The sequence below is a fragment of the Lutibacter sp. genome (genome assembly GCF_046055765.1).
GTDB lineage: Bacteria > Bacteroidota > Bacteroidia > Flavobacteriales > Flavobacteriaceae > Lutibacter.
The window spans coordinates 1-57,671 of sequence record NZ_JASFZF010000105.1 but is presented as its reverse complement, the minus strand read 5'-3'; the positions used below and the strand labels follow the sequence as shown (position 1 = coordinate 57,671).

At 30.1% G+C, this 57,671-nt stretch carries 44 protein-coding genes, 1 tRNA gene and 1 riboswitch (1 of these 46 running past the window's edge); of the genes, 19 read left to right on the top strand and 26 right to left on the bottom strand.

What is annotated here, in order from left to right; translation table 11 throughout:
• From lpdA to QM495_RS10255, 8 genes are all read left to right on the top strand, one after another.
• On the top strand, positions 1-191 hold the end of the coding sequence (lpdA, locus tag QM495_RS10290) for a dihydrolipoyl dehydrogenase (RefSeq protein WP_408672021.1). 1,210 nt of this gene lie to the left of the window's left edge; only the last 191 of its 1,401 coding nucleotides appear in the window; the start codon falls outside the window, past its left edge; the stop codon is at positions 189-191.
• A 137-nt stretch (positions 192-328) separates the two neighbouring features.
• Positions 329-1,627, top strand: coding sequence for an anthranilate synthase component I family protein (locus tag QM495_RS10285; RefSeq protein WP_408672020.1), 1,299 nt, complete (start codon positions 329-331; stop codon positions 1,625-1,627).
• 20 nt (positions 1,628-1,647) lie between these two features.
• The gene (gene tilS / locus QM495_RS10280; RefSeq protein WP_408672019.1) at positions 1,648-2,997 is read left to right on the top strand and encodes a tRNA lysidine(34) synthetase TilS; all 1,350 of its coding nucleotides are present in this window, start codon (positions 1,648-1,650) and stop codon (positions 2,995-2,997) included.
• Positions 2,998-3,096: 99 nt separating this feature from the next.
• A complete protein-coding gene (locus QM495_RS10275) occupies positions 3,097-5,685 on the top strand; it encodes a phosphoenolpyruvate carboxylase (protein WP_408672018.1) in 2,589 nt (862 codons plus the stop codon).
• A gap of 2 nt (positions 5,686-5,687) precedes the next feature.
• Entirely contained in the window at positions 5,688-6,203 is a 516-nt protein-coding gene (locus QM495_RS10270; protein ID WP_408672017.1) for a DinB family protein, read from the top strand.
• Between the two features lie 138 nt (positions 6,204-6,341).
• Complete coding sequence (locus tag QM495_RS10265) at positions 6,342-8,732, top strand: penicillin acylase family protein (RefSeq protein WP_408672016.1); 2,391 nt, start codon at positions 6,342-6,344, stop codon at positions 8,730-8,732.
• Positions 8,725-9,759, top strand: coding sequence for a LacI family DNA-binding transcriptional regulator (locus QM495_RS10260; protein WP_408672015.1), 1,035 nt, complete (start codon positions 8,725-8,727; stop codon positions 9,757-9,759). The genes QM495_RS10265 and QM495_RS10260 overlap by 8 nt, the downstream gene beginning before the upstream one ends.
• Before the next feature lie 13 nt (positions 9,760-9,772).
• The gene (locus QM495_RS10255) at positions 9,773-11,308 is read left to right on the top strand and encodes a YifB family Mg chelatase-like AAA ATPase (protein ID WP_408672014.1); all 1,536 of its coding nucleotides are present in this window, start codon (positions 9,773-9,775) and stop codon (positions 11,306-11,308) included.
• Positions 11,309-11,595: 287 nt separating this feature from the next.
• Here QM495_RS10255 and QM495_RS10250 read toward each other — a convergent pair whose 3' ends face one another.
• Positions 11,596-12,390, bottom strand: a complete 795-nt coding sequence (locus QM495_RS10250) for a universal stress protein (RefSeq protein WP_408672013.1) — start codon at positions 12,388-12,390, stop codon at positions 11,596-11,598.
• A 106-nt stretch (positions 12,391-12,496) separates the two neighbouring features.
• On the bottom strand, positions 12,497-13,813 hold the full coding sequence (gene ahcY, locus QM495_RS10245; RefSeq protein ID WP_408672012.1) for an adenosylhomocysteinase: 1,317 nt from the start codon (positions 13,811-13,813) through the stop codon (positions 12,497-12,499).
• Positions 13,814-13,900: 87 nt separating this feature from the next.
• On the opposite strand from ahcY, the gene QM495_RS10240 reads away from it, so the two are divergent.
• The 5 genes from QM495_RS10240 to arfB are packed head-to-tail and all read left to right on the top strand — an operon-like array spanning position 13,901 to position 16,980.
• Positions 13,901-14,539, top strand: a complete 639-nt coding sequence (locus QM495_RS10240; protein WP_408672011.1) for a 4'-phosphopantetheinyl transferase family protein — start codon at positions 13,901-13,903, stop codon at positions 14,537-14,539.
• Positions 14,532-15,251, top strand: coding sequence for a geranylgeranylglyceryl/heptaprenylglyceryl phosphate synthase (locus QM495_RS10235; RefSeq protein WP_408672010.1), 720 nt, complete (start codon positions 14,532-14,534; stop codon positions 15,249-15,251). Before QM495_RS10240 ends, QM495_RS10235 begins: the two co-directional genes overlap by 8 nt.
• 2 nt (positions 15,252-15,253) lie before the next feature.
• Positions 15,254-15,955, top strand: coding sequence for a nicotinamide riboside transporter PnuC (gene pnuC / locus QM495_RS10230; protein WP_408672009.1), 702 nt, complete (start codon positions 15,254-15,256; stop codon positions 15,953-15,955).
• Positions 15,925-16,578 (top strand): AAA family ATPase, encoded by a 654-nt coding sequence (locus tag QM495_RS10225; protein ID WP_408672008.1) that lies wholly within the window; start codon positions 15,925-15,927, stop codon positions 16,576-16,578. The genes pnuC and QM495_RS10225 overlap by 31 nt, the downstream gene beginning before the upstream one ends.
• A complete protein-coding gene (arfB, locus tag QM495_RS10220; protein ID WP_408672007.1) occupies positions 16,579-16,980 on the top strand; it encodes an alternative ribosome rescue aminoacyl-tRNA hydrolase ArfB in 402 nt (133 codons plus the stop codon).
• Here arfB and QM495_RS10215 read toward each other — a convergent pair.
• The gene (locus tag QM495_RS10215; protein WP_408672006.1) at positions 16,975-18,261 is read right to left on the bottom strand and encodes a thiamine pyrophosphate-dependent enzyme; all 1,287 of its coding nucleotides are present in this window, start codon (positions 18,259-18,261) and stop codon (positions 16,975-16,977) included. The two genes, arfB and QM495_RS10215, sit on opposite strands and share 6 nt — an antisense overlap.
• Before the next feature lie 14 nt (positions 18,262-18,275).
• Positions 18,276-19,391, bottom strand: coding sequence for a hypothetical protein (locus QM495_RS10210; RefSeq protein WP_408672005.1), 1,116 nt, complete (start codon positions 19,389-19,391; stop codon positions 18,276-18,278).
• Between the two features lie 106 nt (positions 19,392-19,497).
• Between QM495_RS10210 and QM495_RS10205 the strand changes: the two genes are divergently transcribed.
• Together QM495_RS10205 and QM495_RS10200 are read left to right on the top strand one after the other, a co-directional pair.
• Positions 19,498-20,055 (top strand): hypothetical protein, encoded by a 558-nt coding sequence (locus tag QM495_RS10205; RefSeq protein WP_408672004.1) that lies wholly within the window; start codon positions 19,498-19,500, stop codon positions 20,053-20,055.
• A gap of 41 nt (positions 20,056-20,096) precedes the next feature.
• Positions 20,097-20,187: riboswitch (TPP riboswitch) on the top strand.
• 40 nt (positions 20,188-20,227) lie between these two features.
• A complete protein-coding gene (locus tag QM495_RS10200) occupies positions 20,228-22,660 on the top strand; it encodes a TonB-dependent receptor (protein ID WP_408672003.1) in 2,433 nt (810 codons plus the stop codon).
• A gap of 143 nt (positions 22,661-22,803) precedes the next feature.
• Here QM495_RS10200 and QM495_RS10195 read toward each other — a convergent pair whose 3' ends face one another.
• From QM495_RS10195 to QM495_RS10110, 18 genes are all read right to left on the bottom strand, one after another.
• On the bottom strand, positions 22,804-24,114 hold the full coding sequence (locus QM495_RS10195) for an FAD/NAD(P)-binding oxidoreductase (RefSeq protein ID WP_408672024.1): 1,311 nt from the start codon (positions 24,112-24,114) through the stop codon (positions 22,804-22,806).
• Positions 24,115-24,224: 110 nt separating this feature from the next.
• On the bottom strand, positions 24,225-24,497 hold the full coding sequence (locus QM495_RS10190) for a heavy-metal-associated domain-containing protein (protein WP_408672002.1): 273 nt from the start codon (positions 24,495-24,497) through the stop codon (positions 24,225-24,227).
• A 42-nt stretch (positions 24,498-24,539) separates the two neighbouring features.
• Positions 24,540-24,704, bottom strand: coding sequence for a hypothetical protein (locus QM495_RS10185; protein ID WP_408672001.1), 165 nt, complete (start codon positions 24,702-24,704; stop codon positions 24,540-24,542).
• Positions 24,705-24,729: 25 nt separating this feature from the next.
• Positions 24,730-26,187 (bottom strand): NAD(P)/FAD-dependent oxidoreductase, encoded by a 1,458-nt coding sequence (locus QM495_RS10180; protein WP_408672000.1) that lies wholly within the window; start codon positions 26,185-26,187, stop codon positions 24,730-24,732.
• 6 nt (positions 26,188-26,193) lie between these two features.
• Complete coding sequence (locus tag QM495_RS10175) at positions 26,194-26,757, bottom strand: DUF3365 domain-containing protein (protein WP_408671999.1); 564 nt, start codon at positions 26,755-26,757, stop codon at positions 26,194-26,196.
• A 2-nt stretch (positions 26,758-26,759) separates the two neighbouring features.
• Complete coding sequence (locus QM495_RS10170; protein ID WP_408671998.1) at positions 26,760-27,197, bottom strand: rhodanese-like domain-containing protein; 438 nt, start codon at positions 27,195-27,197, stop codon at positions 26,760-26,762.
• A gap of 125 nt (positions 27,198-27,322) precedes the next feature.
• Positions 27,323-28,741: an MBL fold metallo-hydrolase gene (locus QM495_RS10165; protein WP_408671997.1), complete on the bottom strand. Its 1,419-nt coding sequence runs from the start codon at positions 28,739-28,741 to the stop codon at positions 27,323-27,325.
• A 79-nt stretch (positions 28,742-28,820) separates the two neighbouring features.
• Positions 28,821-30,542 (bottom strand): SulP family inorganic anion transporter, encoded by a 1,722-nt coding sequence (locus QM495_RS10160; RefSeq protein ID WP_408671996.1) that lies wholly within the window; start codon positions 30,540-30,542, stop codon positions 28,821-28,823.
• Positions 30,543-30,578: 36 nt separating this feature from the next.
• Positions 30,579-32,309 (bottom strand): SulP family inorganic anion transporter, encoded by a 1,731-nt coding sequence (locus tag QM495_RS10155; RefSeq protein WP_408671995.1) that lies wholly within the window; start codon positions 32,307-32,309, stop codon positions 30,579-30,581.
• Positions 32,310-32,384: 75 nt separating this feature from the next.
• Positions 32,385-33,407: a Holliday junction branch migration DNA helicase RuvB gene (gene ruvB, locus QM495_RS10150; protein WP_408671994.1), complete on the bottom strand. Its 1,023-nt coding sequence runs from the start codon at positions 33,405-33,407 to the stop codon at positions 32,385-32,387.
• A 77-nt stretch (positions 33,408-33,484) separates the two neighbouring features.
• Positions 33,485-35,269, bottom strand: a complete 1,785-nt coding sequence (locus QM495_RS10145) for a cbb3-type cytochrome c oxidase subunit I (RefSeq protein ID WP_408671993.1) — start codon at positions 35,267-35,269, stop codon at positions 33,485-33,487.
• Positions 35,270-35,306: 37 nt separating this feature from the next.
• Complete coding sequence (locus tag QM495_RS10140) at positions 35,307-36,314, bottom strand: cytochrome c oxidase subunit II (protein ID WP_408671992.1); 1,008 nt, start codon at positions 36,312-36,314, stop codon at positions 35,307-35,309.
• Between the two features lie 95 nt (positions 36,315-36,409).
• Entirely contained in the window at positions 36,410-37,762 is a 1,353-nt protein-coding gene (locus QM495_RS10135; protein WP_408671991.1) for a quinol:cytochrome C oxidoreductase, read from the bottom strand.
• Positions 37,763-37,796: 34 nt separating this feature from the next.
• Positions 37,797-38,357 carry a c-type cytochrome gene (locus tag QM495_RS10130; RefSeq protein WP_408671990.1) on the bottom strand — a complete coding sequence of 187 codons (561 nt, stop codon included), beginning with the start codon at positions 38,355-38,357 and terminating at the stop codon, positions 37,797-37,799.
• Positions 38,358-38,363: 6 nt separating this feature from the next.
• Positions 38,364-38,882 (bottom strand): DUF3341 domain-containing protein, encoded by a 519-nt coding sequence (locus tag QM495_RS10125; RefSeq protein WP_408671989.1) that lies wholly within the window; start codon positions 38,880-38,882, stop codon positions 38,364-38,366.
• Positions 38,875-40,269 (bottom strand): NrfD/PsrC family molybdoenzyme membrane anchor subunit, encoded by a 1,395-nt coding sequence (nrfD, locus tag QM495_RS10120; RefSeq protein WP_408671988.1) that lies wholly within the window; start codon positions 40,267-40,269, stop codon positions 38,875-38,877. Before nrfD ends, QM495_RS10125 begins: the two co-directional genes overlap by 8 nt.
• A 25-nt stretch (positions 40,270-40,294) precedes the next feature.
• Positions 40,295-43,345, bottom strand: coding sequence for a TAT-variant-translocated molybdopterin oxidoreductase (locus tag QM495_RS10115; RefSeq protein WP_408671987.1), 3,051 nt, complete (start codon positions 43,343-43,345; stop codon positions 40,295-40,297).
• Positions 43,346-43,373: 28 nt separating this feature from the next.
• A complete protein-coding gene (locus tag QM495_RS10110) occupies positions 43,374-44,939 on the bottom strand; it encodes a c-type cytochrome (protein ID WP_408671986.1) in 1,566 nt (521 codons plus the stop codon).
• Positions 44,940-45,157: 218 nt separating this feature from the next.
• Here QM495_RS10110 and QM495_RS10105 point away from each other — a divergent pair, with 218 nt between their 5' ends.
• The gene (locus tag QM495_RS10105) at positions 45,158-45,529 is read left to right on the top strand and encodes an SPOR domain-containing protein (RefSeq protein WP_408671985.1); all 372 of its coding nucleotides are present in this window, start codon (positions 45,158-45,160) and stop codon (positions 45,527-45,529) included.
• 60 nt (positions 45,530-45,589) lie between these two features.
• On the opposite strand, the gene infB is transcribed toward QM495_RS10105, so the two are convergent.
• The 3 genes from infB to rimP are packed head-to-tail and all read right to left on the bottom strand — an operon-like array spanning position 45,590 to position 50,274.
• Positions 45,590-48,493 (bottom strand): translation initiation factor IF-2, encoded by a 2,904-nt coding sequence (infB, locus tag QM495_RS10100; RefSeq protein ID WP_408671984.1) that lies wholly within the window; start codon positions 48,491-48,493, stop codon positions 45,590-45,592.
• 41 nt (positions 48,494-48,534) lie between these two features.
• Positions 48,535-49,794, bottom strand: coding sequence for a transcription termination factor NusA (nusA, locus tag QM495_RS10095; RefSeq protein ID WP_408671983.1), 1,260 nt, complete (start codon positions 49,792-49,794; stop codon positions 48,535-48,537).
• A 12-nt stretch (positions 49,795-49,806) separates the two neighbouring features.
• Entirely contained in the window at positions 49,807-50,274 is a 468-nt protein-coding gene (gene rimP / locus QM495_RS10090; protein WP_408671982.1) for a ribosome assembly cofactor RimP, read from the bottom strand.
• 163 nt (positions 50,275-50,437) lie between these two features.
• Here rimP and QM495_RS10085 point away from each other — a divergent pair, with 163 nt between their 5' ends.
• Both QM495_RS10085 and QM495_RS10080 read left to right on the top strand, forming a co-directional pair.
• The gene (locus tag QM495_RS10085) at positions 50,438-51,268 is read left to right on the top strand and encodes a universal stress protein (RefSeq protein WP_408671981.1); all 831 of its coding nucleotides are present in this window, start codon (positions 50,438-50,440) and stop codon (positions 51,266-51,268) included.
• A 162-nt stretch (positions 51,269-51,430) separates the two neighbouring features.
• Positions 51,431-54,712 carry a PAS domain S-box protein gene (locus QM495_RS10080; protein WP_408671980.1) on the top strand — a complete coding sequence of 1,094 codons (3,282 nt, stop codon included), beginning with the start codon at positions 51,431-51,433 and terminating at the stop codon, positions 54,710-54,712.
• A 28-nt stretch (positions 54,713-54,740) separates the two neighbouring features.
• Here the strand turns inward: QM495_RS10080 and QM495_RS10075 are convergent.
• Positions 54,741-54,811 (bottom strand) — tRNA-Gln (locus QM495_RS10075).
• A 169-nt stretch (positions 54,812-54,980) separates the two neighbouring features.
• Between QM495_RS10075 and QM495_RS10070 the strand changes: the two genes are divergently transcribed.
• On the top strand, positions 54,981-57,671 hold a 2,691-nt coding region (locus tag QM495_RS10070), incomplete at its 3' end, for a DUF2723 domain-containing protein (RefSeq protein WP_408671979.1).

Genomic DNA, 57,671 nt, shown 5'->3' with positions numbered 1-57,671 from the left:
AAACGGATGAAATTTTAGGCGTTCATATGATTGGGGCTAGAGCTGCTGATATGATTGCTGAAGCTGTTATTGCAATGGAATTTAGAGCTTCATCTGAAGATATTGCACGTTCATCTCACGCACATCCTACATTTACTGAAGCTTTTAAAGAAGCTTGTTTGGCTGTAAATGATAGAGCAATTCATAGTTAAAAACAAATCCCGTCATGCTGAACTATATTCAGCATCTACCCAATAATAGTAAGATCTTGAAATAAATTTAAGATGACATAAATTATAAAATAAAAAAGTCCTTTCTTATTTGAAGGGACTTTTTTATTTTTGTCACAATGCAACGAACAAGTATTAAAATTCAGATTGGCAACATTTCTGAATTTAAAACGCAACTTTTACAATGGGCACAACAGTTTAAAACTGCTGTTTGGTTAGATAGCAATAACTACCATCAAAAACATTCTAGTTTTGATGCCATACTTGCCGTTGATACTATTTCGAAAATTGAAACTAATTACACAAATGCTTTTCAGCAATTAAAAGAATACCAAACTACCGTAAACGATTACATTTTCGGATATTTAGGCTACGATTTAAAAAACGATGTTGAGAAATTAACTTCCTCTAATCTTGATAGATTATCTTTTCCTGATTTATTCTTTTTTCAACCTAAAAAATTATTCTTTTTTAAAAAAAACACCCTTGAAATTAAGTATTTAAACAATTTTAAAAATGAAATTAAAACTGATTTAAACGATATAAAATCAGCTAAAAAATCAACATCTAAAACTACCAATAACATTAAAATAAAACTTCGAATTCATAAAGATGAATATTATCAAAAATTGAATTCTGTACTCAATCACATTCACAGAGGTGATATTTATGAAGCTAACTTTTGTCAAGAATTTTATAGTAAAAACTCCACTATAAATCCAATCGAAGTGTACCAAAATTTAAACGAAATCTCAAAACCACCTTTTGCTACATTTTTAAAGCTGGATGATAAATTTTTATTATCTGCTTCACCTGAACGGTATTTAAAAAAAGATGGTGAAACAGTTATATCACAACCCATAAAAGGAACTGAAAAAAGAGCAGATACTGAAGAAGAAGATTTAAAATTAATTTCAGAATTAGAAAAGAATCCAAAAGAACGTGCAGAGAATATTATGATTGTAGACTTGGTTCGCAACGATTTATCTAAATCTGCAATTAAAGGTTCTGTAAAAGTTGATGAGCTATGTAAAGTCTATACGTTTGAACAAGTGCACCAATTAATTTCAACCGTTTCTTGCAAAGTTTTAGAAAAAATTCATCCCGTTGATATTATAAAAAATACGTTTCCAATGGGAAGTATGACCGGTGCTCCAAAAATTTCAGCACTTAAAATTATGGAGAAATTAGAAGAAACAAAACGCGGTTTATATTCTGGTGCAGTTGGTTATTTTACACCAAATGGAAATTTTGATTTTAACGTAATTATACGAAGTATTTTATACAACGCTACAAAAAAATATGTTTCTTATTCGGTTGGTGGAGCAATTACAGCGCAATCAATTCCAGAAAAAGAGTATGAAGAATGCTTGTTAAAAGCAAAAGCAATGAAACACGTATTATTAAACACTAAATAAGTATATTTACCTTAATTTTTATGAAAGCTAAATTAGAAAAACATGTCAATCAAAATTTATCGTTTTTAAACGGTAAAAAACTATTGATTGCAATTTCTGGAGGAATTGATAGTATTGTTTTAACACATTTATTTTATAAATTAAACTTTACTATTTCATTGGCTCATTGTAATTTTTCATTAAGAGGTAAAGAAAGTAATAAAGACGAAATTTTTGTAAAAGAATTAGGGGAGAAACTACAAGTACCAACATTTACCATTCAATTTGAAACCAAAAAATACGCTACTGAAAATGGAATTTCAACCCAAATGGCAGCGCGTGATTTACGCTACAATTGGTTTGATAAAATTCGTTTAGAAAATAATATAGATTATATTATTACAGCGCATCAAAAAGATGATGTTATTGAAACATTTATTATTAATTTAACTCGTGGAACTGGCTTAGATGGTTTAACTGGAATTCCTGAAGTTAATGAAACAATTGTGCGACCAATGCTTCCTTTTGATAGAAATGATATTTTAATTTATGCTACAAAAAACAAATTACAATGGCGTGAAGACCAAAGTAATTCTTCTATAAAATATGTTCGTAATAAAATTAGACACAAAATTGTTCCAGTTCTTAAAGAATTGAATCCAAACTTATTAGATTCATTTCAAAACACCATTGATAATTTAAAAGGAAGTCAGCAAATTGTAAAAGACAGCGTTGAAAACATGCTACAAAAAGTAAGTACAATTAAAGGAAATGAAGTGTACTTTGATATTTTAGCATTAAAAAAATTAAACAATCCTAAAGTATATTTATACCAATTTTTAAATGAATATGGGTTTTCCGAGTGGAATGATGTTTGTAATTTGCTAGATGCACAAAGTGGTAAATTTGTACTTAGTAAAACACACAGGTTACTTAAAAATAGAGATACTTTAATTTTAACCAATCTATCAAATATAGAAGAATCAGAAGTATTTGAAATCAAAGAAAATACAACTAAAATTAAACATCCAATAAAATTAAAATTTGAAAAAATTGATATTCCTTTTGATGCTAAAAATCATCAAAATAAAGTGTTTAACGAATTAATTTTTGATGATAATAGCGCTATTTCTATTGATTATGATAAAATTACATTTCCTTTAACCATTAGAAAATGGCAAAAAGGTGATTACTTTTATCCAATTGGTTTACAAGGAAAAAAGAAAATAAGTAAGTTTTTTAAAGATGAAAAAATGTCGCTTTCAGAAAAAGAAAACACATGGCTCTTATGTTCAAAAAATGATATTGTTTGGGTAATAGGAAAACGATTAGACGATCGATTTAAAGTTTCAAAATATTCATCTAAAATTCTTAAAATAAGACGTAACTAGGCATTTTTATTCTTTTCAAAAAACGATTTCGTTAATTTAGCTTTGTAATAACACTATTTAAATAAACCTTTTGTAATTTTCTTTTTTTAATTTTAAAATATGCACAAACAACCAAAACAAACTAGGTTTAATGAAAATGTATTAGCCAAATACCAAATTTACAATAGTATTTTTATGACACTTCCGTTTGATACTATTGGTAAAACTGGTGTATTATTACCCCTATTTCATGAGGTTTGTAAAAACGGATTTTCAAACAAACTTAACCCTACAGAAATAGTTGAAAATTTCTTTAAAACCTATCAAGAAAATCCTTCGGAAAAAGAAAAAATAAATTTACTATTTCAATTTATTCAATATATAGAACGTCAAGTAGTTTTATTTGACGCTATTGAAGATGCAGCTTTTCCAATTGTAAATAATATGGATGGTGTTGGTACTTTACGAAATAGTAAAGAAACTGCAATTATTGAAAATAAAAAAGAAGCCTTAAAAAAGCATCTAGAAAATTTTAAAGTTCGTGTGGTGTTAACCGCTCATCCTACACAATTTTATCCAGGTGCTGTTTTAGGAATTATTACCGATTTAACAGAAGCAATACAAAATAACGACTTACTTTTAATAAATCAGCTTTTAGCTCAACTAGGTAAAACTCCGTTTTTTAAACACGAAAAACCAACACCTTTTGATGAGGCTGTCCGTTTAATATGGTATTTAGAAAACGTATTTTATCATTCCATTTCACAGGTTTACAACTACATACAAAGTAATATTTTCGATGGTCAACAAATCAATAATGATATTATAAATTTAGGCTTTTGGCCAGGTGGCGATAGAGATGGGAATCCGTTTGTAACAACAGAAATAACCTTAAATGTTGCCAAACGATTAAAACAAACTATACTTAAAAGTTATTATAAAGATATTCGTTTATTAAAAAGGCGCTTAACTTTTAAAGGTGTTGAAGAAATTGTTTTTGAATTAGAAAACATGCTATTTGAAAATAGTGTAAATACAGCGTTTAAAACCATGCTCCCCCTTAAAGAATTTAAAAGTAAACTTCAACAAATAAAAGAGATCCTTATTTCTAAACATCAATCACTTTATGTTGAAGATATAAACGATTTAATAAATAAAGTACACCTATTTGGCTATCATTTTGCAACCTTAGATATTAGACAAGATAGCAGAGTACACCATACTGTTTTTTCAGAAATTGTAACTACACTACAAAAAAATGGTAGTCAATTATTTCCTAAAAATTATTTAGAACTTTCTGAGAATGAACAACTAAAAATTCTTTCTGAAGTAGAAGATACGGTAGATATTTCTATTTTCAAAAATGAAATAGTTTCTAAAACCTTAAGCTCCATACAAGCCATAAAAACCATCCAACAAAACAATGGTGAAAAAGGCGCTAACAGATATATTATTAGCAATAACCAAACAGCTGTAAACGTACTAGAAACTTTTGCAATGTTTAATTTATGCGGGTTTAAGCATCAAATAACTGCTGATATTATTCCACTTTTTGAAACGGTTAATGATTTAACCAATGCGGCAAGTGTTATGGAAAAATTATACACAAATAAAGCATATAGTAAACACCTTAAAAGTAGAAATAACAAACAAACTGTGATGCTTGGTTTTTCTGACGGAACAAAAGATGGTGGTTATTTAATGGCAAATTGGTCAATTTTTAGAGCTAAAGAAAATTTAACAAAAATTTCAAGAAAACACAATATAAAAGTTATCTTTTTTGATGGTCGTGGTGGTCCACCAGCTCGTGGTGGAGGTAAAACGCACCAGTTTTACGCATCACAAGGGCCAACTATTGAAGATGAAGAAATTCAATTAACCGTTCAAGGACAAACTATTAGTTCAAATTTTGGAACATTAGATTCTTCTCAATATAATATTGAACAGTTATTAAGTGCTGGTATTTCAAATGAACTATTTAGCAACACCAACAATATTATAACTAAAAGTGACGCTAAAATAATGGATGATTTAGCAAATACAAGTTATAAAGCTTACGTCGATTTTAAAAATCACCCAAAGTTTATGCCTTATTTAGAGCACATGAGTACGTTAAAATATTACGGGAAAACAAATATTGGAAGTCGCCCATCTAAACGCTCAAAATCTAAAGGGTTTATCTTTGCAGATTTACGTGCTATTCCTTTTGTAGGTTCTTGGAGCCAATTAAAACAAAATGTACCTGGTTTTTATGGTGTTGGTACTGCATTAAAAAAATATGAAGATAACGATGAATTTGAAAAAATAAAACAATTATATAACACCAACGATTTCTTTAAAACTTTAATAGGAAATAGTATGATGGCCTTATCAAAATCGTTTTTCAAATTAACTGAATATATGGCTAAAGATGAAGAATTTGGTGAGTTTTGGAAAATTATTCACCAAGAATATGAAACTTCAAAACGCTTAATTTTAAAACTCTCAGATTATACTGAGTTAATGCAAAGTAATAAAGTAGGAAAAGCATCCATTAACATTCGTGAAGATATTGTATTACCTTTATTAACAATACAACAGTTTGCTTTGCTTAAAATTCAAGAATTACAAAAAGAAGAAAATCCTAATCTAAAATTATTAAAAGTATATGAAAAAATGGTCACAAGATCATTGTTTGGAAATATAAACGCAAGTAGAAATTCAGCATAACTATGAATATAAATCAATTAAATGAAAACGAATACAATCCATATTTTAAATTCTATATTGAAAAAGTAGGAAATGCAGAGTTAATCGAAGTTTTAAAAACTTCTTTCAAAGAATTTTCAACAACTATTAAAAATCTACCAGAAGAAAAATTAATGTACCGTTATGCAAAAGGTAAATGGACAATTAAAGAACTGATACAACATTTGATTGACACAGAAAGGATTTTGAGCTATAGAGCTCTCCGTTTTTCAAGAAATGATGCCACAGAAATACAAGGTTTTGATGAAAATTGGTATGTAAATAATTCTAATGCAAACGATAGAAATATAATGGATATTCTAGAAGAATTTAACCATTTAAGAAAAACTAGTATTTCGTTATTTAAAAGTTTTTCAGATGAAATGCTTATTAATTTTGGAACTGCAGATAGAAATAAAATGAGTGTTAGAGCTTTAGGTTTTATAATTGCAGGGCATCAATTACATCACTTAAAAATAATTAAAGAACGGTATCTTTAATATTTCACTTCTAAAAAAAATAACAATAAATCCATAAAAATTAAAGAAGATTCAAATCTTAAATAATGCTTTTTATTACTATTTGTTATACCACATAAAATACTATCTTTGAAGTAACTAAGTAAAATCACTATTTTAATGCGTATTTTTAAAAAAATTTTAATCCTGCTTTTAGTTCTTCTTGTTCTAATTTTAATTGGCGGAACTGTATACTACAACAACTTAAAACCTTCATATTCTGGTAATATTTCTTTAAATGGAATTTCAAAAGAAACTTCAGTATACTTTGATGATTATGGCATTCCACATATTTATGCCGAAAGCGAAATAGATGCGATGACTGCTTTAGGTTATGTTCATGCACAAGACCGGCTTTGGCAAATGGAGTTAATGCGAAGAATAGCTCCAGGAAGATTATCTGAGATTTTTGGCGAAAAAATGTTGAAGAATGATCAGTTTTTTGTGAGTTTAGGTATTGAAGAAGCATCAAAAAAATCAATTGACAACTTAGATAAAAACAGTGAAGTTTACAAATTAGCTACTGCTTATTTAAATGGTGTAAATCAATTTATTGATAACGGTCCCACTCCTATTGAATTTACACTTATCGGTACTGATAAAGAACATTTCCAATTAAACGACATTTATAATATTTTGGGTTATATGTCTTTCAGTTTTGCTATGGCACAAAAAACTGATCCTTTTTTAAGTGTAATTAAAGAAAAACTTGATGATAATTATTTAAAAGAGTTAGGTATTGATATAAACCCAAAAACTACTTTAATAAAAAACGCAAGACCTACTGTAAAAAGTTTAAAAAAATTAGTTTCTAGCGCTCAAACAATTTTAAACAACTCCCCAATCCCTCCATTTATTGGAAGTAACAGTTGGGTTATTTCTCCAAAAAAAACTAGCACAGGAAATGTTATTTTTGCAAACGATCCTCATATTGGCTTTGCTCAACCTGCAGTTTGGTATGAAGCACATATTTCAACACCAAATTATGAATTATACGGATATCATTTAGCTGGAGTTCCATTTCCATTATTAGGTCACAATAGAAATTATGCCTATGGTTTAACAATGTTTGAAAACGATGACATAGACTTTTATAAAGAAGAAAATCATCCAACAGATACCAACAAGTATAAAACACCAAATGGTTATGAAGATTACAAGATAATAACAAAAACCATCAAAGTAAAAAATGCTGAAAATGTAACCATTCAAGTTAGAAGCACACGCCATGGGCCAATTATGAATGATGCAATTGATGCAATTTCACAATCAGAGCCAATTGCTATGTCATGGATTTTTACACAATTTGAAGGGAAAATGTTAAAAGCACTCTACACCATCTCAAGAGCAAAAGAAATGAGTGATGTTAAAAAAGGAGCTTCTATGATTTACGCCCCAGGGTTAAATTTAATGTATGGAGATGCAAAAGGAAATATTGCTTGGTGGGCAACTGGTAAATTATATAAGCACAAACCACATGTAAACACTAAATTTATTTTAGACGGTGCTTCTGGTGAAGATGACCCAACTGAATATTTAAATTTCAGTCAAAATCCCATGGCCGAAAACCCTTCTTGGAATTATGTGTATTCAGCAAATAATCAACCAGATACTATTGCAAATATGTTATATCCTGGTTATTATTTATCAGAAGATAGAGCAAAACGCATTACCCAACTATTAGAGCCTAAAAATAATTGGAATAAAGAATCTGTAGCTAAAATGATTACCGATGTAACCTCTGCTGTTTCTCCAAGCATTATAAAAGAATTTACTTCAAGTATAAACTTTAACTCCTTCAATAAAAAGGAGCAAAAAGCAATTGAAATACTCCAACTTTGGGATGGATCAAATACTAAAGATGCTGTTGCACCAACTATTTACAATAAATTGGTTTACACTTATTTAAAAAACACTTTTAAAGATGAATTGGGTGAAAAATTATTTACGCAATTTTTAAGTACACATTTATCAAAAAGAGCAATTGCTAATCAAATTAAAAAAGATACTTCAATTTGGTGGGATAATGTAAATACATCAGATAAAATAGAACGTAAAAAAGATATATTATCTGCATCTTTAATTGAAACCGTAGCGTCATTAGAAAATCAACTTGGAAATGATATGATTACTTGGAAATGGGGTAAAGTTCAAACCTTAGAGCATCCTCATCCATTAGGTAGTATTCCTTCCTTAAGAACCTATTTTAATGTTGGGCCATTTCCAATAAATGGAGCAAGAGAAGTCATTAATAATAGAGGTTATGATTATAATAATACTGGATTATACAAAGTAAATGCCGGACCTTCAACTAGAAGAGTCATTGATTTTTCTGATGTTGAAAATAGTATTAGTATTTTACCAACAGGTGAATCTGGAAACCCATTTAGTAAACACTATAAAGATCAAGCCGAGATGTTTAATAATGGTGAGTTTAGAAAAATGAAATTAAATAAAAAAGAAATTATACGTGTTTCAACAAAATTAACTATTCAACCTAAAAATGAATAAAAGAATAACAATTAAGCAAATTGCTAAAGCATTATCTGTTTCTATTTCAACAGTTTCAAAAGCTTTAAATGACAGCTATGAAATTAGTAATGAAACGAAAAAAAAGATTCAAGATTATGCTAAACTACATAAATACAAACCAAACACATTAGCCTTAAGTTTACAAAACAAAAAGACCAAAACTATTGGTATAATTATACCTAATATTCTTAATTATTATTTTGCAAGAGTATTACGTGGTATAGAAAAAGTAACTACAGAAAGAGGCTACAATATTATTACTTGTATCACAAATGAATCTTATAAAAAAGAAGTAGATACTATTCAAATGCTATCTAATGGAACCATTGATGGGTTTATTGCTTGCCTCTCAAAAGAAACCCTAAAAAACAAAAATTTTGATCACTTTCATGATATTTTAGACGAAGGAACACCCTTAGTGCTTTACGATAGGGTACATAAAAATATAAATTGCGATAAAGTTGTTACCGACAATATAAAAAGTGCTTATAAAGCAACTCGTTTTTTAATGCGTTCTGAATGTAAAAACATAGCTATAATAACTACTTCAGAAGGTTTAAAAATAAATAAATTTAGAGTAAAAGGATATTTAAAAGCACTCACAAAATATGGTGTAATACCTAATGAAAATATTATAATTAGGCAAAAAAATGAAAAAGGGTTAAAAAAACGCATTAACGAAATGTTAGACACTCATAAAGTTGATGGTATTTTTACAATTGATGAAATTTCTGGAGCAATAGCAACTCAAGTATTAAATAAAAGAAATATTAAAATTCCTGAAAAAATTGCAATAATTGGATTTACAAATGGGATTTTATCAAGATATAGTACACCTCCGTTAACAAGTGTAAATCGTTTTGCACATACTACAGGTGAAGTTGCTGCTAATAGATTGATAGATAAAATTGAAGGAAATATTAATTTTGAAGATATTAAAACTGAAATTATAAGAACTGAATTAGTTGAAAGAGATTCAACAAAAAAGATGTTCGTTACGTTTTAAAAAAAGAAAAAATATGCTAGTGAAAATTTTTGGCAGCGCTGTCTTCGGCGTTGAAGCCACCACTATTACTGTAGAAGTAAATATAGATAAAGGAATTGGTTATCATCTCGTTGGACTTCCAGACAATGCTATAAAAGAAAGCAGTTATCGGATTTCTGCAGCACTTAACAATAACAATTACAAACTCCCTGGTAAAAAAATTACCATAAATATGGCTCCAGCCGATATGCGAAAAGAAGGATCAGCTTATGATTTAACTTTAGCCATTGGAATTTTAGCTGCTTCAAATCAGATTAAATCTGATAAAATTGGTGATTATTTAATTATGGGTGAACTTTCATTAGATGGAAACTTACAACCTATAAAAGGTGCATTACCAATTGCAATTAAAGCACGTGAAGACGGTTTTAAAGGGTTTATTTTACCAAAACAAAATGCAAAAGAAGCTGCAATAGTTAGTGATTTAGAAGTCTACGGTATTGAAAATATTTTAGAAATTATTAATTTCTTTGATGAAAAAGTAGATTTGGAAAGAACTATTATTGATACGCGTGCCGAATTTCACAAAAACTTAGACAATCCAGAATTTGATTTTGCAGATGTGAAAGGGCAAGAATCGGTAAAACGCTCTATGGAAATTGCAGCAGCTGGCGGACATAATATTATCTTAATTGGACCGCCAGGAAGTGGAAAAACAATGTTAAGTAAACGACTACCATCAATATTACCACCAATGACTTTGCAAGAAGCATTAGAAACAACAAAAATACATTCGGTTGTTGGTAAAGTAAAAGACGCTGGCTTAATGGGACAACGCCCATTTCGATCACCTCATCACACAATTTCTGATGTTGCTTTAGTTGGTGGCGGACAATATCCACAACCTGGTGAAATTTCATTATCTCATAATGGTGTTTTATTTTTAGATGAATTACCCGAATTTAAACGTACTGTTTTAGAGGTAATGCGTCAACCTTTAGAAGATCGAGAAGTAACAATTTCAAGAGCGCGATTTACGGTTACTTATCCTAGTAGTTTTATGTTAGTAGCAAGTATGAACCCAAGCCCAAGTGGTTATTTTAACGATCCTGATGCTCCAGTTACCTCATCACCTGCTGAAATGCAACGCTATTTAAGTAAAATTTCAGGACCACTTTTAGACAGAATTGATATTCATATTGAAGTAACTCCTGTTCCATTTGAAAAATTATCGGAAGAACAACTTGCAGAACCCAGTAGTGTAATAAGAGAACGTGTTACAAAAGCTAGAGAATTACAATCAAAAAGATTTTCTAAATTAGAAAACACTCATTATAATGCACAAATGAATGTGAAGCATATTCGTAAATTTTGTAAATTAAATGAAGAAAGTAAAACTCTTTTAAAAACAGCAATGGAACGTTTAAATTTATCTGCTAGAGCTTATGACCGGATTTTAAAAGTCTCAAGAACAATAGCAGATTTAGAAGGTGTTTCAGAAATTTCAACAAATCATATCTCCGAAGCCATTCAATATAGAAGTTTAGATAGAGAAGGTTGGTTGGGTTAATTCCATAAAATTCTCCATAATTTAAATTTTAAAAATAACATTTATAATAAAAGGGTGTTTTCCCCCTTCTTTTATCAGGGTTATTACCCTTCAATATGCTTTAAAAGCAATCTATCTTTGACCTAAGAAAAAGAAAATAAGTTATTGGGAAATTGCAAAAAAGCCTTACACAATTGTAAGGCTTTTTTTAATACAATCTAGTTAAAAATCACCTTTAGTTTTATGATAAAAAAACACATTATTAGCAACTAATAATGTGTTTGTAATTATGTAAGGTGGAAATAACTTTATATATTTCCTCTTAGAACTAACAAAGGTATTCTACTTTCAAAATCAATTTTTTTAATACTATTTTGCTCCCATAATTTTGCAAAAAAACCACGTTTTCTTCTTATTACACATAATAAATCTGGGCTTACTTCAATTAAATGTTCTAATATTCCTTGAAAAACAGTTGCATTTTCACTATTAGAAATTTTATCCGCTAACGTATCAAAATCTTTGTGCAAGGTATTATCCTCTTTTGTATTGTGAGGTGTAATTACGTGTAACAAATTAACTTTTGCTTTGAAGATAGATACCACATCATTTAGAGGATCTAAAACATTAGTTTTATTAATTAAACCTGAACGAATACCTAATAAAATATTTTTGTAAGGTTTAAATTTGTATCCTTTTGGAATAATAAGTATTGGTAATTCAGTTTTTTTAACCAAACTTCCTACAATAGGACCCAAATATATAGAAGTGTCTGCACTTGTGTAACTAGCTGAAGAAATAATGATATCTACTTCTAAAGCTTCAGCTATAACTGAAATACTATCTGTTATTTTACCTTTAAACACTTTAGAAATTATTTCAACATTCTTTTTCTCTACCTGAGAAAGAATTTTACTTAACTCATGCTTAGCCTCAACTTCAATAAATTCATCTATTTTTTTTAAAAAACCTGTTGATTTCACAGATCCAAAAACTTGAACTACATAAATTTTAGCTTTCGTAACTGATGCAAAATCTATGGCATACTGTAATGTATTAACTACTTTTTCTGAATTGCCTAGAGGTACTAAAATTTTTTTCATAAAAATAAATTTTAACAAAGATATTGATTAATTTATAATATTGTAAAGAATAAAGCTTCATTAAAATAATTTAATAAAGCTTTAAATATAAATATGTAACTAGCAATTAGTATCTATAATATTCCGGTTTAAAAGGCCCTTCAACTTTAACTCCAATATAGCTAGCTTGGTCTTCCCTTAAAGTTTCTAACTCAACCCCAATTTTAGCCAAGTGTAAACGTGCTACTTTTTCATCTAAATGTTTTGGAAGCATATACACTTTATTTTCATAGGCTTCTCTATTATTCCATAATTCTAGCTGAGCTAATGTTTGATTCGTAAATGAATTACTCATCACAAAACTAGGATGACCCGTAGCACAACCTAAATTGACCAAACGCCCTTCAGCTAAAATAATAATTTCATTATCTCCAATGGTATATTTATCAACCTGTGGCTTAATTTCAACTTTAGTATTACCATAGTTTTTATTCAACCAAGCCATATCCAATTCATTATCAAAATGTCCAATATTACACACAATGGTTTTATCTTTCATTTTTTCAAAATGTTTTGCCTGAACAATATCTTTATTCCCTGTTGTGGTGATAATGATATCTGCATTTCCAACTACTGAATCTAATTTTTTAACTTCAAATCCTTCCATAGCTGCTTGTAATGCACAAATAGGGTCAATTTCAGTAACGGTAACGATAGCTCCGGTTCCTTTAAATGAAGCTGCTGTTCCTTTACCTACATCTCCATATCCACAAACAACTACTCGCTTACCCGCCAACATAATATCGGTAGCTCTACGAATTGCATCTACAGCACTTTCTCTACAACCATATTTATTGTCGAATTTAGATTTTGTAACAGAATCGTTAACATTTATTGCTGGTATTGGTAAAGTTCCTGCAATCACTCTATCATACAAACGATGAACTCCAGTAGTAGTTTCTTCTGATAACCCATTAATTCCTTTCGCTAATTCTGGATATTTATCTAACACCATATTTGTTAAATCTCCACCGTCATCTAAAATTAAATTTAATGGCTTTTTATCTTCACCAAAAAATAATGTTTGCTCTATACACCAGTCAAATTCTTCTTCATTCATACCTTTCCAAGCATAAACTGAAACTCCAGCAGCAGCAATTGCAGCAGCAGCCTGATCTTGTGTAGAAAATATATTACATGAACTCCAAGTAACCTCTGCTCCTAAATCAATTAACGTTTCAATTAAAACAGCTGTTTGAATGGTCATATGTAAACATCCTGCAATTCTTGCGCCTTTTAAAGGTTGCTTTCCTTTATATTCTTCTCTTAAACTCATTAAACCAGGCATTTCTGCTTCTGCTAATTGAATTTCTTTACGTCCCCAATCTGCAAGATTGATATCTTTTACCTTATATTTTACGTAAGTTGATGTTTCTGCGCTCATATTTTCTTAAATTTGCTTTTTTATTAAAACAACTAAAAATTAATTGTTTAAGATTTTGCAAAAGTACAAAATCCATTTTAAATTTTAATGCCTTTATATAAAACCATTAAACCTAGTAATCACTCTTCAATTTACATATGGAAAATTGAAGAATCTTTTAATGAATTATTAAAAGACACTCCTTTAACTTTAAGAAGTGAAAAAAGACTTGCTTCTATGAAATTGGAATTACATCAGCGAGGTTTTTTGAGTATAAGACATTTATTAAAAGAAGCTGGTTATAATGATTTTGATTTGTTTTATACCGAAAATGGGAAACCACACTTAAAAAACGGGAAACGAATTTCTATAACACATTCATTTACATTTTCGGCAATTATAATTAGTGATGTTGAAGTTGGGATTGACATTGAAAAGAATAGAGAAAAAATAAAAATTATTCAACATAAATTTGTCAATTTTGAACAAGGTTTCATACACGAAGATGATAACTACATTCAACAATTAACTACTATTTGGGGAGCCAAAGAATCTTTATATAAAATTTACCCTTACGGTGGCTTAACATTTAAAAATGATATTGATATTGACTCATTTCAAATTGCAGATAATAAAACGACTGGTTTTATAAAAGCAAAAGATTGGAATAAAAAATACAATATTTATTTTGAGCAACTAAATGGATTCACATTAGTTTATGCTTTAGCCCCTTATAAAAATGACTAAGTCCATTTTAAAACACATACAAAATGCAAGAGCTACTAATGAAAAATTAATAGCTATTTTATTAGATCCCGATAAAACTTCTAGCGACGAGATTCCTTCAATTTCAAAAAGAATTGAAAAATTAAAAGCAAATTTTATATTTGTTGGTGGAAGTTTGGTTGAAAATGGTAAAACCACTTTTTTTGTAAAAACACTAAAAAAGCACACTCAAATTCCTGTTGTATTATTTCCTGGTGATTATTCTCAAGTTACTAATGAAGCCGATGCACTGTTATTTTTATCATTACTTTCAGGTAGAAATCCTGAATATTTAATTGAACAACAAATAAAATCGGTTCCTTTTTTAAAAAATTCAACCTTAGAAATAATTCCAACTGGCTATATTTTAATTGATGGAGGCACACAATCATCGGTTTTAAAAGTAAGTAAAACAACACCAATCTCACAAGAAAATATTGAGTTAGCAGTTGCAACAGCCATTGCTGGAATGTACAAAGGAAAACAATTGATATATTTAGAAGCTGGAAGCGGAGCAATAAAACCTGTTAATGCTAAAATAATATCTGAAGTTCATAAAAACATTTCAATTCCACTTATTGTTGGTGGAGGAATTAGAACAAAAAAACAATTAACAACAGCTTTTGAAAATGGTGCCGATTTGGTTATAATTGGAACTGCTTTTGAAAAACATATTGACCTATTTAACACATAGACATGAATGAAATTTTTAACTTTTTTTTAGAACCATATAAAACTGCTTCAGTTTTAAATATTTTATTGGAATTTATTGCAGCATTATTTGGTGTTATTAGTGTTTTTTATGCTAAAAAAGAAAATATTTTAGTCTTTCCAACAGGAATTATTAGTACTGCATTATATGTGTATTTACTATCTCAATGGAATCTTTATGGAGATTTAATAATAAATATTTACTACACTATTATGAGTTTATATGGTTGGTATGTATGGAGTAGAATTATTGATGACAAACAGCAACATATTGCTATATCAAGAACCACCAAAACTGATAAATTTAAAGCGTTTGGTATTTTTGCTTTTACTTCAATTTTTGTAATTGTAGTTTACCGTTATTACAATGTAATGCCTAATAATTTAGGTTTTAGTGAAAGTTACAATTATGCTATTTCAAAACTTACTTCAGGAAATTTAACTAATTTTAGAGAAGCTACACCCTTTTTAGATACTTTTACAACGGGTATATTTTTTGCTGCAATGTGGTTAATGGCCAATAAAAAAATAGAAAACTGGATATTTTGGATTGCAGGAAACATTGTATCAATACCTTTGTATTTTGTAAAAGGTTATGGTTTTACAGGTATACAATATTCAATATTTTTAATTTTAGCCTTTCAAGGTTACATTACATGGAAAAAGCACTTAAGCAAACAAACATAAATATTATTAAAGTTGTTCTTTTTGGACCTGAAAGCACAGGGAAAACAACTTTATCTAAACATTTAGCTCGATATTATAATACCGTTTGGGCTCCTGAATATGCACGTGAATATTTGCAAAAAAAATGGAATAATGAGCGTAAAACTTGTGAAAATTCTGATTTACTTCCTATTGCTAGAGGGCAAATGGAATTAGAAAATAGATTAGCTACTAAAGCTGACAAGATTTTAATATGTGATACTGATTTATTAGAAACTAAAGTATATTCTGAAGAATATTATGGCGGTTTTGTAAACCCAAAATTAGATGAAGCTGCTATTAAAAACACCTACGAATTATATTTGTTAACCTACATTGATACTCCTTGGGAAGAAGACGATTTACGAGACAGACCCAATCAACGTTTAGAAATGTTTAATGCTTTTAAAAATGCGTTAATAAAGTATAATCGTCCTTACATTTTATTAAAAGGTGATAAAAAATCGCGTCTAGAATTAGCAATTCAAGAAATTGATAAAATTTTAAAATCTAAAACCAACTTACAGCGTTTTTCAGATAATTTAACTGATCTTGATTTACATTTTTTACATCAACAGCATAGTGATTTTAATATTCCTGATTAAATGAATACAGAAAAAATCATAAAAGAGTTAAAATTTAAAGCGGTACGAAGTAGTGGTGCTGGTGGGCAACATGTAAATAAAGTTTCTTCAAAAGTTGAGCTTATTTTTGATTTACAAAATTCTTCAGAATTTACAATAGAAGAAAAAGAATTACTTTTTAAAAACCTAAAAACAAAACTTACCAAAGATAACTTATTGTTACTACAATGTGATGAAAGTAGAAGTCAGCATAAAAACAAAGAAATTGTTGTGAAACGATTTTTAGAAATTATCAACAACGGATTAAAAATTCCAAAAAAACGAAAACCTTCAAAGCCTACAAAAAGCAGTATTCTAAAACGGTTAGAAAAAAAGAAAAAACAAGCCTTTAAAAAGGTTTTTCGAAAAAAACCTGAATTATAACAATTGCTTTTTGTTAGTGTTTGGCACGTAACTATACACTACTTCCCGTAACGCTTCTGCGCTTTTAATAGCTTTTTGCAGAGATGTTGCATACTTACTATCTTCAACAACTTTATTTAAAGCATCTACAGGAAATACACCTGATTCTTTCACCCAATATGCTACTGCACTTAATGCTGCTCCTCTTTTACCACCAACTTTTAAAAAATCTTTTACTTCAAAAGAACAATCTGCACAAATCTTTCTATCAATTAGAACTTTTGAATCAAAAGTTACTCTATTTTTCACCTTATTCCATCCATCTTCAGTTACAGCTAAAACCACATTTGGCCTTTCTAATCCTGAAAAATTGATTGGCTTTTTTGATAAAATAACTTCTGCAGCAGAAAATCCTGTACCAACTGTAATTGGATATTCTCCCTTCATTGTTGCATATAATCCAGATATTATTCCTGCTTGCGCTAGTATTTTTGCAGCAGATTGAATTCCACCTCCTGCTGAACCTGCAATTACAATACCTATTGTATCATTTATTGTTGAAGTAAATTGAGTTTTTAAAACTTTTATACTTTCTAGTAATGAAGTTGTATCTCTTTTAACACTTACACCAATTGGTCTATTATTTTTAAGTGTTTCTTCAGCTACAATAAAATTTTTCATTTCTGAAATTTTCTTCATGCCATGTGAAGTACATAAACTAGATAATTCAACCAAAGAAAAACCTGAAGTACTCATCGCTTCTTTTAAAACATCGGTAAAATTAGAAATATCATTCACACGAACACTAAAGGCCGCACCTGATTGATGCGCTAAGTTCACAACATCATACGGTTCGGCAACATCATCACTATGCTTGTATTGTTTAAATTCATTAGTAGATAAACCACTCATTTGCCCACCAGTCATCCCATACAATAAATTATTTATCACTACCAAGGTCATATCTATATTACGCCTTGAAGCTTCTAAAATATGTTGCAAACCAATTGTTGCACCACCATCACCTTGAATAACTACTACTTTTTTATCTGGATTATCCAAACCTAAAGCAACACCAACACCCAAAGCTGGAGACCTTCCGTGTAATCCATGAATAGTATGGGTTGCAAATAATGGATCTACCAATCCAGAACACCCAATATCGCTTACCATTGCTACGTCTTTAGAGCTATACCCTAAACTTTCTAAAGCTTTTGAAATACTTCTTACACAAATACCGTGACCACAACCTGGGCAAAAAGGCATTTTAGTATTGGTTAATATTTTTTTAGTTGTTTCCATAAATTTAATTCAAGTTAAAATGCAATTTCTTCTATTTCAGAAGGTGTAAGCATACTTCCAAATTTGGTGGCTGTTTTTACTTTTAAGTTATTTCTTTTACCAAAAATCATTTCTTTAAACATTCCGCTCATGTTTTCTTCAGCAAATACAACTGTTTTATAAGAATCTATAATATCAAATATTTTTTGAGAAATTGGTAAGATGGTTTTTACTATTAATAATGAAACTTTTTCTCCTTTATTTCTAATTAATTCAACAGCATCTCTTGAAGCATCAGCTGAAACGCCCCAAGTTACTATTAAATCATCTGCTCCATCTTCAGCATCTAGTTCAAAAAAGGAATACTCATCTATTCTTTTTTCTAACTTTTCACGTAAACGCCATGTATTGGCTAAACTTTCAGGAGTTCCTTTTCTAATTAGACCATCATTATCATGTGTTGAAGAATTAAAACGTGCCTGGTATTCACTATTTCCTAAAGGAAAAAACGTAGGTACCATATCTTCACCTGCTTTATATGGTTTATATGGAGATTCAAATGGTTTAGGTGTTCTATCTACTTTTTCTAAAGTTTTTAAAGAATTTATATCAAAACTCTTTTGAGTCATTACCAATTCTTTTGAAGTTAAAATTATAACTGGTGTTCTAAATTTAACAGCTGTTTTAACTGCTTCATTTGACAATGTCCAAGCATCATTAAAATTAGAAGGAGAAAATATAGGTAATGGAAGTCCTCCAGAAATTATCCCGTCTAAAAATTTTAAATCACCTTGTGCGCCTGTTGTTGCTGAACCTGTACTTGGCCCCAATCTTTGAACTATTATTAGAACCATTGGTAATTCCATCATATACGCCATATTTAGCGTTTCTGTCATTAACGCCAAGCCAGGAAAAGATGTTGCAGTAACAGGAATTTTACCAGCAGCTGAGTACCCACACATCCATTGTAATACTGAAATTTCATCAGGACCTGCTAAAAATTCAGGAAAACGTTCTTTTGAATATGAATAAAATAAGTTGGAAGGTGTTATTGGATACCCTATAAATACATCTGCTCCAGATTGTACTACTGCTTCAGTTATAATTCTTGAAGCGTCAATCATGACATTTTTTGAGGTTTTATTTTTCAAAATATCACATTTTAATTTGACATTAAAGGTAATTTATACTTTTTAAAATGAAGCATTATTTTTTAAAAAAAATATTTTTATTTAAATTTATGCTTCATATAAAAAAATGAAAATTGTGATACTATCTCCTTTTAATACTTTCTCTATAAAAATTAAGAAAAAAATAACTGTTATACTCTTAATTTCAATGGCTATTTTAGTCTCGGTTATGCGTTATTTTGATAGTCAAATACAACATAATGACAATCCAAATGGAATAATTTCATTTGAATTGGCTAAAAATGTATCTACTTCTGAAACTATTTTAAATTCTTGGGATTCATTTTCTAAAACTGCTGCTGGTATAAGCATGGGTTTTGACTTTTTGTTTTTAATAATATATGCTTTATTTATCGCCTTACTAGTGGATATCACAAATGAATATTTATGGAAAAATTCAAAAATGTACACTGTTGGAATATTCCTAATTTGGAGTGTGTTTTTGGCTGCTTTTTTTGATAGTATTGAAAATATTGCACTCATAAAACTTTTATTAGGAGATATAAAGCAACTTTGGAGTTCCATAGCATACTACTTTGCAACAGCTAAATTTTTCTTACTTTCAATAAGTATACTATTTATTATACTTAATTCAATTTTAATACTCTTCAGAAAAAAATACTAGATTAAACTTTTTTAAACTAGTTATTATTAAGTAACTTTGCAGTATCTCAAAAGGGGTGCCTAAAGCGGCTGAGATCAAACCCATTGAACCTGAACAGATAATGCTGTTAAGGGAAAATAATTAATTTAAACACCGATTAATTACCTCTTTTTAAATCGTTTTATTTAAAAAAATGAAACATTTAACTACAATTTTACTTATTGCTTTCTCCATAAATTTAAGCGCACAAGAATTATTTACACTTTCAGGAAAAGTAACCGATGGTAGTAAACCATATCCTGGTGTAAATATAGTAGTAAAAGGAACAACTATAGGTACCATAACAGATACTAATGGCCAATTTACATTAACCTTAAAAAAAGGAAAATATACGTTAATTATTAGTGCTATTAGCACTCCAAAAGAAGTAAAAACTATTTTAACTAAAAATTCTTTTATTTCAATTGATATGGCAAAAAATTTTGTTATTCTTGAAGAAGTGCTAGTATCAGCTGTTCGTGTGAAATCTACTTCTCCTGTAACCCATAGTAACATTACAAAAGAAGAGCTAGAAAAACGGAATTTAGGTCAAGACATTCCAATTTTATTAAATTATTTACCCTCTGTAGTTACAACTTCTGATGCTGGTGCTGGAGTTGGTTATACTGGAATTAGAGTACGTGGTAGTGATGCCACTCGTGTGAACATTACAATTAATGGTATTCCTTATAACGATGCTGAAAGTCAAGGTACTTTTTGGGTAAATATGCCCGATTTTACATCTTCCACAGAAAGTATGCAATTACAACGTGGTGTTGGAACTTCTACCAACGGCTCAGGTGCTTTTGGCGCGAGTTTAAATTTATTGACAGATGCTATTTCAGAAAACTCATACGGAGAAATTAGCAATTCATTTGGCTCTTATAATACTCGAAAACATACCGTAAAATTTAGTACAGGAAAAATAAATGACCATATTGAATTTTCAGGTCGTTTTTCAAAAATAGATTCTGATGGATATATTGATAGAGCTTGGTCCGATTTAAAATCGTATTTTTTACAAGCAGCTTATGTTGATGACAATACTTTAATTAAAGCCTTAACTTTTGGTGGTCATGAAAAAACATACCAAGCTTGGTACGGAGCTCCATTAGCTAGAATTGAAGGGAATGAAATTGGAGTTGAAACATTTATAGCTGACAATTGGTTGAGTGCTGATGAAGCTGAAAACCTTAGAAATTCAGATAGAAGGTATAATTATTACACCTATGAAAATGAAATTGATAATTACCAACAAGATCATTATCAATTTCATTGGAATGAAAAACTTTCTAAAAATTGGTCAACAACCATTGGGTTAAATTATACGTATGGTCGTGGGTATTATGAGCAGTTTAAAAAAGATGAAGATTTTGCCGATTATAATTTAACTCCAATTACTATTGGAAATGAAACAATCAATGAAACAGATTTAATTAGGAGACGTTGGCTGGATAATGATTTTTATGTTGTAAATGCTAACGCAACCTATAAGAATAAACAATTAGAACTTATTTTTGGAACTTCAATAAGCACCTATAAAGGTGATCATTTTGGAGAAATTATTTGGGCTGAATTTGCAAGTAATTCCGAAATAAGAGATCATTATTACGATAGTGAAACAAACAAAAATGATGCTAATATTTTTGGAAAACTAACCTATAATTTAAACGATAGTTGGACATTGTTTACCGATTTACAAACTCGTTTTGTGAAATTTGACACCAATGGATTAACATCTGACAGAAATCCAATAAACGTAAATGAAAAATATTCATTTTTCAATCCAAAAACTGGTATTACTTTTAAAGCCAATAATAACAATAGTTTTTATGCTTCGTATGCAATAGCAAATAAAGAACCTAATAGAAATGATTTTGAAAATGGTGTAAACACTTCAGAAAAACTAAGCGACTTTGAGTTAGGATGGCGTTTTAATAATGAAATTTTTAAAGTAAGTACAAACCTATACTATATGTTATATAAAAATCAATTAGTTTTAACAGGAGCTATTGATGATACTGGTGCGCAATTAAGAGCAACTAGTGGAAAAAGTTACCGTTTAGGTTTAGAAATAGATGCACAAGTTCTTTTATCTAACAAATTTAGTTTACAACCTAATATTGCAATTAGCAATAATAAAAATGTTGATTTCTTTACACCAATAAATGGAGAGTTGGTATACCTCGGAAACACTAATTTATCATTTTCACCAAATTTAATTATGGGAAATGCTTTTACATTTAATCTATCAAACAATATTCAATTCTCCTTACTATCTAAATATGTTGGAGAGCAAAACATGGGGAATTTAGAAAGTGCTGTAACAACAAATGATGTTTTGAAAAGTTATTTTATAAACGACTTAAATGCAACTTATGTAATAAAACCAAATAAAATATTTAAATCTATTGTACTAAGTGCTTTGGTAAATAACTTATTTAATGTAAAGTATATCTCAAATGGATATTATTACACCTATGATGATACTTGGTCTGTAGCAAATGAAACTACAACTATAGATGGCGTAGGATACTATCCGCAAGCTACAAGAAACTTTTTAGTTGGAGTTACATTAAAATTTTAAATAGAAGAGGCTGTTTAAAAAGTAAAGGCTCATATCATATTGAGCTTATCGAAATATATTAAAATATTGATAATCAATGTAAACTTCGACAGGCTCAGTTTGACAAAATTAATAATAGTTACTTTTAAACAGCCTCTTTATTCTTAAACTTCATGACCTTTCATCATTTTATTCCAGTATAAATACGGTAACATATATTTTTTTAAAATCCACAATCTCCAATGTTCCTTTGAAGAGTCACCAATCATTAATGGAAATTGTTTTAGTTTAGGGTCTGGTTTAAATTCTTTTGAATAATCAAATTCAGCCAATACCATTTTTCCGTATCCTGTAATTAACGGACAAGAAGAATAACCATCGTACGTTTTATTTGCTAAGTTGTTTTCTTCTATTAATTGTAAAATATTTGCTACTACAACTGGTGTTTGTTTTCTAATTGCAGCACCTGTTTTTGCTGTTGGCAATTCACAAACATCTCCAATTCCAAATATATTACTATGTTTTTTATGTTGCATTGTACCAGCATCAACAGAAAGCCAACCATTTTCAGTTACCAACGGTGAATTTCGAATAAAATCTGGTGCTTGCTGTGGTGGCGCCAAATGCATCATATCAAAATAAATTCCTATCAAACCATCTTTTTCTATTGCTTTTACATCTTTATAATTGTACTGAATTTCTTTATCTACAACATCTAAATCGTCACTTTTTATAACTACACAATCATTTCCAGAAGCTTCTTTTATAATCTCATACCATGCTATTTGTTCTTTTGCATCAACCTTAACTAATTTGTGATAAAAACGAACATTGATATCTTTTTTATCAATTACTTCCATCAACGTTTTTGCAACTTTTTTAACTGCAAAAATAACATTTCCTGGCATTGCAAAAATAATATCTGTTTTCTTTCTAACACCAGCTTTAGCAAAAAACTCATCCGCCAAATACATAATTTTTTGAGGTGCACCTCCACATTTTATGGGTGTTGCTGGTTGTGTAAATAAAGCTGTTCCTCCTTTAAAATTTTGAAGCACTTCCAACGTGTGTTTTGGATTTGTATAATTACTACAAATAACTCCTTTATCCATTGCTTCGGCTAAACCTTCAACCAAATTTGGTGCTATTTTTAATCCGGGAGCTACCACCAAATAATCATAGGTAAATTCACTATCATTTTTAGTTATTACTTTGTTGTTTTCTGGGTCAAAAGTATCAGCAAATTCTTTTATCCATTCTACACCATTTGGAATTAATGAAGACATTGGTTTAGCTGTAGCATCAAAATCGTATGTATTTGCTCCTACTAATGTCCAAGCTGGTTGATAATAATGTGTTTCTGCAGGTTCAATAATACCAATTTGTAATGATGAATTTTTTCTTTTTAACATGGATGAGACCATAATTCCTGCGGTACCTCCACCTATAACAAGAACTTGAAAGTGTTTTGACATTCTATATTTTTTAGTTAATAATTTTAGGGTGAGTAATTTAGAAAAAACAAAACCATTATTTGTGATATAAATCACAAATAATGGTTTTGTTTTCATTTTAAACTAAAATTTTATTTTTCAGAAGTCATTCTACCTGTAGCACAGCTTACAAACGATTTTGCTTTATGAATAATAGTGTTATCAGCCCCAACTTCAGGATATCCTAAACTTGCTAATTTTTGCTTAACTATAGTTACTATTGATTCTTCTGTAGTATCTATTGTTACTCTTGAAGTTTCAACATTTACAGAAACATTATTAACACCATCTATCGCTGTAACCCCTTTTTCAACGGTGTTGGCACAACCTCCACATTTTAAATTTAATATTTCTATTGTTGTCATTTTTTGATTTTTTTGATTGCGTAAAATTACAAAATATATTTGCTATGAATGCCCTCCAACAACAATTTTCATCACTTTTAAATTCAGTTTAAAAAAATTATAAACTTGAAATATAAAGCATACCCTCATAAAACGCACTAATCTAGTTGGCTCTGTTCCAAAAGAAATATTACTATATGGTATTGTTTTTTCTTTACTTTTTTTCATCACTTTTAAATTAAATTAGTACTAACTATTCAGGAATTAACCACCAAAATGGCTTTGCTTTTGCTTTGTACAGAAACATATAGTGCATAAATAATTTCATCCAATGCCCTGCAGTTCCAACAACACCTACTGTATCTTTAATATTTCTACCCCATTTAGGATATTTTTCCCAATCTGGAACAATTGGATTCACAGTCATTACTGCCGCCTGACCTTTAAACAATCCATATCCCGCAGATACAATACAAGCCGCGCCCATTTTAGCCATAGATGCTGTATGAGGATGCTCAATTTTACCAACTTTTATAGAATGAATAATATTTTGAGCAATAATTTTTCCAATAACACCTGATGGCATCCCTGTTCTTGGAGGTGTTGGAAATATTTTTGTCCCATTTGGACTTTCCATAGGTTTAGACATGCCGTGAGGTGGTGCAAATGCAATACCTGCGGCATATATATTATCATATTTTTGGCTTTGATAAGTTGATGGCCAATCTTCAGCTCTCCAATCTTCATACGCTTTAGGTGTATAATCAGCATCAACTTTCATCATTCCATTTCCTACAAATACTTCTGTGCTAATGTCTACATTATCTTTATTAAAAGCTTTCATTCCTGCACCTGTAAAACCAGGAATTAACATCGCAAAATCAAACTCTTTTGTATGGTGCTCTCCTCTTAAATTTTCATAATAAGCTTTTCCTTCTTCAACTTTTTGAACACCAGCCCTTTTTATCCAACGTATTCCATATTCCTTTAAAATTGATTCAGTAAATATTTTAGTTGGAGTTATATATCCATTTCTTTTAATATAGGCACCACCCATACCAAAATCTCCTAATTCATATTCATTTGAAATCCACCACATATCTGCTAAATGCGATAATTTTCTTTTTCCAACTTCAAATGCAATATTTAATATATATTCAAAAGCAGCACCTTGACACGTTGCCAAAGGATGGCCAGTTCCAACTAAAAATGTTTGACGCTCTCCATTTTCCATTTTTTTGAAAGATTCTTGAAGTTTTCCCCAGGCAAGTTCTGCGTGATCATATGTACAAACAGATTGTGTGAATTTCTTTGGGCCCAATCCTTCAGTAGCCTCAAAATTAAGTTTTGGCCCTGTTCCGTTTATTAAATAATCGTAGGTTACTTTTTCTTCTTTCCCTTCATTTTCTCCTGAAACATATTTAATGGTAACAAACCCCTTTTCATTTTCAGAATCACCTTCTGGATGAATTGATGTTGCTAATGCTTGCTTAAAATCAACACCAATTTTTTTGTAAACCGGTGCTAATTTAAATTTCACTTGATCTGGTGTCATTAAACCAACTCCAACCCAAATATTTGAAGGAATCCATTGAAAATTACTATTGGGTGAAACCATCACTACTTCATGGTCTTTTTTTAGATATTTACTCAAATATGAAATTGCCGTATGCCCAGAAATACCCGCTCCTAAAACTACTACTTTTGCCATAATTATTTAATTTTTAAATGCTATACTCCAAATTCCTCTTAAATCGCCTTCATTATATCCAATTGCTTTATCGTTTAAATATAACGATTTAATTAATGAATCTGTTTTAATACTTAGTTGACCTTCTAATTTTCCATGACAAGTTAAGCACTTAGCATTTAATTTAATTGGTGCGTAAAAATGTTTTAGATTACCTTCATCTAATTCTACAATTGGAATTACCTCTTTTTTGTTTTGAATTAAAAACTTATACTCTTTAATAATTTTCAACTCTCTTACTGATGCTTTATTTTTTGGATTTCTTATTTTATCTGAAGTTCTTTTAATTGTAACATTGAACTTTTTAGCCATTTTATTAGTAATTGGCATTGCTTCATGATTACAAAACGGAACTGCTTGTGCTGGACCACCCAACTTCATTTGCACCATTAAATTAGTGCTTAATTCTTTAAATGAAGCTTGAGTAATTTCTTTTCCTTTTGAAATGTAATCTTGTTTTTCCTTTCTAGAAAGTTTATTATTGCATGAGATTATACCAACTAAAAATATAAAAATTATAACTTTTTTCATTATTAATATTTTTCTATTTGATTGTTATTTCTATTCCAATTTAAAATCCCTCCACGCATATCATACACTTTTAAAAATCCTGCTTTTGCTAATTTTTTTGAAGCAGATGAAGACCTATTTCCTGATTTACAATAGATAAAAATAGGTTCATTTTTATCATAACTTGTAAAATTTTCTAAAAATTTTCTATCAAAATAATTAATACTTACTGCACCTTTAATAAAACCTTGTTTAAATTCATAGGGCGTACGCACATCTATAATTATGTGATTAACAGATTTTTCTTTAAATTCTGCTGGGGTTAAAAGGAAAACTTCTCCTTTTTTAATCTGGTTTATTGAATTATCACTTACGTTGTTAGATTTTTTATTAGATTCACAACTAAAGTTAATAACACTAATAAATAGTAGCAAAAATGCTATTTTTAAAGATAACTTCATTTATATATGTTTTTGATTTTTTGGCAAATATATATTTACAAATATATTTAAGCAGTAACTAAAGTTACTTTTAAACAAAAAAAGGGAGTTATATATTAACTCCCTTTTTATTACCTATTTAATTGTTATAATAGGGTAGTTGGACAAACATAATCTGTAAGTTCTGCACCACTATCTTTAATGTCTTCAAATCCACCTCTTACGTCAGTTACTTTAGCAACTCCATTTGCTTGAAAAATAGATGCAGCAATTAACGAACGGTAACCCGTTGCACAATGTAAGAAATACTCTTTATCAGCATTTATCTCGGCAAAGTTAGCGTGAATCGTATCTAAAGGGAAATTGCCTACACCCACAACATGTTCAGATTGATATTCCGTTTCTTTTCTAACATCCATAGGTATTTCCATAGAGCCTTCTTTCAATCTATTTGCAAATTGAATTGCAGATATAGAGCCTATTTGATCAAATTCATGACCCGCAGCTTTCCATGCGTGCATTCCTCCTCTTAAATATCCTAGAGTATTATCATATCCTACACGAGAAAAACGAGTAACAACCTCGTGTTCTCTTCCTCCTTCAGCAATAAAAATTATTTTTTGATTAATGTCTTTTACTAAAGCACCTACATAAGGAGCAAAATTTCCATCAACACCAATATACCATGCTCCAGGAACAGTACCTTCTTCAGCGTAAATTTCTTTAGAACGTGTATCAATCACCAAAATATCTTTTTGCTCACTCATTTCTTTAAACGTATCAGCGTCAATAGGAGTTGCACCTCTGTGTAATATATCATCAATACTTGTATTTATACCCTTGTTCATTCGAACATTGTTTCCAAAATATTGTGGTGGTGGTTTTAATCCTGTAGTAACTTCATCAATAAATTCTTCTTTAGTCATATCTGCTCTCAAAGCATAATTTGTTTTCTTTTGATTACCTAGGGTGTCAAAAGTTTCAGAACTCATATTTTTTCCACAAGCCGAACCTGCTCCATGATTTGGATACACAATAATGTCATCTGGCAATGTCATTATTTTATTTCGAAGAGAATCAAATAAATGACCTGCTAAATCTGCTTGAGTTAACGTTCCTGATTTTACTGCTAAATCTGGACGACCAACATCGCCAATAAATAAACAATCTCCTGTACACACATACGGTGTGTTTCCATTTTCATCTGTTATTAAATAAGATGATGATTCCATGGTATGACCTGGTGTGTGTAATAAGGTGATTTTTATTGCTCCAATTTTAAATTCCTCCCCATCTGTTCCTTGATGCAAATCATATTCAGCTTCAGCATTTGGACCAAAAACTATGGTGGCACCTGTTGCTTTTGCTAAATCTACTTGACCAGAAACAAAATCAGCATGAAAGTGAGTTAGGAATATATATTTTATCTTTGCTCCATCAGCTTTTGCCATTTCTAAATATGGTTCAGTTTCTCTTAAGGGATCAATAATAGCGGCTTCGCCATTAGAATGAATATAATATGCCATTTCCGCTAAACAGCCAGTAAATAATTGTTCTACTTTCATTTTCCGATTTTTTAATAGTTAATTAAAGTGCTCCAAAATAATAAATTACAGATTACTTTTTGTGATACACATCACATTGTTAACGGTTCGTTTGCTGTGTATATGCTTTATTATTAGTAGTATTAGTTTTAGACTGATAATAATCTATCGCTTCTTGAATACTCATAAAACAATATTCTTGCCCAATATTTTTAATAATATTTGACTTATAAATAGTATCACGCACAGGGCCTTTTAATCCTGTAAAATAAAGCTCAATAGTTTTTTCTTTAAAATATTTTAATATTTCTTCTAAAGCATACACACCACTACTATCCAAATTATTTAAGCTTTCACCATCAATAATAATAATTTTTAAATCTTTCCCTTTATTTTGTGCTTCATTATAAATAGTATCTTTAAAATAAGTAGTATTTGCAAAATGAAGTTGTGCATCAAAACGAATAATCAAAACATCCTTAAGAACAATTAATTGGTCGAATCTTTTTATATTTCTATACAAATAAGTATTTGGAACATTTCCTAAAATAGCCACATGCGGTTTTGTAGATTTATATATTAGCATGACTAAAGATAAAATAACACCTGTTATAATACCTTCTTTAATGCCAACTGTTGCAGTAATCAATAAGGTAACATTCAAAATAATTAAATCTCTTTTAGTATATTTCAAAAGTTGTTTTGGAACTTTAAAATCCAATAAACCAAACACTGCAACCATAATAATTGCTGCTAAAACAGCTTTTGGCAAATAATAAAATAATGGTGTTAAAAATAATAATGTTAGTCCTACTACTATTGCAGCAATAATAGCAGATAATGGTGTTTTTGCTCCTGCTTGATCATTTACAGCGGTTCTTGAAAAACCACCTGTTGATGGATAACTTTGAAAAAAAGAGCCTACCAAATTTCCTAAGCCTAAAGCTATTAATTCTTTATTTGCTTTTACTTTATAATTCATGTGCTTTGCTTCTATTGCTTTTGCAACAGAAATTGCTTCCATAAAAGCTATTAATGCTAATGTTAATGCAATTGGACTAAGTTCCTTTATAGTTTCTACATTAAACTGTTGAATTTTAAAATGTGGTAATCCTTTTGGAATATCTCCTACTATTTTCACTCCATATTCTTCTAAATTGAATATTTTAACAAAAAGAACTCCCAATATAACAACTATTAATGCCGCAGGTATTTTTTTAAAATACCGTTTCATAACTATTAAAATTAAAATAGAACTTACTCCTATAATTAAAGTAAAAACATTAATTTCATTAAAATGTTTGAAGGCATCAACCACCAAAAATTGTAGTTGATTATTCCGTTGAATATTAATACCCAACAGATGCTTTAACTGGTTTAATCCTATAATTAATGCAGCGGCAGAAGTAAAACCACTAATTACTGGTTTTGACAAAAAATTGACTAAAAAACCTAATCTAAATACTCCAAATGCTATTTGCATTAATCCCATAAGCATGGCAAGCAAAATTGCCAATTCAATAAAGTGTTCTGAACCTACAGTTGCAATAACTCCAACACCTGATGCTACAATTAAAGAATCCATAGCTACGGGTCCAACTGCTAATTGGCGTGATGTACCAAAAAATGCATATACAAATTGAGGAATCATTGCTGTATATAAACCATAAATTGGTGGTAATCCTGCAATCATAGCGTAAGCAATACCTTGTGGTATTAACATAATTCCAACCGTTAACCCCGCCGAAAAATCACCTTTAAACCATTGTTTTTTATAATTAGGTAACCAATCTAAAAATGGAAATATATTTGCTAATTTCATCTAATAAATACGTTAATTTTAAATTTTATAAAATATTTAGTTTTTGGAACATTCCATAAAAGTTTTCACCTTACAGGTTTCACAAATTTTCATATCTAATTTTTGGTAAATGGTTTCAATGGCTGTTTTTTTATCTTTAAAAAAATGATTATACCCTATTTTTTCAAAAAAACCACCTTTAATTAGTACATTTTGTCCAACTAATTTCATGCCACTAAAATAAATCACACGATTAGTAGTTTCCCATTTTTCAACTTCATGCATTAACCATTCAGCACCAGCTAAATCAATAAAATTAATACCTTCAGCTATAACTAATAAGTGTTTTCCGTCATTATTTTCGTATAAATCAGAAAAATAATTTGAAATAGATTCAACAGCACCAAAATATAACGAACCATCTACACGTATAATGTTTAATTGTGGGCATTCCTTTGCACTTTTATTTCTAATGATATTTATAAATCTGTTGGTAGTATCTAATCCCAATACTGCAATATTAGGTTTTGAAGTTCTTTCTAAGTAGAAAAATAAGGAGAAAAATATACCTATAATTAATGCTTGTTGAAGATCTAAAAATAAGGTTCCCAAGAAGGTAGCACTAAAAACTATCAATTCTCGTTTACTACTTTTAAAAATTAACTTAATATGTTTAAAATCGATTAAATTATAACCAACCAATAAAATAATTCCGCCCATTGCCGCTTTGGGTAAAAAAGCAGCATATTTTGCAAAAAATAAGACGATAAACATTAATCCAAATGCAGATATAAATGCAGATAAAGGTGTTTTAGCTCCAGATTGATAATTTATGCTGGATCTTGTAAAAGAGCTTGAGCTTGTATAACATGAGAAAAAGCTAGAAACCACATTGGATATCCCTTGAGATACAAATTCTTGATTTATATTTAATTTTTGATGTGTATGTAAAGCTATTGAACGTGAAATGGCTGCAGCTTCAACCAAACCTAAAGTAGCCAAAATAATAGCCCCAGAATTTAACATTCGCATATTATTATAATCAAAATCAGGCAATTTAAAAGGTGGTAAATTAGAAGGAATGCTTCCTACAGTTTCAATACCGTGCAAACCACCACCTAACCAAATAGCCAAAAAACTTCCAAATATCATAGCAAACAACATATACAACTTAGATATTTTTTTAATTTTTCTAATTATTAATGCCAGTAATAAAGTTCCCATCGCCACGGCAAATACATACCAATTTATTTCAGACAAATGAAAAGTGATAAATTCAATAATATGTGAAAATGAACTTCCTTGAGGAACTTTTATTCCGAAAATATGTTTGAGTTGTTTAAATGCAATTAATACACCTGCTCCTGCTGAAAAACCTATAATTACAGAATTTGAAACAAAATTTACCAATTTTCCCATTCGTGCAATTCCCATAAAAAGTTTAATAACCCCTGCCATAAAAGATAGTAAAATAGCTAATGAAACAAACGCTTCAATATCATTTGTAGGATTAATATATTTACTTATTATGGAGTACAAAACAATGGAACTTGTAGTGGTTGGACCAGACACTAAATGATATGAAGATCCGAAAAGCGCAGCTATAACTGGTGTTAACATAGCTGTATAAAAACCATAAACCGGAGGCATACCAGCAATCATTGCAAAGGCAACAGCTTGTGGAATTACAATTATGGTACCTGTTAATCCTGCAATTAAATCATCTTTCCAAGTATGCCGAACCATTGGAAGCCAAGTTAAAAAAGGAAAAAATTGTTTTAAAGTCATTTCAGATTTTAGTAGTAATATTTAAAACAAAAGTACTACGAACATTTTTTTGTATTGTGATCTAGATCACTAAAATCAAAATAATTTATTTTGGGAATTGGATTTTGTTTTCCCTAAATGCTTATAAGCCAACTCCGTAACTTCTCTTCCACGCTGTGTACGCATAATAAAACCTTCTTGAATTAAAAAAGGTTCGTATACTTCTTCTATGGTTTCAGTATTTTCTCCTACTGCAGTTGCAATGGTACTAATACCAACAGGCCCGCCTTTAAATTTATCGATTATAGTGGTTAAGATTTTATTATCCATTTCATCCAAACCATGCGCATCAACATTTAAGGCATTTAGTGCAAATTTTGCAATTTCTATATTGATATTTCCATCGCCTTTTATTTGTGCAAAATCACGAACTCTGCGTAATAAAGCATTTGCAATACGAGGTGTACCCCTACTTCTACCTGCAATTTCAATTGCTGATTCCATAGAAATTGGAACTTTTAAAATAGAAGCACTTCGTTGTACAATTGTAGTTAACAGTTCTGTTTTATAGTATTGCAAACGACTGCTAATTCCAAAACGAGCTCTCATTGGTGCAGTTAATAACCCCGAACGTGTTGTTGCACCAATAAGTGTAAATGGTTCTAAATCTATTTGAACAGTACGTGCATTTGGACCAGATTCGATCATAATATCTATACGATAATCTTCCATTGCTGAATATAAGTATTCTTCAACAATTGGGCTTAACCTATGTATTTCATCAATAAATAATACATCTCGTTCACTTAAATTTGTTAATAAACCTGCCAAATCACCAGGTTTATCTAATACTGGACCCGATGTGATTTTTAAACCAACATTTAATTCATTTGCTAAAATATGTGCTAAAGTTGTTTTTCCTAATCCTGGAGGTCCGTGAAATAGTGTATGATCTAAAGCCTCCTCTCTTTGATTGGCAGCCTCAACAAAAATTTTTAAGTTATCTAAAACTTGTTCTTGCCCTGTAAAATCATCAAATGTTAGTGGACGTAATTTTTTTTCAACGTCTAATTCTTCAGAGGTAAAATGTTCTTTTTCAGGATTCAAGTTTTCATTCATAAAAACAAAGATAGCAGAAATAAAAAACCTTTCTAAAAAAATAGAAAGGTTTTTTATTTATAGACTATTAATATATTTTAAGATTCTTCTTCGCCATCTTTCAATGGTACGATTTGAGGAACAAAATCTTCTCCGTGGACATATTCTCCTTGGTTTTCATGATTTTCTCCATATACTTTGCTGTAATCGTAAGGCCAACGATGCACTGTTGGTAGTTCTCCTGGCCAGTTTCCATGAATATGCTCAACAGGTGTTGTCCATTCCAATGTATTAGATCTCCAAGGGTTTTGTGCTGCTTTTTTCCCTTTATAAATACTTATAAAGAAATTTGCTAAGAAAATTAGTTGTGCTGCTCCTCCTAAAATTGCAAATAATGTGATTACAACATTTACATCGGCTACATCATCAAATAATGGGAATGCTGTATTTGCATAATATCTACGTGGTAAACCTGCCAAACCTATAAAGTGCATTGGAAAAAACACTCCGTAAGCAGCAACTGCAGTTAGCCAAAAATGCCAATATCCTAGTGTTTTATTCATCATTTTTCCATACATTTTAGGAAACCAATGATATACTCCTGCAAACATTCCATAAATAGCTGAAACCCCCATTACTAAATGAAAGTGAGCTACTACAAAATACGTGTCGTGCACATTAATATCTAATGCACTATCTCCAAGTACCAACCCAGTTAATCCTCCAGAAATAAATGTAGATACCAAACCTATTGAAAACAACATGGCGGGATTCATTTGTAGGTTACCTTTCCAAAGTGTGGTTAAATAATTAAATGCTTTAACTGCTGATGGAATTGCAATTAAAAGTGTTGTAAATGTAAATACTGATCCTAAAAAAGGATTCATACCAGATACAAACATATGATGTCCCCAAACAATTGTAGATAAAAATGCAATTGCTATAATTGAACCTATCATTGCTCTATAACCAAAAATTGGTTTCCTAGAGTTTGTTGAAATAATTTCAGAAGTAATTCCCAATGCTGGTAATAATACAATGTAAACTTCAGGATGCCCTAAAAACCAAAATAAATGTTCAAATAATACTGGTGAACCACCTTGATAATGTAATACTTCACCTTGAATAAAAATATCTGATAAGAAAAAAGATGTTCCAAAACTTCTATCAAAAATCAACAATAATGCAGCAGATAATAATACTGGAAATGAAACTACACCAATAATAGCCGTTACAAAGAAAGCCCAAATTGTTAAAGGCAATCTTGTCATTTTCATTCCAATTGTTCTTAAATTTAAAACTGTTACAATATAATTTAAGGCGCCTAATAATGAAGATGCAATAAATATTGCCATAGAAATTAACCAAAGTGTCATTCCCATTCCTGATCCTGGAATTGCTTGTGGTAAAGCACTTAATGGAGGATAAATTGTCCAACCTGCTGCTGCAGGACCTGCTTCAATAAATAATGAAGAAAGCATAATAACACTTGATAAAAAGAACAACCAATACGACACCATATTTAAAAATCCTGATGCCATATCTCTAGCACCTATTTGTAGTGGTATTAATAAATTACTAAAAGTACCACTTAAGCCTGCTGTTAATACAAAAAACACCATAATTGTACCGTGAATAGTAACCAATGCCAAATAGATATCAGGTGTCATAACTCCACTGTCTTGGTGGTGCCCTAAAAAAGCTTCAATTAAACTAAATGAATGATCTGGCCAAGCAATTTGCAAACGAAATAGCATTGACATGAATACACCTATAATTCCCATAAAAATTCCAGTAATTAAATACTGCTTAGAAATCATTTTATGGTCGGTACTAAAAACGTATTTTGTTATAAATGTTTCTTTATGATGATGATTTGACATATTATGTATTTTTTTTAGTAGTCTAGTAGTTAAATTTTTATTGAAGAACTTGAGCCATTGTTTTTTGATCTTTCAGCCAAGTATTAAACGCTGCTTCATCTTCAACAATAATTTTCATTTGCATATTGTAATGTGAAGCTCCACAAATTTTATTACACAATAACAAATAATCAAATTCATATGGATCTTCTCCTTTCTCTGCTCTAATTTTATTAATTCCTGCTACTTTAGCAATTGTTTTATCATTTGCTCTCATTTCTTCAGTAGTTAATTTTGGTGTAAAAGCAAATTGGGTTACCATTCCTGGAACACAATTCATTTGAGCTCTAAAGTGCGGCATAAATGCAGAGTGCAATACATCTTGAGAACGGAATTTAAAAACAACTTTACGCCCTTTAGGTAAATGAAGCTCTCTTGTAGGAATATCATCTAGGGCGTTTTTATCTGTCATATCAACACCCATGGTGTTAATGCCTTTAATTTTACGAACATTTGCTAACCCTAATTCATTATCATCACCCGCATAACGTGCTTCCCATTGAAATTGTTTAGCATAAATCTCAACAATTAGTGGTTCTTCAGCAGTTGATGCATCCATTACATCATTCCAAACCGTCAAACCATATAAAACTAATCCAAATAAAACTATTGTAGGAATAACTGTCCAAATAATTTCTAATTTAGTACTATCTGCATAAAACAACGCTTTTCTACCTTTTATTCCTCTATACTTAAAAGCAAAAAAGAATAGCAAAAATTGCATTACTGCTTGAACAAACAGTATTAATAACATTGTTATTAAATAAAGTGTATCATATTCTTCACCTTCAACAGATGCAGACTCAGGAAGTAAAATTACAGAATACTTCCAAAATGAAAAAATCATTAATCCGTAGAAGAAAATTCCAAAAACCGCAAATAATATCCCTTGTGTATTATTGTCTTTTTCTGTGGCTATAGTACTCTTTAAATTAAGTATACTTGTTACTTGCCATATTGATACGGCAATTACAATAGCCAGTAAAACAAATAGTAATGCTGTCATATTTTTTAGTTAGTTGTTAGTATAATGATACCAAATATAAAAAAAATCCTGAATAAAATGTATTCAGGACTCTTTTCTAAATGATTTTATATGTTTTAATAGTGAAAATGTTCACTTTCTTTTAAAAATGGATTCCCTTTTACCAATAAAGGTGCTTTTGTTAATGCTGTAAAAACAACATAAATAAACAATCCTAAAAAGAATAAAACAGCACTAATTTCTGGTATTCCAATGCTCCAATGGCTTCCTACAGTTGGAGGTGTAATCATCACGTAAATATCTACATAATGTCCTACCAATATTAAAATACCTGTTGCTATAATAAACCAAGGAATTCTTTTATAATCACTATTCATTAAAATTAAAATAGGGAAAATAAAATTTGGTAATAACATTCCAATAAATAAAATTTGATAAGACCCCAATAATCTAGGTATAAAATACGTGGTTTCTTCAGGCATATTCGCATACCAAATCAACATAAACTGTGAAAACCATAAATAGGTCCAGAAAATACTAAATCCAAACATGAATTTCGCTAAATCATGTAAATGACTATCATTCACTTTTGGTAAATAACCTTTAGATCTTAAATAAATAGCTACCATTGCAATTACCGTTATTGCAGATACAAATAAAGAAGAAAATACATACCAACCAAATAATGAACTTTGCCAATGTGGTGTTAAGGACATAATCCAATCCCAAGACATCATAGATTCTGTTATTACAAAGAATAATAGAAAAAATATAGATATTTTCATACTCTTTTTATAATACGTTAAGTCTGTTGAAGAATCTTGTGCCAAAGAAAATTTTACAGCAAAATAACGATAAATATTCCAACCTAATAAAAATATGAATGCTCTAATCATCCAAAATGGAGTATTTAGCCACCAACTTTTACCTACCAAAATTTCATCATAATGCTCACTTTGTGGATCGTAAAAATCTGGATTCATCCATACATAATAATGATGACCGTTAGCTGCTGAAATTATTAAAAAAGCCAATATAAATAATGATCCTGGTAACAAATAAGCAGTAATACCTTCCATTACTCTCAGTAAAACAATTGACCATCCTGCTTGAGAAGCATATTGAATTGCATAAAATACAAGTGTACCAAGAGCTATCATAAAAAAGAAAAACATCGCAATAAATACAGCTGTATAAGGTCTATTTTGCATTGAATGTAATGCATGAGTTAAATGACTATCTTCTTCATGATGATTGGCTTCTTCATTATGAGATTCAACGCTATTTTCAGAATGTTCTACTATATTTTCTACTTTTTCTGATGCATGCTCATTTTCTTGATGCATCATCATTTTTTGAACATCATCAGTAGTACTAGGTGAAGCATAAAAACCATAGGCAATACCCAAAGCTCCTAAAATCATAAAAATGATGGCGCTTAACTTTAATCTTTTTGAAAAACTATACATATCTTTAATATCTATCTTATTTTTTTGAGGCTTTTTATTGTAGCAAATCTGCTCTTAATTTTTCTACATATTGAACGATTTGCCAACGCTCATTATTTTTTAATTGTGAAGCATGTGATCCCATCATATTTCTTCCATACATAATAACATGGTAAATACTTCCTTGAGTAATAACTCTATCCTTATAATTTGGAACTCCTAAAAACTTATCTCTTTGCACAAGTACTCCTTGCCCATCTCCCTTTTTTCCATGGCAGGTATTACAATAAATTGTATATAATGCTTCTCCTTTTTCTAAATTTTCAGCATTTACTTCTAAAGGTGATTTTAATGTTTCTTTGGCTAACTCATAACCTTCATCTGTATTTGGAATTTCATAAGGTACTTCCCCTCTAAAAATAGTACCTGCAACAGGTGCTTGCGCCTCTAAACCATCTTTAAAATTTGGATTTTTACCATATGTTTCATAACTTATAGGTGCGTACATATCAGTACTTGCCATATAACGGGCATTAGGTTTTTGTTTATTACTATAACAAGAGCTTAAACTAATTGTTAATACAACTACTATTAATAAGTTAAATATCTGTTTCATTATTCTTTATGCTTTTGTTTTAATTTCTTTAGCATTTAAAGTTTTTAATAAATCTTCTAATGCTTTTACGTTCTCAGTTGTAGACACTTCTAATAAGAAATGATCATCTGTTGTTCTAGTATCAGGATTTTCAGCTTTTTTAAAAGGCCATAATCTACTTCTCATATAAAAAGTAATAACCATTAAATGCGCTGCAAAAAATACTGTTAATTCAAACATAATTGGAACAAAAGCAGGCATATTTTCAGCAAAACTAAAACTTGGCTTACCTCCAATATTTTGTGGCCAATCTGCCACCATCATATAATTCATCATCCAAACAGAAAAAGAAAAACCAATTACACCATAAATAAATGCAGTAATTGCAATTCGTGTATCGGGTAAGCCTACGGCTTTTTCAAGTCCGTGCACTGGAAAAGGTGTAAACACTTCTTCTATATGATAATTTGCAGCTTTTAAATCTTTAACAGCTTTTAAAAGCACATCATCATCATTAAAAATAGCTTGTAACGTTGTACTACTCATGGTTGTCTTCTCTTAATTTTTTATAATTTTCTCCTGATGATTTCAAAATGCTTTTTAACTCTGCTTGTGCTATTACTGGAAAAGTTCTAGCATATAATAAAAATAACACAAAGAAAAAGCCTATGGTACCTATAAAAATACCTATATCTACAAATGTAGGTGAGAACATTGTCCAAGATGATGGCAAATGACCTCTACTTAAATCAATAACGATAATATCAAATCGTTCAAACCACATTCCTATATTTATCACAATTGAAATAAAGAATGACCAAACAAAATTTGTTCTTAATTTTTTAAACCAAAGTGTTTGTGGAAATATAAAATTACATGTAATTAATGCCCAAAAAGCCCACCAATAAGGACCTGTTGCAGCTCCAATAGATAAATAAGTATAATCCTCATAACTACTTCCTGAATACCATCCTATAAAAAATTCTGTTATATATGCTACAGTAACGATACCTCCAGTTAATAAAATTACTTTATTCATATTTTCGATATGAACTTTCGTTATATAAGCTTCTAAATTAGAAACTTTTCTCATAATTAATAACAACGTTTGAACCATTGCAAATCCTGAGAAAATTGCTCCTGCAACAAAATATGGTGGAAATATTGTACTATGCCATCCTGGAATTACCGATGTAGCAAAGTCCATTGACACAATAGTGTGAACTGACAATACCAAGGGTGTAGCCAAACCAGCTAAGACCAAAGAAACTTCTTCAAAACGTTGCCAATCTTTTAATCTACCTGACCACCCAAAACTTAATAATCCATAAATTTTCTTTTGAAAAGGTCTAACAGCTCTATCTCTTAACATTGCAAAATCAGGTAATAATCCTGTGTACCAGAATACCAATGATACTGAAAGGTATGTTGAAATAGCAAAAACATCCCATAATAATGGTGAATTAAAATTAACCCATAATGAACCTAATGCGTTTGGTAATGGTAGTACGTAAAATGCATTCCATACTCTACCCATATGTATTATTGGAAATAATCCTGCTTGAAAAACCGCAAAAATTGTCATTGCTTCTGCAGAACGATTAATACCCATTCTCCATTTTTGGCGAAATAATAACAATACGGCTGAAATTAATGTTCCTGCATGCCCAATACCTACCCACCAAACAAAATTGGTAATATCCCAGGCCCAGTTAACTCTATTATTCAAACCCCATACTCCAATTCCTATTCCAATAGTATAAACAATACATCCTATTCCATATAAAAAGGCTATTAATGCAATTGTAAATGCAATCCACCATTTTTTATTGGCTTTACCTTCTACAGGTGCAGCTACATCAATAGTAATATCATGATAACTTTTATCACCATATATTAATGGTTCTCTAATGGGTGCTTCGTAATGAGACATAATTTAATATAAATCTTTATTTTATTTATAATTCTTCTGTATTTCTAACTTTTAAATGATACATAACATTTGGTTTTGTACCTATTTCTCCAAGTAAATGAAAACCTCTTTCATCTTCAATTAAATGAGCTACTTCACTTTGCTTATCATTTACATCTCCAAAAACCATGGATCCTGTAGGACAAGAACTTGAACAAGCCGTTTGGAATTCATCATCCGTAACAGGACGACCTTCTCGTTTGGCTACTAAAATACTCAATTGTGTTTTTTGTAAGCACATAGAACATTTTTCCATAACACCTCTTGAACGTACAACAACATCTGGATTTAAAACCATTTTACCTAAATCGTTGTTCATATTAAAGTCAAACTCACTATTATCTGGATATTTAAACCAGTTGAAACGTCTTACTTTATATGGACAGTTATTTGCACAATATCGAGTACCTATACAACGATTATATGCCATGTGATTTTGACCTTGACGTCCATGTGAAGTTGCAGCAACTGGACAAACAGTTTCACAAGGCGCATGATTACAATGTTGACACATTACTGGTTGAAAAGCTACTTGAGGATTTTCTTGAGGAATGGTCATGGTATTAAACATTTCTCCCGTTCCAAAAATATCATCTTCTTTTGCCTTTTCATTAGTCATATCTGAGGTATAATACCTATCAATACGTAACCAATGCATATCTCTACTTACTCTTATTTCTTGTTTTCCAACAACTGGTACGTTATTTTCGGCATGACAAGCTACAATACAAGCTGCACAACCAGTACATGTTGCTAAATCAATAGATAAATTAAAATGATGCCCAATAGTATCATCAAATTTCTCCCATAAATCAACACGTTCAGCAGGAACCTCCACATGGTTTAATGAAAATTCTGGAGTCTTATTCCATTCTTCTTTCGGTTGGTTTATAAAATTATCTAAAGTAGTTTCTCTGATAATTTCATCACGCCCCATAATGGTGTGTTGCAATTGCACACAAGCAAATTCATGTTCACCATCAATTTTTTCAATAGTAACCGGTTGAAATGGTTTGAAATCTTGCATCAATGAAAATGCATTTACACCAGTCATCATTTCTTGTTGCATACCAGCTTCTCTCCCATAACCAACGGCTAAACCAATACTTCCTTTAGCTTGTCCTGGTTGAATTAAAACTGGTACACTTTGCAATGTATTTTCACCTACTCTAAGGTTCACTAAACTCCCGTTTAATGCTCCATCACTAACCGTCCAATTTTCTAGTCCTAATTTCTCTGCATCAGCAGCAGAAATTGTCATATAATTATCCCAACTTGTCCTTGTTATTGGATCTGGTAATTCTTGTAACCAAGGATTATTAGCTTGTTTTCCATCTCCTAAACCAATTTTGGCATATAAATTTAATTCAAAATCAGCAGGTTTCGTATTACTTAGTAAAGTAGCAGCTATATTTGCTATATCTATTTCATTTTTAGTAAATAAAATTTCTTCTTCATTTGTGTAAATACCATCATGCAGTACTTTATTCCAAGATTCACCATTTAAAATAGTTACTGCCCAATTTTCTTTTATAAATTGATAGTAGTTTTTATTTTCTCCCATCCAAGTTAAAAGACTATCTTCAAACTGACGCGTATCAAACAAATGTTGTATTGTTGGTTGCATTAAACTGTAGTTACCCGCTTGAAAATGCGCATCACCCCAAGATTCTAAATAATGTGGTGTTGTAGCAACAAACTGAGTTTGATTTGCTGTTTCATCGGAAGACATACCAAAACTAATTGATATTTTTACTTTTTTTAATGCTTCATTAAATTTTGTTGTACTTGGTAAAGAATAAGAAGGGTTTGTGTTATAAACTAACAAAGCTCCTACTTTTCCTACTTGCATTTCAGAAATCAATTTCTCAACATCTGCATCATTCCCTCCTTTTACATAACGAGGAGCAGTAATATCATATATTTCAGATTGTAAATATTCATTTAAAGCATTTACAATTAACTGTGCATTTTTATCTTGAATTCCTGTAACTACAACTGCTTTATTTCCAGATTTTTTAAGTTGTTCTGCAGATTTTTTTATAGCTTCATCTACAGGAGTTTCTTTTGAAGGGAAATTATTTCCTGTTACATAATTGTACAAATTAATTAATGCATAAACTTGTTCTGATGGTTTTACTGGTAAACGAACATCTGCATTTGCACCTGTAAGTGATAAATTTGATTCAAATTGTATAAGCTTTGACATTTTTCCTTCTGAAGGAACTCTTCCCTTAGCATATGCAGCGCTATATTGACCTCCTTGCCAATCACCTAAAAAATCAGCTCCAATAGAAACAATTACATCAGCCTTTTCAAATTTATAATTTGGTAAAGCTCTTACTCCATACATACTTTCAAAGGCATCTAATGCAGCACTTTCAGATAATGCATCATACACAACATGCGAAACATTACTGTAAAATTTTATAAAATCTTCAATTACTTTATTTGATGAAGGGCTTGCAGTAGTACCTGTTAAAATAACTATTTTTTCATTAGTGTCTTTTAATGTATTTAAAGTTTCAATAACTTTTTTATCTAATGAAGACCAATCTGTAGGCTCTCCATTAGTTAATGGCCCTTGCAATCTATTGTTGTCATATAAAGACAGAACGGATGCTTGAACTCTTGCTGAAGTAGCTCCCCAATTACCTGCCATTTTATTAGGCTCAATTTTAATTGGACGTCCTTCTCTAACTTTTACTAAAATATTTGCAAATTCACCACCTTCAGCCATTGTTGAAGCATAGTAATTAGCTACTCCAGGAACTATATTATCTGGTTTAATAACATAAGGAATCGATTTAATTACCGGCCCTTCACATGCTGCTAAGGACACAGCTGCTGTAGAAAATCCTACATATTTTAAAAAATCACGACGTGTTGTTGATGACTCAGATAAACTCTCTTTATCTCCCAAAAATTCATCTGTAGGTAATTCTTCTACAAATTCTTTTTGCATTAAATTTTCAACAATAGGACTATCGGATTTTAATTCTTCGGCGCTTCTCCAGTATTTTTTATTTGATGCCATTGTATATATACTTATTTCTAAATTCTTATTAATAGTGACATTTTCCACATTCTTGACCACCCATTTGAGCTACTGTCACTTTTTCTATACCATACTTTTTAGACAACTGGTCATGGATATTTTTATAATAGCCATTATCTTTCATGTCAACCTCTGTTGTTTTATGACAATCAATACACCATCCCATTGTTAATTTTGAGAATTGTTTTACCTCGTGCATTGTTTCAACAGGACCATGGCATTTTTGACATTGAAGCCCTGCTACTGTTACGTGTTGAGAGTGATTATAATATGCGAAATCTGCTAAATTGTGAATACGAACCCATTCAATTGGTTTTTGTTTAGCGCCTTCAATGTATTCTAAATTGTCTTTATCCCAACCTACTGCATCGTATATTTTTTGAATTTCACCATCTAAATCTTCTTTAGAGTATTCTCCAAATAATTCTCCATTGTATTCTGTAATTGATTTATGACAGTTCATACAAACATTGACAGAAGGAATTCCTGAAGTTTTACTATTTTTTGCAGATGAATGACAATATTGACAATCAATTTTATTATCTCCAGCGTGCACCGCATGTGAAAACGCAATTGGTTGAATAGGCTGATAACCGGTATCAACACCCACTTGCATGAAATATGCAAACACCAAATAAGCTGAACCTAACAAAACAAAAATTAAGGCTAAGAATCTTAAAAAAGGATTCATAAACATGCTTTTTAGCATACTATCTTCTTTTTCTTCTCCTCCTACCTTCTTTTTATTCGTTGTTGACGCAACAATAAGTGATAATAATAAAAAGGCTAAAATGGTTAATCCCAAGGATGGTAAAACACCTAATCCAGGTTTATTAAAAATTTCCTGATCTGTTTTAGATGTAGTTGTTGCAACTGCAGCTTTTTTAACATCTCCAACAGCTAAATATTTCAATATATCTTCAATATTTTCATCAGATAATTGAGGAAAAGGCGTCATAGCAATAGGAGAATATTCTGATGCTGTTTTTGCTAACTTATCACCAGAAGCTACCAATGCGGTATTGTCTTTAATCCATAATTTCAACCATTCAGCATCATATTTATCTTCTATTTTAAATAAAGCTGGGCCAATTAATTTCTTATCCAATTTATGACAAGCTGCACAATTAGCTTTAAAAATTTTCTTACCTCTTTCAACTCCAGGGTCAACTTCAACAGCAGCATCCACTTTGGTCACAGGTGTTCCCTTTGTATATTCCAAAATATCAATAATATCTTGATTAGACAATTGAGGATTTTGGGTCATTGGCAATTTATTATTTTCTTCAAACAATTGAATTGCAATTTTGTCTCCTGATTTAATCATTCCTGGACTATCTTTAATCCAAGAAATTAACCAATCTTGTTCTCTTCTTTCTGTAACCCCTTTTAAAGCTGGCCCCACTAATTTTTTATCTAATCTATGACAAGCTGCACAAGTAGATTTGAAGAGTTTCTCTCCATTGGCTACATCGGCCTCTTGAGCAGATAAACTAAGTGAAAATAATAAAAGGAAAGCAAGACTACTAACTACTAATCTTGATAATTGACTGTGTAATTTAACACTTTTCATACTTAAAAAAAATATTTTCTTTCTTGTTTGGTACAATATTTTCATTTAAAAATAGATGACTTAAGTCATTTTTAAAGGATTTGACAAAAATACTATTAATAACCAAACATCAAAATGTTATAATTATGTTAAACGTAATTTATATTCATTCTAAATAGCAAATGAATATATATAGATTTCAAGGAAAATCTTAAATTTGACAAAAAATTAAAATTTATATGACTATTTCACCAAAAAAATTATTATTTACTGTCTTTTTAGCACTTTTATTAAGTTTTACAAATTTATATTCACAGAGTGAAAATGAAAAAATTGACAATTTAATTGAGCAAAAAAGAGCTTTTAACAAAAAAAATAAAAACTCAATAGTTTATAAAATACAATTATATAACGGTAATGAAACAGATGCTTATAAAATAAAGCTGAATTTCAATGCTAAATATCCAGAATATACTATTAAAATAATATATAAATCGCCAGAATGGAAAACTCAGGTTGGTAATTTTAATACTCGTTTAGAAGCTGATAGAGTTTTAAATATTATTAAAGGAAAATTTTCTGGAGCTATCGTTTTAGAGGATAAAATATAAACGATTTTAAGCACAAAAAAAGCGTGCAATTGCACGCTTTTTTTATGACTAATAATTATATTAATTTTTTTTCAGTTTCTTTTTAACTTCAACTTCATGGTATGCTTCGATAACATCACCTATTTCAATATTATTAAAATTCTTTATTTGAATACCACAATCAAATCCTTTAGTAACTTCCTTAGCATCATCTTTAAAACGTTTCAAAGCTATTAATTCACCTGAATGAATTACTACACTATCTCTAATAATTCTAATTTTAGAAGTTCTTAATATTTTACCACTAACTACCATACAACCTGCAATGTTACCTACTTTAGAAATCTTATAAATTTCTCTAATTTCAACATTCCCTGTTACTTCTTCTTTAATTTCAGCAGAAAGCATTCCTTCCATTGCATCGCGTAAATCATTAATAGCGTCATAAATAATTGAGTAAGTTCTTACATCAATTTCTTCCTTATCGGCTAATAATCTTGCATTACCTGAAGGTCTAACATTAAATCCAACAATAATTGCATCTGAAGCAGAAGCTAATAACACATCAGATTCTGTAATAGCACCTACACCTTTATGGATTATATTTACTTGAATTTCATCTGTAGATAATTTTTGGAATGAGTCTGTTAATGCTTCTACTGAACCATCAACGTCACCTTTTAAGATTATATTTAATTCTTTAAACTCACCTAATGCAATTCTTCGCCCAATTTCATCTAAAGTAATATGACGCTGAGTTCTAACAGATTGTTCACGTTGTAATTGAGCGCGTTTTGTTGCAATTTGTTTCGCCTCTTTTTCATCTTCAAAAATATGAAACTTATCACCTGCTTGTGGAGCTCCATCTAACCCAAGTATTGATACTGGTGTTGAAGGCCCGGCTTCATCCATGTTTTTACCACGCTCATCAAACATTGCTTTAACTTTACCACTATTTTTACCTGCTAGCATGTAATCACCAATTTTCAATGTTCCTTCTTGAACTAAAATTGTAGATACATATCCACGTCCTTTATCTAGTAAAGCTTCCACAACAGTTCCTACTGCATGTTTATTTGGATTTGCTTTTAAATCTAACATTTCAGCTTCTAATGATACCTTTTCAAGTAATTCATCTATGCCCTGACCTGTTTTCGCTGAAATTTCATGTGATTGTATTTTCCCTCCCCAATCTTCAACTAATAAATTCATAGCTGAAAGTTGTTCCTTAATTTTATCAGGATTAGCAGTTGGTCTATCAATTTTATTTATTGCAAAAATAATTGGAACACCTGCTGCTTGCGCATGACTAATTGCTTCTTTTGTTTGTGGCATTACATCATCATCAGCTGCAATTACAATAATTACAATATCAGCAACTTGTCCTCCACGAGCACGCATTGCTGTAAATGCTTCGTGACCTGGTGTATCTAAAAATGCAATTTTCTCGCCATTTTTTAACTCAACACTGTAAGCACCAATATGCTGTGTAATACCTCCAGATTCTCCTGCAATTACATTTTCTTCACGAATATAATCTAATAAGGATGTTTTACCGTGATCAACATGTCCCATTATGGTAATAATTGGGGCTCTTGTCTCTAACTCTTCTGGAGTATCTTGATGTTCTTCAATTGCTTCTTCAACTTCAGCACCAACAAAATCTACAGTATAATCAAATTCTTCGGCTACAATTGTTAATGTTTCAGCATCTAGTCGCTGATTCATTGTGACCATCATTCCTAAAGACATACAAGTTGAAATAATACTTGTAACTGGTATGTTCATCATCGTTGCAATTTCACTTACCGTAACAAACTCAGTTACTTTAAGCACTTTGCTTTCAAATGCTTGTAGTTCTTCGTTTATTTCTGATTGCTCACGACGATGATCTCTTTTATCTCTTCTGTATTTTGCTCCTTTTCCTTTTTTAGATTTCCCTTGTAATTTTTCTAAGGTTTCTCTTACTTGTTTTTGTACATCAGCTTCAGTTGGTTCAACTTTTACTATTTGTTTTCTTCCTCCTGAACGTTGAGGACCTCTTGAGCCTGATCTATTTTGACCTCCACCACCACCTGGTTTTCTAGTATTAAATGGTTGAGCTTTTTTTACAATTCTTCTTCGTTTCTTTTTATTAGAATCCGCTGAAGCTCCTTTTTTAACAACTGCTTCTGGCTTTTTCTTTTTGGGTCTTTCAAATTGTTTTAAATCAATTGTTTTACCAGTGATTTTAGGCCCAGATAATTTTTTGTATTTAGTTTCAATTGTTTGAGGTGTCTCAACTTCAACTTCTCCATCTTTATTTATTGCAACTGAAGTTTCATCTGTTTTTGATGTAGTTTCAACTTTCTTTTCTTCTTTCTTCGAAACTTTTGGTTGGTCTTCTACCTTTTTTACTGAAGCCTTTTTAGTTTTAGCAGCATCAGCTTTAATTGTGTTATCAACTTTTGTTGCTTCTACAATTTCTTCTTTACGCTCTTTAACTTTAGGTTCTTTTGGGGTAACTTTATCAATAGATTTTGTTTCTTCAACTTTTGGCTTAGATTCAACAGCTGGAACTTCTTCAACTTTAGTTTCTTTAATAGCTATTTCTTTTTTTGGCGCTTCCTCTAATTTATTAGATTTTTTTGAGTCAATATCAATTTTACCAACTGTTTTAACTTCTAATTTTTCAGCTTGTGCTTTTACAACAACTCTTTTAGCTTCTTCTTCAAGGCGTTTTTTCTCAAGCTTTTCTTCAAGAGCAATTTTTATTGCTTCTTTTTCTTTTCGCTTTTCTTCACTTACACCTTCTGAAGCTACTCTTTTATTTCTGTCAGTCTGAAAACCATCCAATAGTATTTCGTAATCTGCATTAGATATTTTTGTAGTTGGTCTTGCTTCAATTTCAATACCTTTACCTGCTAAATGCTCAACAGCTCTATCTAAGGAGATATTTAATTCTCTTAATACTTTGTTTAGTCTCAATGTTTTGTTGTCAGCCATATATTATATCTTTAAGCCAATTATTGTAGAATTTTTAGAAATTAGTCTTCAAATTCTTCTCTTAATATTTTTTGAACTTCTAAAATAGTTTCTTCTTCTAAATCCGTTCTTTTCAGAAGTTCTTTTACATCTTTTTCTAATACGCTTCTAGCTGTATCTAAACCAATTTTATTGAACTCTTTAATTACCCAAGCTTCAATTTCATCAGAAAATTCTGTTAATTCAACATCATCTTCAGTTTGTACACCTTCTCTTTGAACATCTAATTCATAACCTGTTAATTGAGATGCCAAACGGATATTTACACCATTTTTACCAATTGCTTTTGAAACTTCTTCTGGTAATAAAAATACATCAACTCTTCCTTTTCTGCCATCTTCTCTACCTTCCTCTTCATGGATAACCATTGATACTACTTTGGCAGGACTTAAAGCTCTTGCAATAAAAAGTTGTGTGTTTTTGGTATAGTTAAGTACATCTATATTTTCATTTCCTAATTCACGAACAATTCCGTGAATACGAGAGCCTTTCATACCAACGCAAGCTCCAACAGGATCAATTCTATCATCATAAGAATCAACAGCTACTTTTGCTTTTTCACCTGGTATTCTAGCAACTTTTTCAATGGTTATTAAGCCATCAAAAACTTCAGGAATTTCTTGTTCAAATAATTTAACTAAAAATTCTGGTGATGTTCTAGATAAAATAATTACCGGTTTATTTCCTCTAAGTTCAACTGTTTTAATAATACCTCTTACAGAATCTCCTTTTCTAAAATAATCTGAACGAATTTGTTCGCTTTTTGGTAATACTAATTCATTGCCATCATCGTCTAATAAAATAATGGCATTATGACGTATATGATGAACTTCTGCACTATAAATATCTCCTTCTAAAGTTTTAAAATGTTTGAAGGTATTTGTACTATCATGCTCATAAATTTTTGAAATTAAGTTTTGGCGCAATGCTAAAATTGCTCTTCTTCCAAGGTCTACTAACTTTACCTCTTCAGATACGTCTTCACCAATTTCAAAATCTGGCTCAATTTTTTGAGCTTCAGATAGTTCAATTTCTTCATTATCATCTTCAGACATTCCATCGGCTACAACAATTCTGTTTCGCCAAATTTCTAAATCTCCTTTATCTGGATTGATAATAATATCAAAGTTATCATCCGATCCGAATTTTCTTTTTAAAGCTGCTCTAAAAACTTCTTCAAGTATCGCCATAAGCGTAACTCTATCTATGTTTTTATCTCCTTTAAACTCTGAAAATGACTCAATTAATGCTAAATTTTCCATGCATTCTCTTAATTAAAATATTATTTTCACTTTTGCTTCTAGTATATTTTCAAACTGTATAATTGCGCTTTTATTTACAGTTACTTTTCCTTTTCCGATAGGTTTTGGCTCCCTTGCTTTCCACTTTAACTCAATTTCACTTTCTGTTACTTTAGTAAGAACACCTTGTACCATAGAATTATCATTTAATTTAACTTCAAGTATTCGGTTGATATTTTTGGTATATTGCCTCTTCACTTTTAATGAATTAGCAACATCTGGAGAGGTAACTTCTAATGAAAAATCTTCCTCTTCTCTATCTAAATTATGCTCAATTTCTCTACTAATTCTAATACATTCTTTTAAGGTAACACCTGTATCACCATCAACTTCAACATAAATTTTATTATCAGCTAAAAATTTTAATTCAATTAAAAATAATTCTGAATTTTCTTCAAGAGCATTATTTAATAAACCTTTTACCTTTTCTTTATTCATCATTGTATAAAAAGAGGGGACTTATCGTCCCCTCCTATCTTTCTAAATTGTCCTAATTCGATGCAAATATACTAACATTTTTTTAATTGATAAAAAATCATTCTTCTTTTTAATTTAAAATTATTAACTTTACCTCAAAGCATCACAAATTTTACATCAAAATTTTATGAAAAATATCTTAGTCCCTATCGATTTCTCTGTACAAGCAAAATATGCAGCTAAAGTAGCTTCTGATATTGCTAGACTTACCAATTCGAAATTATTTTTATTACATATGCTTGAATTACCAACAGGTGTTGTTGATCCTTCTAATTATGGAAATTCTAATAATACACCAACTACGCTATTATTTTTAAAACGGGCTCATGAAAAATTTGAGGATTTTAAAAAATTACCATTTTTCGAAGGAGTAGAAGTAGCAGATTCTGTGCAATTTCACAAAGCATATGATGGTATTATTGACGAAAGTAAAAAACAAAATATTGATCTTATTGTTATGGGATCTCGTGGAACTTCTGGTCTTGAGGAAATGTTGGTTGGTTCAAATACAGAAAAAGTTGTTAGAAATTCTAAAATTCCGGTTTTAGTTATTAAACAAGAAATTGATAAATTTAAAATTGAAAATATAGTTTTTGCTTCAAATTTTGAACAGAAAAGTAAAGTTGCTTTTCAAAAAATCTTAGATTTTACACTGCTTTTTAATGCTAAATTACACTTATTAAAAATTAATACTATTCATAATTTTGAGACTACTAAAGATTCTAGTGATGCCATTAGAAATTTTATTAACGAATTTGATTTAGGTGATTACACATTAAATATATACAATGATGATTCTGTCGAAGCTGGTATTTTAAATTTTTCTGATGTCATTGATGCCGATATTATTTTGCTAAATACTAGCGGCAGAAGAGGTTTAGCTCACCTATTTACTGGAAGTATTGGTGAAGATTTAGCAAATCACGCTAAATTACCTGTTATTACTTTTAAAGTTTAAAAAATAGAAATTATTACTTAAAAAAGTTGGAATTTCTAGTTGTAAATTTATTAGAAAATTTACCCCATTTAGTTACAAGTCCATAGTCCATAGTCCATAGTCCAATTAAGAGTTATATTCTACTTTTACTAAAACATTTAATTTTTTAAAAATGAATGCTTTATGAATAATATTTCCAATTACAAGGAAACAAAAACACCGAAATATATAAGCTATTTTTTTACTGTTCTAGTTTCTCCCATACTATTATTTTTCTTTACCTTAAATACTTATCCTCAGGATACAGGTAAGGATACACAAATAATTAGAGTTGGTATTTATCACAATCCTCCCCTTGAAGATTACGTGAATGGAGAAGCGATTGGATTTTATCCTACATTGTTAAATGCTATAGCTAGAGAAAACAATTGGAAAATAAAGTACACATTTGGCACTTGGAATGAAGTTTACGAAAAACTTTTAAATAATAAGTTAGACTTGCTTCCTAATATTGTGTATTTACCTGAACGTGATAGCTTAGTAGATTTTAATAAAAAAACTGTTTTGCTTACGTGGTCTAAATTATATCTGTCTCAAAATACCGATGATATCCATAACTTCTACGAATTAAAAAATAAAAAAATAGGAATTTTAAAAGGTGGCGCTCATGGCGTAAAATTCAAAAAAATGATGTCTAGATTCAAAATTGAATTAACCTATGTAGAATTTAAAGATTATGAGTCAATTGCCAAAGCTATTGATCAAAATGAAATTTCAGGAGGTGTTTTCAATAATTTTGTAGGATTCGATTTATCTAAAATATATAGTTTCAATAAAAATGAGTTTATTTTAGATCCAAATGTTTTACTTTTTGCTACTAAAAAAGGGGGAAACAAAGAATTACTAAACAGCATAGATACTCAATTAGAACTTTGGAATAAAAATTCAAATTCACTTTATTTCAAAACAATAAATACTTGGATTACCAATTATGGTAATGAAACTTTTATTTTTAAGTATTTAAAATGGTATCTATTAATAATTTTAGGTGTTACACTAATCGTTATATCTTGGATTAGAACGATAAGAATCAGTCGTAAAAAAGCAATTTTAAGCTATAAAGCATCCATTAAGAAACTTGCAATTAAAGAAGAAGAAAAACAAAAAATTCAATCTGAATTACATTCTACTGAAGATTATTTACAAACTATTTTTGATTCCACTTCTGATGTTATTTTTATTCATGATGGAATTACTGGGGAAATATTAGATGTAAATCAACAAATGTGCAACCAGTTTGGTTACACCAAAGAAGAGGTTCTTACAAAAGATATGCAATCACTAAGTTCGAGTGAAACAAATTATACAAAAGCCGAAGCTCAAAAATGGTTACAAAAAGTAAAAAATAAAGGTCCACAAACATTTGAATGGCAAGCCAAACATAAAGATGGCCATGTGTTTTGGGTAGAAGTTAGTATTAAATTTGTGACAATTTTAGGAAAACCAAGATTTATAGCAACTTCTAGAAATATTGATGATAGAAAACGTGCTAAAGAAAAAATAAAATCACAAAATGAAAAACTACTTTTGGCTGGTAAAATAGCCAAATTTGGGTTTATTGATTGGAATTTTAAAACCAATGAAATTAAACTATCGCCAGAAGCTAAGAGAATTTATCAAATGTCTGAAGATGAAAAAGATCCAATAACTTTTATGAATAATCATATTCATCCAGACGATTTGAAAACCTCTCAAGACGGTTTAGAATTAGCTTCCAAAGACCTAAAAAAATATGATGTTGAACTACGAATTATTCGTGATGATAAAAGTTTGGTTTGGGTAAATGCTCAAGCTCAATTAATAAAAAACGCAAATGGGAATTCAGAACGATTGTTAGGTACTATTTTAGATATTACAAAACGTAAAAAAATAGAAGAAGACCTTTTTGAAAAAGAACAACAAATGTCTTCTATTTACAATACTGTTGGTGATGTAATTTTCTATTTAACTGTTGAAAATGAAGGACAATACAGATTTACATCAGTCAATAAAGCCTTTACAAATGCTATAGGTATAAAAAAAGAAGCTATTTTAGGGAAATTAGTTTCTGAAATTATTCCAGAACCTTCATTAAGCCTTGTATTAAAAAAATATAAAGAAGCTATCACTAAAAAAGCAATTGTTCACTGGGAAGAAACTACTCAATATCCTTCAGGTGAAAAAATAGGAGCTGTAAATATTGCTCCTATATTCGACAATAAAGGAAATTGCACACAATTAGTAGGATCTGTTCATGATATTTCTGAAATAAAAAAAGCTTTAGAAAAAGCCACTGAATCTGATCGATTAAAAACCGCATTTCTTCAAAATATAAGTCACGAAATAAGAACTCCAATGAATGGAATTTCGGGTTTTGCCGAATTATTACAAAATCCTGAGCTTACTTCTGAAAAACAACAAAAATATATTGAAATTATCACAAAAAGTAGTAATAGATTATTAGGTACGTTAAATGATTTAATGGATATCTCTAAATTAGAAACAGGTCAAATTAAATTAAATTTATCAAAAACTATTATTTATAATGAATTGAAACATTTGTTTGATTTATATGGTTTTGAAGCTTCCAATAAAGGAATTCAATTAAAATTAGATAATCTAAACTTCTCCAAAGAGTTGACCCTTGAAACAGACCAAATAAAGTTACATGCCATACTAACCAATCTTATTAAAAATGCCATAAAATATAGCCATCAAGGAATTATTAATTTTGGGTGCATTGAAAAACCAAATTATTTTGAGTTTTACATAAAAGACTCCGGAATTGGAATTCCTAAAAACAGACAAGAAGCTATATTTGAACGATTTGTTCAAGCAGATATTGAAGATACTAACGTATATGAAGGTGCAGGTTTAGGATTATCTATTTCTAAATCGTATGTAGAAATGTTAGGGGGGAAAATATGGATTACCTCTAAAGTTAATGAGAGCTCTCAATTTTACTTTACAATTCCAAAAAATAAAGTAAGCAAAGAAAAAACCGTTTCAAAAACAAAACTTAAAAATACATCTTCGTTTGAAAATTTAAAAGTGTTAATTGCAGAAGATGAAATTTATGCATACGAGTATTTAAAAGTTTTATTAAATAATTTAAAGTGTACCTTATTTCATGCAAAAAACGGCATAGAAGCAGTAGAAATCTGCAAAGCAAATCCTGAGTTAGATTTAGTTTTAATGGATGTTAAAATGCCAAAAATGGATGGCTATGAGGCTACCAGAAAAATTAGAAAATTTAATAAAAATATTTATATTATTTCGCAAACGGCCTATGCACTTCAAGGTGATAAAGAAAAAGCTTTAGAAGCAGGGTGTAATGCATATATTACAAAACCAATAAAGAAAAATGTATTAATAAATTTAGTAAGTACATATATGAATTTAAAAAACAAACCCTCTAAACAATAAAGTTCAAAGGGATATTTTGGTTTGCTTGTTGACCTACAAGGATTCGAACCTTGACTGACGATACCAAAAACCGGAGTGCTACCATTACACCATAGGTCAATTTGAGGGTGCAAATTTAATGCAAAGTTTTAATTCAGCAAATATATTTTAGTTTTTTTTTGAAAAAGCACTTTTAACAACACTTTAATACTTTATTAAACACTCATAGCGTTCTAACATTCAATATTTAAGTTTAAATTTACTAAATTCGCTCCAATAAAAAAAAATTATGAATTCATTTAACTTTACTAAATGGAATACCATTATTGGTTGGGCCGTTTTTGTTATTGCTTTATTAACTTACACACTAACGCTTGAGCCAACAGTAAGTTATTGGGATTGTGGAGAATATATTTCTACCGCTGTAAAGCTTGAGGTTGGGCATCCACCAGGAGCACCATTATTTCAAATGCTAGGTGCATTTTTCGCCATGTTTACAAGTGAAGTTACTGAAATTGCAAAAATGGTAAATTTCATGTCGGCATTAGCAAGTGCTTTCACTATACTTTTTATGTTTTGGACTATTACTACCTTAGCAAAAAAAATAGTAAAAAATTCATCAAAAATTTCTAAAAGCACATCAATTGCAATTTTAGGAAGCGGTGTTGTTGGCGCTTTAACCTATACATTTTCAGATAGTTTTTGGTTTAGTGCTGTTGAAGGTGAAGTGTATGCTATGTCATCGTTTTTAATGGCGCTATTATTTTGGCTAGGATTACGTTGGGAAGTGGAAATGGATAAACCGCAAGGAAACAAATGGCTATTAATAATTAGCTTTGTAGTTGGACTATCATTTGGTGTTCACATCCTATCGCTTTTAGTAATACCTTCAATTGTATTTTTATACATCTTTAAAAAGTATAACAACCTAACTACCAAGCAGTTCATTATTGCAAACATAGTTTCAGTTTTAGTGCTCATTTTTGTATTTAAAATGTTATTTCCTTTTACACTAAAATATTTTAGTGCATTAGAGTTATTTTTTGTGAATTCAATTGGTCTTCCTTTTAACTCAGGAAGTATAATTGCAACTATACTTTTAATTGGTGCGTTTTACTTCGGAATAAATTATACTCATAAAAAACAATTGGTTGGAGCAAATACACTCATTCTATCAGTACTTTTTATTATGATTGGGTTTTCTAGTTGGTTAATGCTACCAATTAGAGCAAATGCAAACACAACTATTAATGAAAACAATCCTTCAAGTGCACGCGAATTATTAGCCTATTACGATCGTGAGCAATATGGTGATGCTAATGTGTTTTACGACACCTATTATTCGTTAATTTATAATAGAGATACAGATGCTGCAAACCCAACAAAAGATGATAAGCCTAAATATGAAAAGGATGAAAAAACTGGAACATATATAATTGTAAACAATTATAAAGATGCACTTCCAAATTGGAGTAGTAAGCATAAAGGTTTTATTCCAAGAATGGTAAGCACAGATGCTGGAGTAATTCAAAACTATAAATCTATTGCCGGCATTCCTCAAAAAAGTAAAAGGCGACCAACTTTTATTGAAAACATGAAATTTATGTTTGATTTTCAGTTTGGCTATATGTATGGTAGATATTTCATGTGGAATTTTGTTGGAAAGCAAAATGATGAGCAAGGAAATCTTGATTTACAAAATGGAAATTGGCTAAGTGGTATTCAATTTATTGATGAACTTCATTTAGGTCCACAAACTAACTTACCTTCCGATGTGAAAAATAATAAAGGTAGAAATACCTATTTTTTCCTCCCTTTACTATTAGGTATAATTGGACTTGTTTTTCATCTAAAAAATAGTAAAAACGACTTTTACACCTTACTGCTTTTCTTTGCTTTTACTGGTTTAGCCATTATATTTTACACCAATCCTAAACCTTTTGAGCCGCGAGAACGAGATTATGCTGTAGTTGGTTCCTTCTATATTTTTGCTATTTGGGTTGGCTTTGGAGTACTCGCACTTTTTGAAAAATTAAAAAATTATGCAAATAAAAATTCTATTGCAATTGCTGTTTCATTAATTACATTATTAGCCGTACCAACATTAATGGCTTTTGAAAATTGGGACGATCACGACAGGTCTAACCGATATACTTCCCATTTAAATGCTCAAGCATATGTAGATTCTTGTGCGCCAAATGCCATATTATTTACTATTGGAGATAATGATACCTTTCCTCTTTGGTATTTACAAGAAGTTGAAAATCATAGAACAGATATGAAATTGATAAATACCAGTCTATTTCAAACCGATTGGTATATAGATCAAATGAAACGTAAAACTTATGAAGCAGATCCAATACCTTCGCAATTAACTCATGAAAAATACAAGTTAGGAACTTTAGATGTTGCCTATTATTTTGAAGAAATTTTCCCACAATTAAAAGATTCAGTTGTTAATATTAATAATTTTATGAAGTGGATTGAAAGTGATAACAAAAGAACTTTTTATGATTTAGATGAAGATGGAATTCCTGAAAAAGTATTACCAACCACTAAAATTAGAATTCCGGTAGATAAAGAAACTGTTTTAAAAAATGGAACAGTTGCACAAAAAGATGCTGATTTAATTGTACCTTATATTGATATTGAAATTTCTAGCACACTTTCAAAAAATAGAATTTTAATGCTCGATATTTTAGCCAATAATAATTGGAAAAGGCCTATCTATTTTACAGGCGGAGCACAAGCTGCTGAAGAATATATTTGGCTAAAAGATTATTTACAATTAGACGGTATGGCGTATAGATTAGTTCCTATTAAAACTCCAGATGATGGAAATTTCTTTGAAATGGGACGAATTAATACCGATATTATGTATAAAAATGTTAAAAATTGGGATTGGAGCACAATTACTGATGACAACATTTATTTAGATACAGAAACACGGAAAAATTCCGTTTCCTATCGTAATAATATG

Bases quoted from the DNA above. Each gene is read 5' to 3' on its own strand.
- QM495_RS10285 (WP_408672020.1), top strand. From the start codon at position 329: ATGCAACGAACAAGTATTAAAATTCAGATTGGCAACATTTCTGAATTT.
- tilS (WP_408672019.1), top strand. From the start codon at position 1,648: ATGAAAGCTAAATTAGAAAAACATGTCAATCAAAATTTATCGTTTTTA.
- QM495_RS10275 (WP_408672018.1), top strand. From the start codon at position 3,097: ATGCACAAACAACCAAAACAAACTAGGTTTAATGAAAATGTATTAGCC.
- QM495_RS10270 (WP_408672017.1), top strand. From the start codon at position 5,688: ATGAATATAAATCAATTAAATGAAAACGAATACAATCCATATTTTAAA.
- QM495_RS10265 (WP_408672016.1), top strand. From the start codon at position 6,342: ATGCGTATTTTTAAAAAAATTTTAATCCTGCTTTTAGTTCTTCTTGTT.
- QM495_RS10260 (WP_408672015.1), top strand. From the start codon at position 8,725: ATGAATAAAAGAATAACAATTAAGCAAATTGCTAAAGCATTATCTGTT.
- QM495_RS10255 (WP_408672014.1), top strand. From the start codon at position 9,773: ATGCTAGTGAAAATTTTTGGCAGCGCTGTCTTCGGCGTTGAAGCCACC.
- QM495_RS10250 (WP_408672013.1), bottom strand. From the start codon at position 12,390: ATGAAAAAAATTTTAGTACCTCTAGGCAATTCAGAAAAAGTAGTTAAT.
- ahcY (WP_408672012.1), bottom strand. From the start codon at position 13,813: ATGAGCGCAGAAACATCAACTTACGTAAAATATAAGGTAAAAGATATC.
- QM495_RS10240 (WP_408672011.1), top strand. From the start codon at position 13,901: ATGCCTTTATATAAAACCATTAAACCTAGTAATCACTCTTCAATTTAC.
- QM495_RS10235 (WP_408672010.1), top strand. From the start codon at position 14,532: ATGACTAAGTCCATTTTAAAACACATACAAAATGCAAGAGCTACTAAT.
- pnuC (WP_408672009.1), top strand. From the start codon at position 15,254: ATGAATGAAATTTTTAACTTTTTTTTAGAACCATATAAAACTGCTTCA.
- QM495_RS10225 (WP_408672008.1), top strand. From the start codon at position 15,925: ATGGAAAAAGCACTTAAGCAAACAAACATAAATATTATTAAAGTTGTT.
- arfB (WP_408672007.1), top strand. From the start codon at position 16,579: ATGAATACAGAAAAAATCATAAAAGAGTTAAAATTTAAAGCGGTACGA.
- QM495_RS10215 (WP_408672006.1), bottom strand. From the start codon at position 18,261: ATGGAAACAACTAAAAAAATATTAACCAATACTAAAATGCCTTTTTGC.
- QM495_RS10205 (WP_408672004.1), top strand. From the start codon at position 19,498: ATGAAAATTGTGATACTATCTCCTTTTAATACTTTCTCTATAAAAATT.
- QM495_RS10200 (WP_408672003.1), top strand. From the start codon at position 20,228: ATGAAACATTTAACTACAATTTTACTTATTGCTTTCTCCATAAATTTA.
- QM495_RS10195 (WP_408672024.1), bottom strand. From the start codon at position 24,114: ATGTCAAAACACTTTCAAGTTCTTGTTATAGGTGGAGGTACCGCAGGA.
- QM495_RS10190 (WP_408672002.1), bottom strand. From the start codon at position 24,497: ATGACAACAATAGAAATATTAAATTTAAAATGTGGAGGTTGTGCCAAC.
- QM495_RS10185 (WP_408672001.1), bottom strand. From the start codon at position 24,704: ATGAAAAAAAGTAAAGAAAAAACAATACCATATAGTAATATTTCTTTT.
- QM495_RS10180 (WP_408672000.1), bottom strand. From the start codon at position 26,187: ATGGCAAAAGTAGTAGTTTTAGGAGCGGGTATTTCTGGGCATACGGCA.
- QM495_RS10175 (WP_408671999.1), bottom strand. From the start codon at position 26,757: ATGAAAAAAGTTATAATTTTTATATTTTTAGTTGGTATAATCTCATGC.
- QM495_RS10170 (WP_408671998.1), bottom strand. From the start codon at position 27,197: ATGAAGTTATCTTTAAAAATAGCATTTTTGCTACTATTTATTAGTGTT.
- QM495_RS10165 (WP_408671997.1), bottom strand. From the start codon at position 28,741: ATGAAAGTAGAACAATTATTTACTGGCTGTTTAGCGGAAATGGCATAT.
- QM495_RS10160 (WP_408671996.1), bottom strand. From the start codon at position 30,542: ATGAAATTAGCAAATATATTTCCATTTTTAGATTGGTTACCTAATTAT.
- QM495_RS10155 (WP_408671995.1), bottom strand. From the start codon at position 32,309: ATGACTTTAAAACAATTTTTTCCTTTTTTAACTTGGCTTCCAATGGTT.
- ruvB (WP_408671994.1), bottom strand. From the start codon at position 33,407: ATGAATGAAAACTTGAATCCTGAAAAAGAACATTTTACCTCTGAAGAA.
- QM495_RS10145 (WP_408671993.1), bottom strand. From the start codon at position 35,269: ATGTCAAATCATCATCATAAAGAAACATTTATAACAAAATACGTTTTT.
- QM495_RS10140 (WP_408671992.1), bottom strand. From the start codon at position 36,314: ATGACAGCATTACTATTTGTTTTACTGGCTATTGTAATTGCCGTATCA.
- QM495_RS10135 (WP_408671991.1), bottom strand. From the start codon at position 37,762: ATGTATAGTTTTTCAAAAAGATTAAAGTTAAGCGCCATCATTTTTATG.
- QM495_RS10130 (WP_408671990.1), bottom strand. From the start codon at position 38,357: ATGAAACAGATATTTAACTTATTAATAGTAGTTGTATTAACAATTAGT.
- QM495_RS10125 (WP_408671989.1), bottom strand. From the start codon at position 38,882: ATGAGTAGTACAACGTTACAAGCTATTTTTAATGATGATGATGTGCTT.
- nrfD (WP_408671988.1), bottom strand. From the start codon at position 40,269: ATGTCTCATTACGAAGCACCCATTAGAGAACCATTAATATATGGTGAT.
- QM495_RS10115 (WP_408671987.1), bottom strand. From the start codon at position 43,345: ATGGCATCAAATAAAAAATACTGGAGAAGCGCCGAAGAATTAAAATCC.
- QM495_RS10110 (WP_408671986.1), bottom strand. From the start codon at position 44,939: ATGAAAAGTGTTAAATTACACAGTCAATTATCAAGATTAGTAGTTAGT.
- QM495_RS10105 (WP_408671985.1), top strand. From the start codon at position 45,158: ATGACTATTTCACCAAAAAAATTATTATTTACTGTCTTTTTAGCACTT.
- infB (WP_408671984.1), bottom strand. From the start codon at position 48,493: ATGGCTGACAACAAAACATTGAGACTAAACAAAGTATTAAGAGAATTA.
- nusA (WP_408671983.1), bottom strand. From the start codon at position 49,794: ATGGAAAATTTAGCATTAATTGAGTCATTTTCAGAGTTTAAAGGAGAT.
- rimP (WP_408671982.1), bottom strand. From the start codon at position 50,274: ATGATGAATAAAGAAAAGGTAAAAGGTTTATTAAATAATGCTCTTGAA.
- QM495_RS10085 (WP_408671981.1), top strand. From the start codon at position 50,438: ATGAAAAATATCTTAGTCCCTATCGATTTCTCTGTACAAGCAAAATAT.
- QM495_RS10080 (WP_408671980.1), top strand. From the start codon at position 51,431: ATGAATAATATTTCCAATTACAAGGAAACAAAAACACCGAAATATATA.